Source organism: Marinobacter sp. M5B (genome assembly GCF_042604615.1).
GTDB classification, from domain to species: Bacteria; Pseudomonadota; Gammaproteobacteria; order Pseudomonadales; family Oleiphilaceae; genus Marinobacter; species Marinobacter salarius.
The window spans coordinates 3734027-3791697 of sequence record NZ_CP156894.1 but is presented as its reverse complement, the minus strand read 5'-3'; the positions used below and the strand labels follow the sequence as shown (position 1 = coordinate 3791697).

At 58.0% G+C, this 57671-nt stretch carries 50 protein-coding genes and 1 other RNA gene (2 of these 51 running past the window's edge); 40 read left to right on the top strand and 11 right to left on the bottom strand.

Annotation, left to right across the window (positions count from 1 at the left end; genetic code table 11):
• The 16 genes from AAGD24_RS17180 to AAGD24_RS17105 all read left to right on the top strand — a co-directional run.
• Nucleotides 1-710, top strand: the 3' portion of a protein-coding gene (locus AAGD24_RS17180; protein ID WP_228210099.1) for an ABC transporter substrate-binding protein. 247 nt of this gene lie to the left of the window's left edge; only the last 710 of its 957 coding nucleotides appear in the window; the start codon falls outside the window, past its left edge; the stop codon is at nucleotides 708-710.
• 221 nt (nucleotides 711-931) lie between these two features.
• Nucleotides 932-2707: a PQQ-dependent methanol/ethanol family dehydrogenase gene (locus AAGD24_RS17175; protein ID WP_228210100.1), complete on the top strand. Its 1776-nt coding sequence runs from the start codon at nucleotides 932-934 to the stop codon at nucleotides 2705-2707.
• Between the two features lie 115 nt (nucleotides 2708-2822).
• Nucleotides 2823-3944 (top strand): efflux RND transporter periplasmic adaptor subunit, encoded by a 1122-nt coding sequence (locus AAGD24_RS17170; RefSeq protein ID WP_228210101.1) that lies wholly within the window; start codon nucleotides 2823-2825, stop codon nucleotides 3942-3944.
• 7 nt (nucleotides 3945-3951) lie between these two features.
• The gene (locus tag AAGD24_RS17165; RefSeq protein ID WP_228210102.1) at nucleotides 3952-7065 is read left to right on the top strand and encodes an efflux RND transporter permease subunit; all 3114 of its coding nucleotides are present in this window, start codon (nucleotides 3952-3954) and stop codon (nucleotides 7063-7065) included.
• A 19-nt stretch (nucleotides 7066-7084) separates the two neighbouring features.
• Nucleotides 7085-7741, top strand: a complete 657-nt coding sequence (locus AAGD24_RS17160; protein WP_228210103.1) for a CerR family C-terminal domain-containing protein — start codon at nucleotides 7085-7087, stop codon at nucleotides 7739-7741.
• Between the two features lie 111 nt (nucleotides 7742-7852).
• Nucleotides 7853-9373 (top strand): aldehyde dehydrogenase family protein, encoded by a 1521-nt coding sequence (locus AAGD24_RS17155; protein WP_075194290.1) that lies wholly within the window; start codon nucleotides 7853-7855, stop codon nucleotides 9371-9373.
• Between the two features lie 364 nt (nucleotides 9374-9737).
• Entirely contained in the window at nucleotides 9738-9809 is a 72-nt protein-coding gene (pqqA, locus tag AAGD24_RS17150; RefSeq protein ID WP_007153157.1) for a pyrroloquinoline quinone precursor peptide PqqA, read from the top strand.
• A 52-nt stretch (nucleotides 9810-9861) separates the two neighbouring features.
• The gene (gene pqqB / locus AAGD24_RS17145; protein WP_126811502.1) at nucleotides 9862-10791 is read left to right on the top strand and encodes a pyrroloquinoline quinone biosynthesis protein PqqB; all 930 of its coding nucleotides are present in this window, start codon (nucleotides 9862-9864) and stop codon (nucleotides 10789-10791) included.
• Between the two features lie 20 nt (nucleotides 10792-10811).
• On the top strand, nucleotides 10812-11543 hold the full coding sequence (pqqC, locus tag AAGD24_RS17140; RefSeq protein ID WP_174447653.1) for a pyrroloquinoline-quinone synthase PqqC: 732 nt from the start codon (nucleotides 10812-10814) through the stop codon (nucleotides 11541-11543).
• Between the two features lie 11 nt (nucleotides 11544-11554).
• Nucleotides 11555-11818, top strand: coding sequence for a pyrroloquinoline quinone biosynthesis peptide chaperone PqqD (gene pqqD, locus AAGD24_RS17135; RefSeq protein WP_075194481.1), 264 nt, complete (start codon nucleotides 11555-11557; stop codon nucleotides 11816-11818).
• Nucleotides 11815-12969 (top strand): pyrroloquinoline quinone biosynthesis protein PqqE, encoded by a 1155-nt coding sequence (pqqE, locus tag AAGD24_RS17130; RefSeq protein WP_228210104.1) that lies wholly within the window; start codon nucleotides 11815-11817, stop codon nucleotides 12967-12969. The genes pqqD and pqqE overlap by 4 nt, the downstream gene beginning before the upstream one ends.
• A gap of 61 nt (nucleotides 12970-13030) precedes the next feature.
• Nucleotides 13031-14821: a prolyl oligopeptidase family serine peptidase gene (locus AAGD24_RS17125; RefSeq protein WP_228210105.1), complete on the top strand. Its 1791-nt coding sequence runs from the start codon at nucleotides 13031-13033 to the stop codon at nucleotides 14819-14821.
• Between the two features lie 125 nt (nucleotides 14822-14946).
• Nucleotides 14947-16719, top strand: a complete 1773-nt coding sequence (locus AAGD24_RS17120) for a CotH kinase family protein (RefSeq protein ID WP_228210106.1) — start codon at nucleotides 14947-14949, stop codon at nucleotides 16717-16719.
• Nucleotides 16719-17540 (top strand): polyphosphate polymerase domain-containing protein, encoded by an 822-nt coding sequence (locus AAGD24_RS17115; RefSeq protein WP_085678966.1) that lies wholly within the window; start codon nucleotides 16719-16721, stop codon nucleotides 17538-17540. The genes AAGD24_RS17120 and AAGD24_RS17115 overlap by 1 nt, the downstream gene beginning before the upstream one ends.
• Complete coding sequence (locus AAGD24_RS17110) at nucleotides 17501-18079, top strand: DUF4956 domain-containing protein (protein ID WP_085678970.1); 579 nt, start codon at nucleotides 17501-17503, stop codon at nucleotides 18077-18079. Before AAGD24_RS17115 ends, AAGD24_RS17110 begins: the two co-directional genes overlap by 40 nt.
• Nucleotides 18076-19197, top strand: coding sequence for an OprO/OprP family phosphate-selective porin (locus AAGD24_RS17105; protein WP_228210107.1), 1122 nt, complete (start codon nucleotides 18076-18078; stop codon nucleotides 19195-19197). Before AAGD24_RS17110 ends, AAGD24_RS17105 begins: the two co-directional genes overlap by 4 nt.
• Here AAGD24_RS17105 and AAGD24_RS17100 read toward each other — a convergent pair.
• From AAGD24_RS17100 to AAGD24_RS17090, 3 genes are read right to left on the bottom strand one after another with little or no spacing between them, the layout of a single operon-like run.
• Nucleotides 19187-20563: a sensor histidine kinase gene (locus tag AAGD24_RS17100; protein WP_136633099.1), complete on the bottom strand. Its 1377-nt coding sequence runs from the start codon at nucleotides 20561-20563 to the stop codon at nucleotides 19187-19189. The genes AAGD24_RS17105 and AAGD24_RS17100 overlap by 11 nt on opposite strands.
• Entirely contained in the window at nucleotides 20560-21207 is a 648-nt protein-coding gene (locus AAGD24_RS17095; RefSeq protein WP_228210108.1) for a LuxR C-terminal-related transcriptional regulator, read from the bottom strand. The genes AAGD24_RS17100 and AAGD24_RS17095 overlap by 4 nt, the downstream gene beginning before the upstream one ends.
• Nucleotides 21204-22637: a response regulator gene (locus AAGD24_RS17090; protein ID WP_228210109.1), complete on the bottom strand. Its 1434-nt coding sequence runs from the start codon at nucleotides 22635-22637 to the stop codon at nucleotides 21204-21206. The genes AAGD24_RS17095 and AAGD24_RS17090 overlap by 4 nt, the downstream gene beginning before the upstream one ends.
• 200 nt (nucleotides 22638-22837) lie before the next feature.
• Here AAGD24_RS17090 and ercA point away from each other — a divergent pair, with 200 nt between their 5' ends.
• From ercA to AAGD24_RS17065, 5 genes are read left to right on the top strand one after another with little or no spacing between them, the layout of a single operon-like run.
• Nucleotides 22838-24001: an alcohol dehydrogenase-like regulatory protein ErcA gene (ercA, locus tag AAGD24_RS17085; protein ID WP_041335242.1), complete on the top strand. Its 1164-nt coding sequence runs from the start codon at nucleotides 22838-22840 to the stop codon at nucleotides 23999-24001.
• Nucleotides 23985-25736 carry an ATP-binding protein gene (locus AAGD24_RS17080; RefSeq protein WP_075194299.1) on the top strand — a complete coding sequence of 584 codons (1752 nt, stop codon included), beginning with the start codon at nucleotides 23985-23987 and terminating at the stop codon, nucleotides 25734-25736. Before ercA ends, AAGD24_RS17080 begins: the two co-directional genes overlap by 17 nt.
• A gap of 49 nt (nucleotides 25737-25785) precedes the next feature.
• Nucleotides 25786-26070, top strand: coding sequence for a hypothetical protein (locus AAGD24_RS17075; protein WP_041335245.1), 285 nt, complete (start codon nucleotides 25786-25788; stop codon nucleotides 26068-26070).
• A 31-nt stretch (nucleotides 26071-26101) separates the two neighbouring features.
• The gene (locus AAGD24_RS17070) at nucleotides 26102-27478 is read left to right on the top strand and encodes a lyase family protein (protein ID WP_228210110.1); all 1377 of its coding nucleotides are present in this window, start codon (nucleotides 26102-26104) and stop codon (nucleotides 27476-27478) included.
• A gap of 46 nt (nucleotides 27479-27524) precedes the next feature.
• Complete coding sequence (locus AAGD24_RS17065; protein WP_075194301.1) at nucleotides 27525-28007, top strand: CDP-archaeol synthase; 483 nt, start codon at nucleotides 27525-27527, stop codon at nucleotides 28005-28007.
• Nucleotides 28008-28016: 9 nt separating this feature from the next.
• On the opposite strand, the gene AAGD24_RS17060 is transcribed toward AAGD24_RS17065, so the two are convergent.
• On the bottom strand, nucleotides 28017-28991 hold the full coding sequence (locus AAGD24_RS17060) for a metallophosphoesterase (protein ID WP_136633744.1): 975 nt from the start codon (nucleotides 28989-28991) through the stop codon (nucleotides 28017-28019).
• 145 nt (nucleotides 28992-29136) lie between these two features.
• Between AAGD24_RS17060 and chrA the strand changes: the two genes are divergently transcribed.
• From chrA to msrB, 3 genes are all read left to right on the top strand, one after another.
• The gene (gene chrA, locus AAGD24_RS17055; protein WP_228210111.1) at nucleotides 29137-30330 is read left to right on the top strand and encodes a chromate efflux transporter; all 1194 of its coding nucleotides are present in this window, start codon (nucleotides 29137-29139) and stop codon (nucleotides 30328-30330) included.
• Nucleotides 30331-30428: 98 nt separating this feature from the next.
• Complete coding sequence (msrA, locus tag AAGD24_RS17050; protein WP_075194304.1) at nucleotides 30429-31076, top strand: peptide-methionine (S)-S-oxide reductase MsrA; 648 nt, start codon at nucleotides 30429-30431, stop codon at nucleotides 31074-31076.
• A gap of 10 nt (nucleotides 31077-31086) precedes the next feature.
• Nucleotides 31087-31515, top strand: coding sequence for a peptide-methionine (R)-S-oxide reductase MsrB (msrB, locus tag AAGD24_RS17045; protein WP_041335269.1), 429 nt, complete (start codon nucleotides 31087-31089; stop codon nucleotides 31513-31515).
• A gap of 9 nt (nucleotides 31516-31524) precedes the next feature.
• On the opposite strand, the gene AAGD24_RS17040 is transcribed toward msrB, so the two are convergent.
• Nucleotides 31525-32496, bottom strand: coding sequence for a calcium/sodium antiporter (locus tag AAGD24_RS17040; protein ID WP_228210112.1), 972 nt, complete (start codon nucleotides 32494-32496; stop codon nucleotides 31525-31527).
• Nucleotides 32497-32826: 330 nt separating this feature from the next.
• Between AAGD24_RS17040 and mqo the strand changes: the two genes are divergently transcribed.
• The 5 genes from mqo to AAGD24_RS17015 all read left to right on the top strand — a co-directional run bounded on the left by mqo (nucleotide 32827) and on the right by AAGD24_RS17015 (nucleotide 40391).
• Nucleotides 32827-34308: a malate dehydrogenase (quinone) gene (mqo, locus tag AAGD24_RS17035; protein ID WP_075194305.1), complete on the top strand. Its 1482-nt coding sequence runs from the start codon at nucleotides 32827-32829 to the stop codon at nucleotides 34306-34308.
• A 153-nt stretch (nucleotides 34309-34461) separates the two neighbouring features.
• Nucleotides 34462-35694 carry an acetyl-CoA carboxylase biotin carboxylase subunit family protein gene (locus tag AAGD24_RS17030; protein ID WP_007153140.1) on the top strand — a complete coding sequence of 411 codons (1233 nt, stop codon included), beginning with the start codon at nucleotides 34462-34464 and terminating at the stop codon, nucleotides 35692-35694.
• Between the two features lie 53 nt (nucleotides 35695-35747).
• Entirely contained in the window at nucleotides 35748-37772 is a 2025-nt protein-coding gene (locus AAGD24_RS17025) for a hypothetical protein (RefSeq protein WP_075194306.1), read from the top strand.
• Between the two features lie 28 nt (nucleotides 37773-37800).
• Nucleotides 37801-39471: an acetolactate synthase large subunit gene (locus tag AAGD24_RS17020; protein ID WP_075194484.1), complete on the top strand. Its 1671-nt coding sequence runs from the start codon at nucleotides 37801-37803 to the stop codon at nucleotides 39469-39471.
• 50 nt (nucleotides 39472-39521) lie between these two features.
• Nucleotides 39522-40391, top strand: coding sequence for a hypothetical protein (locus AAGD24_RS17015; RefSeq protein ID WP_036212141.1), 870 nt, complete (start codon nucleotides 39522-39524; stop codon nucleotides 40389-40391).
• Nucleotides 40392-40523: 132 nt separating this feature from the next.
• On the opposite strand, the gene AAGD24_RS17010 is transcribed toward AAGD24_RS17015, so the two are convergent.
• Nucleotides 40524-41120 (bottom strand): exopolysaccharide biosynthesis protein, encoded by a 597-nt coding sequence (locus AAGD24_RS17010; RefSeq protein ID WP_075194308.1) that lies wholly within the window; start codon nucleotides 41118-41120, stop codon nucleotides 40524-40526.
• 181 nt (nucleotides 41121-41301) lie between these two features.
• Here AAGD24_RS17010 and AAGD24_RS17005 point away from each other — a divergent pair, with 181 nt between their 5' ends.
• Entirely contained in the window at nucleotides 41302-41811 is a 510-nt protein-coding gene (locus AAGD24_RS17005) for an MgtC/SapB family protein (RefSeq protein WP_036212145.1), read from the top strand.
• A gap of 25 nt (nucleotides 41812-41836) precedes the next feature.
• On the opposite strand, the gene ssrA is transcribed toward AAGD24_RS17005, so the two are convergent.
• The 3 genes from ssrA to smpB form a co-directional block, all read right to left on the bottom strand.
• Nucleotides 41837-42201, bottom strand: a transfer-messenger RNA (tmRNA) gene (gene ssrA / locus AAGD24_RS17000).
• An 85-nt stretch (nucleotides 42202-42286) separates the two neighbouring features.
• Complete coding sequence (locus tag AAGD24_RS16995; RefSeq protein WP_228210113.1) at nucleotides 42287-43705, bottom strand: wax ester/triacylglycerol synthase family O-acyltransferase; 1419 nt, start codon at nucleotides 43703-43705, stop codon at nucleotides 42287-42289.
• Between the two features lie 163 nt (nucleotides 43706-43868).
• On the bottom strand, nucleotides 43869-44348 hold the full coding sequence (smpB, locus tag AAGD24_RS16990) for an SsrA-binding protein SmpB (protein WP_007153125.1): 480 nt from the start codon (nucleotides 44346-44348) through the stop codon (nucleotides 43869-43871).
• 179 nt (nucleotides 44349-44527) lie between these two features.
• On the opposite strand from smpB, the gene AAGD24_RS16985 reads away from it, so the two are divergent.
• The 3 genes from AAGD24_RS16985 to AAGD24_RS16975 all read left to right on the top strand — a co-directional run bounded on the left by AAGD24_RS16985 (nucleotide 44528) and on the right by AAGD24_RS16975 (nucleotide 46950).
• Nucleotides 44528-46144 carry a sodium-dependent transporter gene (locus AAGD24_RS16985; protein ID WP_213479684.1) on the top strand — a complete coding sequence of 539 codons (1617 nt, stop codon included), beginning with the start codon at nucleotides 44528-44530 and terminating at the stop codon, nucleotides 46142-46144.
• An 81-nt stretch (nucleotides 46145-46225) separates the two neighbouring features.
• The gene (locus AAGD24_RS16980; RefSeq protein ID WP_036212167.1) at nucleotides 46226-46666 is read left to right on the top strand and encodes a type II toxin-antitoxin system RatA family toxin; all 441 of its coding nucleotides are present in this window, start codon (nucleotides 46226-46228) and stop codon (nucleotides 46664-46666) included.
• A gap of 2 nt (nucleotides 46667-46668) precedes the next feature.
• Nucleotides 46669-46950 (top strand): RnfH family protein, encoded by a 282-nt coding sequence (locus AAGD24_RS16975; protein WP_036212170.1) that lies wholly within the window; start codon nucleotides 46669-46671, stop codon nucleotides 46948-46950.
• A 14-nt stretch (nucleotides 46951-46964) separates the two neighbouring features.
• On the opposite strand, the gene AAGD24_RS16970 is transcribed toward AAGD24_RS16975, so the two are convergent.
• A complete protein-coding gene (locus AAGD24_RS16970; RefSeq protein WP_007153121.1) occupies nucleotides 46965-47291 on the bottom strand; it encodes an outer membrane protein assembly factor BamE in 327 nt (108 codons plus the stop codon).
• A gap of 122 nt (nucleotides 47292-47413) precedes the next feature.
• Here AAGD24_RS16970 and fur point away from each other — a divergent pair, with 122 nt between their 5' ends.
• A complete protein-coding gene (fur, locus tag AAGD24_RS16965) occupies nucleotides 47414-47824 on the top strand; it encodes a ferric iron uptake transcriptional regulator (protein WP_007153120.1) in 411 nt (136 codons plus the stop codon).
• A gap of 103 nt (nucleotides 47825-47927) precedes the next feature.
• On the opposite strand, the gene recN is transcribed toward fur, so the two are convergent.
• Nucleotides 47928-49607, bottom strand: coding sequence for a DNA repair protein RecN (recN, locus tag AAGD24_RS16960; RefSeq protein ID WP_041333796.1), 1680 nt, complete (start codon nucleotides 49605-49607; stop codon nucleotides 47928-47930).
• Between the two features lie 246 nt (nucleotides 49608-49853).
• On the opposite strand from recN, the gene grpE reads away from it, so the two are divergent.
• The 6 genes from grpE to carB all read left to right on the top strand — a co-directional run.
• The gene (gene grpE, locus AAGD24_RS16955; RefSeq protein ID WP_036212177.1) at nucleotides 49854-50459 is read left to right on the top strand and encodes a nucleotide exchange factor GrpE; all 606 of its coding nucleotides are present in this window, start codon (nucleotides 49854-49856) and stop codon (nucleotides 50457-50459) included.
• 110 nt (nucleotides 50460-50569) lie between these two features.
• Nucleotides 50570-52495: a molecular chaperone DnaK gene (gene dnaK / locus AAGD24_RS16950; protein ID WP_036212180.1), complete on the top strand. Its 1926-nt coding sequence runs from the start codon at nucleotides 50570-50572 to the stop codon at nucleotides 52493-52495.
• 78 nt (nucleotides 52496-52573) lie between these two features.
• Nucleotides 52574-53704, top strand: a complete 1131-nt coding sequence (gene dnaJ / locus AAGD24_RS16945; protein WP_041333797.1) for a molecular chaperone DnaJ — start codon at nucleotides 52574-52576, stop codon at nucleotides 53702-53704.
• An 11-nt stretch (nucleotides 53705-53715) separates the two neighbouring features.
• Nucleotides 53716-54516, top strand: a complete 801-nt coding sequence (dapB, locus tag AAGD24_RS16940; protein WP_075194311.1) for a 4-hydroxy-tetrahydrodipicolinate reductase — start codon at nucleotides 53716-53718, stop codon at nucleotides 54514-54516.
• A gap of 201 nt (nucleotides 54517-54717) precedes the next feature.
• Nucleotides 54718-55842 (top strand): glutamine-hydrolyzing carbamoyl-phosphate synthase small subunit, encoded by a 1125-nt coding sequence (gene carA, locus AAGD24_RS16935; RefSeq protein WP_083637121.1) that lies wholly within the window; start codon nucleotides 54718-54720, stop codon nucleotides 55840-55842.
• A protein-coding gene (gene carB / locus AAGD24_RS16930; RefSeq protein ID WP_075194313.1) for a carbamoyl-phosphate synthase large subunit crosses the window boundary here: on the top strand, nucleotides 55842-57671 show its 5' portion. Its footprint extends 1386 nt past the window's final position; the window shows 1830 of its 3216 coding nt (coding positions 1-1830); the start codon lies at nucleotides 55842-55844; the stop codon falls past the right edge of the window. The genes carA and carB overlap by 1 nt, the downstream gene beginning before the upstream one ends.

The window sequence follows — 57671 nt, the reverse complement described above, 5'->3', positions numbered from 1 at the left end:
AATTCCGGGTGCACTGGATCGTGCCCGACGAAAACCTCGGAGATGACCTCAGAAACAACGTCTGGAAAGGGCACTACCTAGCCAAGCGGCGGCTGGCAGATGTGATGATGCGGGTGCCTTATGACAAGCAATATGCCTACATGCAGGATTCCACCGGGGAATACATCAACGAACAGGTGGTGCTGTTCGGCCCCTACCAGCAGGAAACCTGGCAGATTGCCTTCAATCCGGAGAAGATTGACGGTGTCGATACCGTCGCCAAGTTCCAGTACCACCCCATCGGTGTGGAAATCGATACCCTTCCGGATTTCTACCTTAGCTCCGGACTACGAGGGCGGATGAGGGATCAGGTCAGGCACTATGCCAACGTACGGAAGGCTTTCGACGCCATGCACGACGGTTCAGTAAGCGCTGTTATGGGAATGCGCGCCGAGATCGACGATGAGCTGGGCCGCCCTGAAAACAATGAATTCCAGTTGGCCGGTAATGGCTTTCCCGGCATTGGCAAGCAGGTTTGGGACGTGGGTATGGCGATCAAGCATACCCATCGCCAACTCGGTTATGCGATCGAAGCCATTATCGGTGACCTGGTGAAGTCCGGCGATATGCAGGCACTGTTTGCGGAGCTGGGCCTACGATATAGCGTTCCCCAGTATTACCGGGAATTTCTCAGTGAGGAGGCGTTGGCTAGGGCCGAAGGTCAGCGTTGATGAAAAACCGTTTGACTCAGAGCGACACATCAAGCCCGCGACACCCACGCGGGCTTTGTTTTTGGAGGTAGTAATACCAAGTGATGAGAAAACCAGTGCCGGGGGGTAATTGTCGGTTTTCGTCCCAAAGCGAAGAATCACTTCAGAGGCGGGAAAAGTTCCCGGTTCATCCTGAAACAAAAACGATAGCACCGAAAACAAGAGACTTGGAGAGCGCAACCATGACATCGAACAAGTTCGGGATTCGCATTGCAGCCAGTGCCTTGGCGCTGGCCGTATCGTACGGGGCCCAGGCGGTCACCGACGAAGACATCATGAACGATCACAAAACGCCGGACGATATCGTCAGCTACGGCATGGGTACCCAGGGCCAGCGGTTCAGTATCCTGGAAGACCTGAACACCGGTAATATTCAATACCTTCAGCCAGCTTGGGCCTTCTCGTTTGGTAGCGAGAAAATGCGCGGCCAGGAGTCGCAGCCGCTGATCAAGGATGGCGTGATGTATGTGACTGCCTCCTATTCCCGTGTTTACGCCATTGACGCCAGAACCGGAGAGGAAATCTGGCAGTACGACGCGCGTCTGCCTGACGGCATCATGCCCTGTTGTGACGTTGTTAACCGCGGCGTTGCCCTGTACGACGACAAGGTTATTTTCGGCACTCTCGATGCCAAACTCGTCGCTTTGAACAAAGACACCGGCAAGCCCATGTGGATCAAGAAGGTTGCCGACTACCAGGCGGGTTATGCCATTACTGCCGCACCTATCGTCGTCAAAGGCAAAGTGATTACCGGCGTTTCCGGTGGTGAGTTCGGTATTGTCGGCAAGGTGGAAGCCTACGACGCCAATACCGGTGAGTTGGTGTGGATGCGCCCGACCGTTGAAGGCCATATGGGCTATGTCTACAAAGATGGAAAGGCGGTTGAAAACGGCATTTCCGGCGGCAAGGCTGGACAGACCTGGCCGGGTGATATGTGGAAGAACGGCGGTGCTGCGACCTGGTTGGGTGGCACCTATGATCAGGACACCGACTCCCTGTTCTTCGGAACCGGTAACCCGGCACCCTGGAATTCACACCTGCGCCCCGGCGATAACCTGTTCTCTTCTTCACGGGTGGCTATCGATCCGGACGATGGCAGTATCAAATGGCACTTCCAGACCACACCTCATGATGGCTGGGACTACGATGGTGTCAACGAGCTGATTTCGTTCGATTACAAAGAAAAGGGCAAAACCGTGAAAGCGGCGGCAACCGCTGACCGCAACGGCTTCTTCTACGTTCTGAACCGTGAGAACGGCGACTTTATTCGCGGCTTCCCGTTCGTGGACAAGATCACCTGGGCTGAAGGACTTGATCCGAAAACCGGCCGCCCGATCTTTAAAGATGGTGGTCGCCCGGGTGACCCTTCCGCCATGGAAGGAAGCAAGGGTGAAGTGGTTGTTGCCCAGCCGGCGTTCCTTGGCGGCAAGAACTGGATGCCGATGGCCTACAGCCAAGACACCGGCCTTTTTTATGTGCCGTCCAATGAATGGTCCATGGATATCTGGAACGAGCCAGTTTCCTACAAGAAAGGCGCGGCTTTCTTGGGTGCGGGCTTTACCATCAAGCCAGCTAATGACGAGTACATCGGCGTACTCCGCGCCATGGACCCGAAGACCGGCAAGGAAGTCTGGCGTTATGAAAACACCGCGCCGCTGTGGGGTGGTGTGATGACAACCGCGGGCAACCTTGTCTTCACTGGTACGCCAGAAGGTTACCTGAAGGCTTTTGACGCCAAGACCGGCGAAGAGCTGTACAAGTTCAACACCGGTTCCGGCGTTGTCGGCACCCCGGTTACTTGGACCATGGACGGCGAGCAGTACGTCTCGGTTGCCTCTGGCTGGGGTGGGGCGGTTCCGCTCTGGGGTGGTGAAGTCGCCAAGGTGGTAAAGGACTTCAACCAGGGCGGTATGGTCTGGACGTTCAAGCTGCCGAAGGATCGTGTTGCGAGCAACTGATCCCTGGAGTTTACCGACTCGGTATCGGGTCTAGAAGGGGCTGCCGAAAGGCAGCCCTTTTTTTATGGTACATCCTTTCAGTTTTAATCAAATGATTATATGATGCCTTAATCAGATGATTAAACAGGGGTGGCTTGTGGTGCTGGTAATCATTCTTGCGGTGCTGATACTGGCCGGCTGCTCGCCGGCTTCTGAACCACTGGATACCTCGTCTTCGCCACGGCTAGTGGACGTGGCAAATGTTGAGCCGGCTGAATCGATGTCCTGGATGAACTTGCCGGGCCGGGTGGAATCAAGCCGAAGAACCACGCTGAGCTTTGAAGTAACTGGCCAGGTGGAGTATCTGGCCCTGGATGTTGGCGATGCCTTTCAGCGTGGCGATACCCTCGCAAGGTTGAATGGCGAGCGCTACCAACTGACGTATGAACGCAGTCAGGCGGCAGAGGTGGAGGCCAGGACAGGCCTTGCTGACGTTCAACGCGAGCTACGGCGGCTGACAAGGTTGCGCCAGGGCGGGCATACCAGTGAAGCTACCCTGGAAAACGCAGAGGCAGCCGTGGCTGGTGCCAGGGCCAGGGTGGACTCCGCCGTCGCGTCCCGGAAACTGGCAGCGCGGGATCTGGAACAGACAAGCCTGCAGGCACCGTTCGATGGCACTGTGGCACGCAGGCACGCTGAACCCGGGCAACGAGTGGCGGCCAACGAGGTCATCTTCAACCTTGTTTCAAGTGGCGACGGTTTTGACGTGTTGACCCGGGTGCCGGAGAACGTCATCGGGCAGGTTCAGGAAGAAAGCCTCCAGTCAGTGTCAGTGCCCGCACTGGACGGCGCACAGACGACTGCGCGGGTAACACACATTGGCAGTCACGCCGCTGACGGGAATGATTACCCGGTTATCCTCCGTATGACTGGGTCCATGGCGGGGCTTCGCTCTGGTATGACCGCTGAAGTTTCTTTCAAGATAGCGGCCGATAGCATGACCACGTCGGTTGACTCATTTCGTGTGCCACTGACTTCCCTGTTATACCCAGTCCTGGGTGAGCCCCGGGTTCTGCGGCTTGATGACGCTAACCAACTGGTCTCCGTGCCGGTGAAAGTACTCTCGGTAGCAGACGGCGAGGCGGTGGTCACCGGGGGCCTGCAAGTGGGGCAGAAAGTTGTCGCGCGCGGTGTCGAGTTTGTCTCGATAGGTGACCGCGTCAGCATTCTGGGCCAGGGCCCACAACAGTTCCATTGAGGTGGTCATGAACCTCTCCCAGCTCGCGTTCCGTTTCCGTCCGGTTGTCCTGTTGGCCACCGTGGCCGCCATGTTCTTTGGCGCGTTCAGCTACCTCTCGCTTCCCACCAGGGAAGATCCCAGTATTACCGTCCGCGAGGCGGTGGTCAGTACCCGTTTTGCTGGCTTACCCGCCGAGCAGGTCGAGGAATGGATCACCAAGCCGCTGGAAACCCGGGTTCGACAGGTTGCCGAGGTGGAGCATATCCGGTCCACCTCGATGCGGGGGCAGTCACTGATTCATGTTGAGATTCAGGATCGCTACTTCGATCTGGCTCAGATCTGGGATGACGTGCGCCAGAAGGTGGAGAGTGCCCGCAGTCAATTACCGGAGGGGACGGAGGCGCCAGTCGTCAATGACGATTTCGGTAATGTGGCCGTGGTCACTGCTGCGCTCACCTCAGATCAGTTCAGCCAGGCTGAACAACTGCAGATTGCCGAACATGTGCGCGCCCGTCTGTATGATGTGGAGGGAAGCCGTAAGGTGGAGTTGCACGGTGTGCAGCCGGAACGCATCTACATCGATGTCAGTGAATCCCGCCTTGCCAATCTTGGGCTGACGCCGGTTCAGTTGGCCTCACAGCTTAGTGATCGAAACGTTATCTCACCGGCGGGCGTTCTGGAATCCGGAGAGCAGCGGCTGGCACTGCAGGTGTCGGGTGCGTTTCCGGACTTGGAAGCCCTGCGGGCATCGGACATTCGGTTGCCCGATGGTGGCTCCCTTCGCCTGGCGGACCTTGGAGCGGTCAATCGGGGATACCTGGATCCTCCCGCTAACACCGCTTACCACAATGGCAAGCGTGCAATTGTATTTGCCATCTCCATGGCTGATGGCTATAGCGTCCTTGATTACGGCGAAGCCGTAAGGGCTCGCCTGGACAACATCGGGGCCAGCCTGCCGGCGGGCTATAATCTGGACATCATGACGTTCCAGGCGGACCAGGTGGCCAATGCGGTCTATGGCGTCAGCCTCAGTGTGATACAGACCCTGGCTATTGTTCTGGCGGTTGTGGTTCTGTTTCTGGGCATTCGCACCGGCCTGATAGTCGGTTCAACGGTACCGGCAGTCATGCTCGTAACCCTGGCATTGATGGGGCTCTTCGACATGACGTTGCAGCGCATGAGCCTCGCAACCCTCGTCATTGCCCTGGGGCTGTTGGTGGACAACGCGATCGTCGTTGCGGAGGACTTCAAAGTCCGCCTGGCGGAGGGTAAGTCTCGTGACTTGGCGCTGAAACAGACCGGGGGTGAACTGGCTATGCCCCTTCTGTCGTCCACGCTGACCACCATTCTGGTCTTCCTGCCACTGATGTTGGCGGAACATGTCTCGGGAGAATATACCCGGTCGATATCAATAGTGATTGCCCTGTCGTTGCTGACGTCCTGGCTGCTGTCGATGACAGTGGTGCCGATATGGTGTCATCGCTTCATGCAACGCCCCGCTGATGATTCCGATAGCAGTGCACCTCAGCAACAAACCGGGCCGGCGGCATTATCCGAGCGCCTGTTCCGGGCTATGTCCAGTGGGTATGAGGTAGTGCTCAGACGCTGCCTGCGGCATCGGCCGTTATTCCTGATAGCGGTGGTGGCTTTGCTGTTGCTGGGTATTGGATTGATGCAGGTGGTGCCCAAGAAGTTCTTTCCCGATTCAGACCGGCATCAGGTATTGGTCTACCTGGATCTGCCATCTGACAGTGCGTCCTCTGCAACGGACCAGCAGGTTCAGGCGGTCAGCCGGTCGCTCACCGAATCTCTGGGCGACAAACTGACGGGTGTGGCGGCCTACGCCGGATTTGGTGGTCCCAGGTTCGTGTTGTCACTCACCCCCATCGATCCGGCGCCGAATAGAGGCTTCCTGGTGTTGAACGTGGCAAAGAGAGACCAGATGGCATCGGTGATGACAGCGGCGCGGCAACTGCTGGCTAAGGAGTTCCCGCAACTGTCCTCCCAGGTCACCCGGATGTTCCTCGGGCCTTCAGATTCCAACCTGCTGGAGATTCTGGTCAAGGGGCCAGACCGAGAGGTGCTCTACGATACTGCGGCAAAGGTGGAGGCAGAACTCCGCGCTATGCCGGGGGGCAGGGACGTGCGTCAGAGCTGGGAAGCACGCATACCGTCATTGCGTATCGAGGTTAACCAGGCACAGGCGGATCGCGCCGGTGTCACCTCTGCCGATATTGCCAGTTCGCTGAAAGGAGCCATTGATGGTTATCAACTGAGCCAGTTACGCCAGGGCGACACCCTGGTGCCCATTGTGTTGCGTTACCCGCCTGAAGTGAGGTCCCGATTGGAGCGCCTGAAATCGCTGGTGGTCTACCCGCTGAACGACCCTGGTGAGGGTGTTCCCCTGAACCAGGTGGCGACAATCGGGCTGGACGATGGCTACTACCGGATCGACCGGCACAATCTGGTCCGCGCCATTACCATCGAAGGACGAAACGATGCTTTGACTGCCGAGGACATGGTGCCTCGCATTACCCCAACACTGAGATCCCTGGAGGCATCTTTGCCGCCGGGCCATTGGGTTGAGTTTGACGGCGTGGTGGTGCAGTCCGCCGAAGGGCAGGCCTCGATGCAAGCCAACCTGCCATTGTGCCTGGGGTTGATCCTGATCCTGCTGGTAGCCCAGTTCAATTCCTTCAAGCGCCCGCTGTTGATCGTGGTCACCATTCCCCTGGTGATACTGGGCGTATCAATGGGCCTATTGGCATTGCGGGCGGATTTCGGGTTCATGGTACTTTTGGGGATCTACAGCCTGGCCGGCATTATCATCAATAATGCCATCGTGCTGATCGAACGAATCGACCGGGAACGTCGTGACGAGGGGTATTCCCTGCAGGAGGCCGTTGTCCGCGCCTCCGTTCGACGGCTCAGGCCCATTGTCATGTCGGCTGCCACGACCATCCTCGGACTGTTGCCGCTGATTGTGGGTAAAGATCCGCTATTCTATGCCATGGCCAGCGCCATGGCCTTTGGTTTGGGCCTGGGAACCCTGATGAGTCTGGGCGTGGTGCCGGTGCTGTACACCTACTTTTTTGCCCGCGAATCAGGGAAGATGCCTCATGCAACCGAGACAACATAGTGCATTTGGAGAGAAAGCAGTGGCAAACGAGCCGGGCAAAGCCGAAGACGAAACCGCCCAAAAACTGATCCTGGCGGGCATGGAGTTGTTTGGTCAATATGGTTTCAAAGGCACCACGACCCGCATGATTGCCGAAGCCGCCGATTCCAATATCGGCTCCATTGCCTATTACTTCGATAATAAGACTGGCTTGTACCACGCCATTGCCCGGCATATTGCCCGGCGCATGAGAGAAGTTTTCGGTTTTACTGGCGAGCAATCGGCTGCAAGCGCCAGTGATTGCGATCAGGCCCTGGCCCAACTCGAACTCATCGTGAAACGCATGGTTCGCCAGTTCGCCCAGGCCCCGGAGGCTCGCCGCTGGCTCATGTTGGTGATGCGCGAACAGGCCAGTCCCACTGAGGCGTTTGATATCCTCTACGAGGAAACCTTCGAACGTGTCCATGTGCACCTGACCCGCCTGATTGCGGTCGTGATGGACCGGTCACCCGATGAGCGCCGGGTCATCATCGAGGCCCATACCGTCATGGGGCAGATTGTCTTTTTCCTTGTAGGCCGCTTCCCATTACTACGAAGGCTTGGGATAGAGGGCGAATTCCCTTCTGACGTCGTGGACACTGCCGAACAGGTGGTGATTTCCCACCTCCATGCCCTGGCGTTTACTACCAAGGGATGAGTTTTTCACCTCCATCGAATCATTCAACTATCCAGTGCCGGGGTCTACATTGAATAGGTAAACGCGCAAGGCCGCGTTGTCCTGCGACAAACACAACAAGAGGTCGAGACCATGATCTACGCACAACCTGGTAAGGAAGGCTCCGTCGTCTCCTTCAAACCCCGTTACGAGAACTACATCGGCGGCGAGTGGGTCGCCCCGGTCAAGGGTCAGTACTTTGAAAACATCACGCCGGTGACCGGCGATGTCATCTGTGAGATCCCCCGCTCCTCGGCCGAAGATATTGACCTGGCTCTGGATGCCGCCCACAAGGCCGCGCCAGCGTGGGGAAAAACTTCGACCACTGAGCGTTCCAATATCCTGCTGAGAATTGCCGACCGTATCGAGCAGAATGTTGAAATGCTGTCGGTCGCCGAAACATGGGATAACGGCAAAGCCGTTCGCGAGACACTGAACGCCGACATTCCTTTGGCGGTTGACCACTTCCGTTACTTTGCCGGTTGTATCCGCGCCCAGGAAGACACGTCCAGCGCCATCGACAACAACACTGTGGCCTATCATTACCATGAGCCACTGGGTGTGGTTGGCCAGATCATTCCCTGGAACTTCCCACTGCTGATGGCTGTGTGGAAACTGGCGCCTTGTCTGGCAGCCGGCAACTGTACGGTGATGAAGCCTGCCGAGCAGACGCCAGCCAGCATCCTGATCCTGATGGACCTGATTGGCGATCTGTTACCCCCGGGCGTGGTTAACATCGTCAACGGCTACGGCATTGAAGCGGGCCAGGCCCTGGCCACCAGCAAGCGTATTGCCAAGATTGCCTTCACCGGCTCCACACCGGTGGGCTCCCACATTCTCAAATGCGCGGCCGAGAACATCATCCCCTCTACTGTAGAGTTGGGCGGCAAGTCTCCGAACATCTACTTCTCAGACGTAATGCAGGCTGAGCCGGAGTTTATTGACAAGTGTGTGGAAGGCCTGGTGCTGGCGTTCTTCAACCAGGGTGAAGTCTGTACCTGTCCGTCCCGTGCGCTGGTGCAGGAAGACATGTACGAGGAGTTCATGGCCAAGGTTGTTGAGCGCACCAAGTCCATCAAACGTGGTAACCCGCTCGACACCGATGTGCAGGTCGGCGCTCAGGCCAGCAAGGAGCAGTTCGACAAGATTATGTCCTACCTCGACATCGGCAAGCAGGAAGGCGCGGAAGTGCTGACCGGCGGTGGCCGTGAGGAAATGGACGATGCCTATAACAATGGCTTCTACGTTCAGCCCACGCTGTTCAAAGGCAAGAACAACATGCGTGTGTTCCAGGAGGAAATCTTTGGTCCGGTGGTGGGTGTAACCACCTTCAAGGACGAAGAAGAAGCCCTGGCCATCGCCAACGACACTGAGTTCGGTCTGGGTGCCGGCCTCTGGACCCGCGACATCAACCGTGCCTATCGCATGGGCCGCGCCATCCAGGCGGGCCGCGTATGGACCAATTGTTACCACCAGTACCCGGCGCACGCTGCCTTCGGTGGTTACAAGAAGTCCGGCGTTGGCCGCGAGAACCACAAGATGGCGCTGGACCATTACCAGCAGACCAAGAACCTGCTGGTCAGTTACGACATCAACCCGCTGGGCTTCTTCTAAGTCCGCCAATGACTGTTGTGCCCGGGCCCTCCCACACAGGCCCGGTGGCGAGTCAGCACATGGATGTGCACATTCCTCCCCGGTGTCTGGCCGGGGTGCATCTCTACCGGGTTGTAGTTGACTGGTGGGGGTGGATGGGTCTTCCTGCCATTTTTAGGTCCTTCCCAGGGCCTTTTTTTGTGTCTGCGCCGGCGTTCACCGGAATGGGTCGAAAGGATGAATTTCAGGGCCCGGATCGGCTGGAAATCAGTGCCAAAGTACCATATTTGCCTTTTCGTGGACTGGGTAGGATTGAAGGTGAGTTACCGGATGACCGGTTAACGGATCCTCAATGCCACAACAATGATCACAAGAGGTAAGCGTTATGTGGACCAAACCAGCCTATGAAGACCTGCGGATCGGCTTCGAAGTCACCATGTACTTCGCCAACCGCTGAGAAGTGATGGCCAGCCTCGTGCGCTGGCCATTTTGCTTCTGGAGTTTTCGTTATGCAGATTCGTATCCTCGGTTCCGCCGCCGGCGGAGGGTTTCCCCAGTGGAACTGCAATTGCGCCAACTGTGATGGCTTCCGCAAAGGGACCCTGAACGCCAGCGCACGTACCCAGTCATCCATCGCCATAAGCGAAGACGGCGTGCACTGGATTCTCTGTAACGCCTCTCCTGACATTCGTGCTCAACTGGCAAGCTTTGATGCCATGCAGCCGGCGCGTGCGCTTCGGGATACCGGAATTAACGCGGTGTTGCTGTGCGACAGCCAGGTGGATCACACCACCGGTTTGCTGATGTTGCGCGAGGGGTTGCCCCTGGACGTGTGGTGTACCGCCCAGGTGCATGAAGATCTGAGCAGCGGCTTTCCACTGTTTCGCATGCTCACCCACTGGAGCGGTGGCCCCCAGTGGCATGAAGTACCCTGTACCGATCAACAGTCTTTTTCCATTCCCTGCGCCCCGGCGTTGCGGTTGACGGCCATTCCGTTACTCAGTAATGCGCCGCCGTATTCGCCGCGCAGGAATAATCCCCACCCGGGAGACAACATTGGGCTTTTCATAGAAGACACCCGCAGTGGTGAAACCGTCATGTACGCCCCGGGGCTCGGGCAGCCCGATGAGCAGATTCTGCAGTGGATGCGCAAAGCCGACACGCTGCTGGTGGATGGTACCGTTTGGCACGACGATGAAATGTTGCGCTGCGAGGTGGGTACCCGTACCGGTCAGGAAATGGGGCATCTTGCCCAGAGCGGCCCCGGGGGCATGATCGATGTGCTGGATACCATGCCAGCACGCCGGAAAATCCTTATTCATATCAATAACACCAACCCCATTCTCAACGAAGACTCTCCGGAACGGGCCGTGCTGGCCAGGCACGGCATTGAGGTGTCGTTTGACGGCATGCATCTGGATATGGAGGTGCCCTCGTGAACGCACTCGCTACACCTGTCATGAATCGCGGGGATTTCGAGCAGGCCCTGCGGGCAAAGGGCCAGTACTACCACATCCACCATCCGTACCACAAAGCCATGTATGGCGGTGATTGTACTCCTGAGCAGATTCGTGGCTGGGTCGCTAACCGGTACTACTATCAGATCAACATTCCCCGCAAGGACGCAGCGATCATGGCCAACTGCCCGGATGCCTCAGTGCGCCGGTTGTGGCTCCAAAGAGTACTGGATCATGATGGGCACAGTGACGACGAAGGCGGTATCGAGGCCTGGCTGAGCCTGGCGGAAGCCGTAGGGCTAACCCGGGACGAGGTCCTCGACCAGCGCCACGTGCTGCCGGGTGTGCGGTTTGCGGTAGACGCGTACCTGAACTTTGCCCGACGGGCGACCTGGCAGGAAGCGGCCTGTTCCTCCCTGACGGAGCTGTTTGCACCCGAGATTCACCAGTCCCGGCTCGATAGCTGGCCCCTGCATTATCCCTGGATCCAGACCGATGGTTATGCCTATTTTCGCAAGCGGCTGTCGGAAGCGCGCCGTGACGTGGAGCATGGTTTGACGATTACCCTGGATCACTTTACCACCGCGGCACAGCAGGCCCGTGCCCTGGAAATCCTTCAATTCAAACTGGATATCTTATGGTCTATGTTGGATGCCCTGACTATGGCTTATCAGCACCGCACGCCGCCGTACCACACCGTAACCAACCAGCCAGTCTGGCACCGGGGGGTGTAGTGGCCACGCCCATGGAGCGCACACCGCGACTTCGCCCGGGTTTCCGCTTCCAGTGGGAGCCGGCCCAGAACGCCCATGTGCTGTTGTATCCCGAAGGTATGGTGCGGTTGAACGACAGCGCCGGGGCGGTGCTGAAGGAAGTGGATGGCCAGCGCACGGTGGCCGATATTGTCGCTATCCTGGAACAGCAGTTCCCCGATGCGGGATCCCTGGCAAACGATGTCAGTGATTTCCTCAAGGACGCCGAACAGCAGCATTGGATACTGTTTCCATGAGTCAGCACGACACCATGCCGGCGGGCGATCGCCCTGGTATTGGTCCGCCCCTATGGCTGCTGGCGGAATTGACCTACCGCTGTCCACTGCAGTGCCCTTACTGTTCCAACCCACTGGATTTCGCGCAGACCCAGCAGGAATTAAGCACCGAAGAGTGGGTCAGGGTGCTGCGCCAGGGCCGTGAGATGGGAGCAGCCCAACTGGGCTTTTCCGGCGGCGAACCGCTGGTGCGTCAGGACCTTCCGGAGCTGATTGCAGAAGCCAGGCAGCTGGGCTATTACACCAATTTGATAACCTCCGGCCTGGGGCTCACCGAGGCCAAGGTGAACGCCTTCCGCGACGCCGGGCTGGACCATATCCAGGTCAGTTTCCAGGCCTCAGACCCGGAACTGAACAACGCCGTGGCCGGCTCACGCAAGGCTTTCGAGCAGAAGCTGGCGATGGCCCGTGCGGTAAAAGAAGCGGGTTACCCCATGGTGCTCAACTTTGTGATCCATCGGCACAATATCCACCAGATGAACGATATCATCAGTTTGTGTGAGCGATTGGGTGCGGATTACGTGGAGTTGGCCACCTGCCAATACTACGGCTGGGCGTTCGAAAACCGTGAGGGGTTGATGCCCTCCAAGGCACAGCTGGAAAAGGCTGAGGCCGAAGTAAACATCTATCGCAAACGTCTGGCAGATGACGGCTCGGCGATGAGGTTGATCTTTGTCACCCCGGACTATTACGAGGAGCGGCCAAAGGCCTGCATGAACGGGTGGGGCAGCCTGTTCCTCACCGTGGCGCCGGACGGCACCGCCTTGCCCTGCCACAGCGCCCGCCTGTTACCCATTGAGTTTCCCAATGTACGGGATTCCTCGCTACACTCCATCTGGTATGACAGCCCGGGTTTCAACCATTACCGGGGTGACAGCTGGATGCCGGAGCCGTGCCGGTCCTGCGACGAAAAAGGAAAGGATTTCGGCGGCTGCCGATGCCAGGCCTACCTGCTGACCGGTAATGCCGACAATGCCGACCCGGTTTGCAGTAAATCACCCCATCATGACCGCATCCTCGCCGCCCGCCAGGCGGCGGACCATGCCACCGCCGGGCTGGAGGAGCTGACCTATCGCAACGCCAACAACTCCCGGTTGTTCTTCAGGGGCTGATGCGCCCCGTGAGCCAGATGCAACGACAAAGCTGACGTCAGAACAGGCCTCGTCGGCGCTTTTGCAGCGTACAGAGCTAGCGGCATCTGCGACCGGTGTATTCTGGCTGGAGTCCGACCCGGTCAGTGGTGGCAATGTGATAATGACCTTGGAGGCGGGTGTCGGGATTCCTTTGCTCTCTCGCAGCTTCAGCGCTCGCAGCCAGGTTAACGGTTATGGAGGTGGTGCGCTGTGTGCCGGGCCCGAAAGCGTATTCGCCGTCGAGGCGTCCGGGCAGCAGGTTTATCACATTGATACGGCCACAGGGGCGTGCTCTCCACTCACTGACGACGATGCCTGCTATGGCGGACTCTCCTGGGACGCGGCGCATCACCGGGTGTTGGCAGTGCGTGAGGCGAACGGCCGCCAGCAACTGATGGGTATTGCCCTAACGGACAGTGAATCAGCGAACTGCATACTCCACGAGTCGGAAGACTTTTACAGCGCCCCGGCGGTATCGGCCGACGGGCGGCACCTGGCCTGGGTGAGCTGGTCGTTACCGGATATGCCGTGGGTTGCCTCCGTACTCTGGACAGCATCGATTCAGCAGGACGGCTCACTGACCCAGGCGCGACGCTGGCCCTCGCCTTCAAAAGGCAGTGTGCAGCAGCCGATATTTGATGGCGACGACGTGATTGTGTTGTCGGATCATGAGGGGTGGTGGCAACCGTGGCGACTGGCGTCCAGTGGGCAATGGCACTTGCTGGATGGCACGCGGGAGGATCATGCCAGCGCCCCCTGGCAACTGGGCGAGCGTCACCACCAATGCCTTCCCGACGGTGGCTGGGTACGTGTGCGGTACCAGGCCGGAGTCGGGCAGTTGTGGTTATGTTCAGAGAATGAAGAAACAGGCGTGCGGATCGCAAGGGAGTACGTCGACTTTCGATGCCTGGTTGTGCAAGGCCAGAGGGTGCTGTGTATTGCCCGCTCGTCCACCCGGCTCGACACGGTGTTGTCGGTCGATTGGGGCACCGGACATGCCGAGCCACTCTCCGGTGGCGAAGAGCCTTTCCCTGGAATGACATTGTCTCAGCCGGAACTCTTCAGCGTTCCGCCATCAGCCGGTGGTGTCGATGCCATCAGCGGTTTTTTCTACCCGCCAGTGCCATCCGCGTCTGATGGTAAGTCGGTACCAATCATCCTGATTGCCCATGGCGGCCCGACCTCCACGACCTATCCGGTGCTCAACCTCCAGACCCAGTTCTGGTGCCGTCAGGGGTTTGCCGTGGCTGACGTGAACTACCGCGGCAGTTCTGGCTTCGGCCGGGCCTTTCGCATGGCGTTGGCGGGGAACTGGGGACGTGTGGACGTGGCGGATATGGAACGTGCTGCTCGCTGGCTGGTCGACAACAAAGCCGTTGATCCCGCCAGGCTTTTCATCCAGGGCCGCAGTTCGGGCGGTTATACCGCATTGCTGGCCATGGTCCAAACCGACGTGTTTGCGGCGGGCGCCAGCCAGTTCGGTGTCAGTGATCCCCGGCGGCTGAGAGCGATGACGCATCGATTTGAATCCGGTTATCTGGACTGGTTGTTGGGATCTCCCGACGACTGTCCCGACAACTGGCAGCAGAGGTCGCCACTGGCTCAGGCAGATCGCCTCTGTCGACCGATGATCTTTTTCCAGGGTGCGCAGGATCGGGTGGTGGTCCCGCAGCAGACCACTGCCATCGTCAATGCGCTGCGTCGCAATGGTGGCTCTCCGGAGGTGTATGTGTACCCTGACGAGGGTCACGGATTTCGCAAGCAGAGCAACGTTGCCGATATGCTGGAACGATTGCTTCGGTTCTATCGCAGGCAGTCGACCGATCAGTAATGTGACGCCTGTCCGCTTTCCCGTTTCGCTGTAAGACAGTCTTACATACAGTTTTCAGTCCCCCCGACAATACTCTTCCATCAGACAAGAAACCGGCCAATTCGGCCTGATGTGGGGACAAAACAATGAAAATAAGGACTGATGGATTTTCGGGAAAGGCAATCGTTCTGCTGGGCGCTCTGGCGGTATTGACCGGCTGCGGTGGCGGCGGGAGCAGCAGCGAATCCAGCCCTTCGGATTTTGACGCACCGGTAGAGCCGGTCAACATTGGCGGTGATGGCGATATTTTTGACCCGGAGCGCCTGCTCGACGTGGAAATCACCATGTCCGCCAGCAACTGGCGAACATTGAAAGCCGAGGCGCGAACGTTGGCTGACACCTCCCGCGAATGCCTGCCCGAGTTCGAGTACACCGAGTTGCCCGCCACCGTCACCATCGACGGCGATACCATGGGCAACGTGAACGTGCGGAAAAAAGGCTTTATCGGTTCACTCAGCCCGGACCTGCCTTCCCTGAAACTGGATTTTAACGACCTGCAGGAAGGGCGTACTTACCAGAACGTGTCCCGTATGACCCTGAACAACAATCGTCAGGATCCCTCCAATGTTCGTCAATGCCTGGCTTACGACCGGTTCCGGGATATCGGTATCGCAGCGCCGTTATGCAACTACGCCCAGGTGACCGTCAATGGCGAGGATTTGGGGGTTTTTGCCCATGTTGAACCTATACGGAAGCCCTTTTTGCGGCGCACGTTTGGCGATGACTCGGGCAATCTGTATGAGGCGCAGCAGGCCGATTTCGGCAACTATCTGATCCGCCGGTTCGAGACCAAGACCAACGAAGACGCCAACAACCGCTCTGATCTGCAAGCCGTTGCGGACGCCATGGCGCTGGATGATGAGGCGATGATGGACGTGTTGCCCCAATTGCTGGATGTGGATGAGTTCATCCGTTTCTGGGCCATGGAAACCTTGCTGGGAGCGTGGGATTCGGCGAGCGGCAACGCCAATAACTTTTACCTCTACCATTCTCCGGACGATGGGCTGTTCCACTTCATCCCCTGGGGTGCCGATACCGCCTTTCGTGGAACCCATCCCCTGAAGCCTGGCTCCGCGCCTCTGTACCGTAACTTCCGTCTGGCGGAGCGGCTTTATGGGATGCCGGAATACCGCCAGCAATACCTGGACGCGCTGGAAGACCTGTTGGCCAACCACTGGGACGAAGAAGCGATGCAGCTGGAGATCGAGCGGGTGATGGCGTTGACTGGGACCACGGAGGCCGACGTTGAAAGTGTTGAAAGCTTCCTGCTTGGCACCGGCATGCCCGGAGACGACGGGTATGAGCGATCGCAACGGGAGGTGTTGCTCAGCGCCATCGCCGGAAACGAGCCGGAAGAGGCGGTGACCTTGCTGGAGGATACCCAGCCGGACTGCTCCGAGCCAGCCACCACCAATCTGACCGCCAGTGTTTCAGCGGTATCCGGCACAGACTCCGGAGTATTCAGTTTCACCTTGCCGGATGGTCGACAGGTCAGCGCGAGCCTGACGTTCGCTGCCTTTGAAGTAGACAGCCTGGTGTACTCCGTTGACACCGAGCTGGCTCCCGCCGTGCACAGTTTGCTGCTGATTGGTGTCGACGCCGCCCAGGGCTTCAAGCCTTATGTGTTGCAGGTATTTATCGAAGACACCGATTACATACCCGGAACCCATAAGCTCCATGGCTTTGCCACCAATGCGTTGCTCTTTGAGGTGGACGAATCCGTACCCGGCGACGTGGTGTCGCTGGCGCTGGGGGCGACCGGCACCATCACCCTCAACAGCGTAGGCAGCGGCGCAAACGCCGGCGATGTGGATATGGACATCGACATGACCATGGAATACCTGCCGGGTACTGAATAATGGTCAGTTGTTTCAGCCTGAACGCATTTGAATCCCACTCACTGGCGGATCAGAGCTCGTCAGCGTTGATGGATCGGGTGGATACCAAGTATCTGATCGACGCTGCCGAACTGAACCAGTGTCTGGCAGAGCTGACGGCAGAGTACACGGTGCTGGAGATGAACGGGTGTCGGGGAATGGCATACGACACGCTCTATTTCGATACGCCCGGCCGGCAGCTCTACCTCGATCACCACAATGGCAAACTGAACCGCGTAAAGGTCCGCACTCGCCACTACCGGGCCACCGGTGAGCGTTTTCTGGAGGTCAAGGTCAAGACCAACAAACTGCGCACCTCCAAACAGAGAATGGTATTGACCGGGGCGGAGCCAGACGCACGAACTCTGCGTCACTTCCTTCAAGAGCAATTGGGCCTGCCGGCGACACGGATGCTGCCGGCTCTTTTTGTTCACTACCATCGCATCACGCTGCTCAGCAGAACCGGTCACGAGCGGGTTACCGTGGATACGGATATCTACTTCGAGCATAGCGGGGAACACCAGCGGATCGGGTTGCCGGGCGTTGTGTTGGTGGAGGTCAAATCGTTGCGCCATCAGCGGCGTTCACCCGTTCTGGACATCCTGAAAAGGATGGGCCACAGGCCCGTCAGCTTCAGCAAATACTGCATCGGCACGGCGCTGCTGTGCCGGGGCCGGATCAAGGCCAACCGCTTCAAGCCAGTGTTGTCGAAGCTTGATGCGCTCAGGGCCCCGAGAGAATACCGCTACTTCAAGGAGTCATCATGGAATCTGCAGTTGATGTCCATTTCTTTATCCGCCTGATCATTAACCTGATCTCGGTTTTCATCCTGATCCGTTGTTACTACGCATTTTCCCACCATCGTGAAAACGCCGCCTCGTTCATCCTCTTCGGCGTGGGTGTGTTTCTGGTCACGGCCTTACTGAATTCGGTGACTGTATCCATGGGCTTCGCCTTCGGGTTGTTCGCGGTGTTCTCCATGTTGCGATACCGCACCGAAGCGTTGGGCATCAAGGAAATGACCTATCTGTTTCTGGTGATCGCCATGGCGCTGCTGGCGGCCGTCGGGAACGTGGCGCACTGGGTGTTGGCGTGTCTGAACGGCCTGGTGATCGCCATCGCCTTGTTGCTGGAAACCCGGATGATGCTGCCACTGTGCGGTGAGAAGGACATCGAATACGAAAAAATTGACCTGATTCACACGGACCGCCGAGAGGAATTGATTGCCGACTTGCGATCGCGGACTGGCCTGGACGTGAATCGGGTGGATGTGGTCTCCGTGAGCTTTCTACGGGATACGGCGCAGCTAAGGATGCATTACCTAATGGAGCACGGATCATGATGGACGATCTTCGCTGGGCCCTGTTGGTTTTGTGGCTGATGATCAGCTTTTCCCTGCAGGTAGAGGCAGACACCAAAGGTTTTGAAGCCGACATTGGAGGCTATGTAGTGGCTGGTGTGGACCATTACGGCGCCTTCTATGATGAGGAGGGCGTTGACTCGACCACCAACACGGTTCTGCGGAAACTCAGGCTCGGACTCGAGCTGGCCTATGGCAAACACTGGTCCTTCGAGCTTGATGGTGACTATCAGTACGACGGTGATGAGCAGGTACTGGAATTCGATGATGTGTGGTTGCGATACGATGGCTTTGGCTGGGGTGGCGTTCAGGTGGGTCGGATGAAAGAGCCTTTTGGTTTTGAACGTACCAGTGGCTATTCCAGCCTGATGACCAACGAACGCTCCCTGGCGACCAGCGCCTTCGCGCCGGGGCGCTCCGAAGGCGTGATGGTAAACCGGGCCGGTAAAAAGGCCACCTGGGCACTGGGCGTGTTCCGTGAAGATGCCGATGCCAAGTCGCCCAGGGCGGTAACGGGCCGCGTGACCTTTGCCCCGCTTAACACTGAACATCAGACAATCCATCTGGGCCTGGCCGGATCCTGGCGTGACATGCGCGGCGAACGGTTCCAGATACGCGATCATGGGGAGGTCTACAGCGCCGACAATGTGATCCGAAGCCCGCGTTTTGACGCGGATGACCTGGCACTGTTGGGTGGCGAGTTTGCCTGGAGTCGCGATTCAGTCACCGTCACATCGGAGGCGATGACCCAGCGTGTCAGGCAGGTTGGGGGCGACGAATGGCAATTCACTGGCGGTTATGCCCAACTGGGCTACCTGCTCACGGGCGAACACCGGGGGTATAGCCGAGGCGAGTTTGACCGCATTGACCCGCTCAGCCATCTGGGTGCCGTCGAACTGGTGGCGCGCTGGAGCGGGGTGGATCTCAGGCAGCGGGATGTGGGTGCCGAAGCATCGATAGCGTTACTGGGGATCAACTATTACTGGCGTAAATCGTTCCTGCTAAGGGTGAATTACCTGGTTCCGGATATCAGTGGCAACGCGCTGATGGCAGGCCCCGATGGGGATGCGGTCACCGTGCGCGCCCAGCTCAGGTTCTGACGCCAACGGCCTCCAGGGGCAGCGCCAGTGTCACCCGGGTCCATTGCCCCAGCGCACTGCTAATCGACAGTGTCCCACCGTGGTGGCGCAGAATGGTCTGGCAAATGCTGAGGCCCAGCCCGAGGTTTTCCGGTGTGTCACTGGTGGAATAAAAGGGATCTGTCAGGCGCCGTATTTCTTCCTCGGGAATGCCGCAGCCGTTGTCTGCCACTGTAATGTTGAGGGTACGAGGGTCGCGAGTTGTCGACACATTAAGGATGGCGGACTGATGATCCAGCCGGCTCTGAAGCGCCGAGGCTGCATTGAGAAACAGATTCACAAACACCTGGGTCAGTGCCGACGGGTAGCAGGGCACCGTCAGGGATTCCGGTACCGCTAATTCCAGGTCAATGCCCCGCAGCTTGTTTTTGGTAAAGCGCGCAGCGGTGTTGAGAATTCCCATGAGGTTCGCCTGTTCCTTGGCGTGCTCAGGGTGAGGAACAGAAAAGTCGATAAGGTCGGAGACGATGTCGGCAATCCGGTTTTGATGCGCCGCGGCATCGTCGATCGCTTCGCTCAGTTCGGGGTCTTCGTTGATATCTTTTGCGTACTGCAGCGCCTGAACCGAGCAGTTGACGGGGTTCATGATTTCGTGGAGCAGCCCTTTTGCCATATGGCTCAAAGCCTGGTGCTTCTGTTGCTGGATCAGGTTTTCCTCGGTCACTTGCAGAGTTTGCAGAGTGCGGCTCAGCATCCGGTTTCTGTCCCGCAACAGGAACTGCAGAGCCAGGATGTTGCGCACAAAGCGACGAAAGAAAACGGCTAACAACGGTGAGATGACCAGGCACATCAGAACCAGCCAGTTCAACAGCACTTCCTGCAACTTGATTGCCACATCCGCTGCGGGTACCGCGGCCCAGGTAGCGGCGTAGAGAAAGGCCAGATTGATGGCGATCATAACCAGGGTATGCAGCGGCGACAGTGTCACGATGCCGAGGAAACTGATGAAGAAGTAGAGCCCGATCGTCGGTGTGAGATCTCCACCGGTTTTGATAAAGGCAAGATAGCTGAACAGGGCCATGTTCAGGAAAACCAGATACATGATCAGTGGCGTGCGAAAACGCACGGCCTTGAATCGGTGGGCCACAATGAGACAGGAGAGAATCGTGGTGTAGACAAACAGTCCGCTCGGAACGTTGGCAGGGCCAAGCTGTGTGGCCAGCGTCATCATGTGCGCAAGGGTTCCGATCAGTGTGATTAGCAGCGAGACGTCCGCAAAGACCGGCAGGAAACGGAACCGGGATTGGGCGCTGTAGAAACGCTCGAACTGTCGTTGCTTGCGCGGAGTAAGTTGCTGAACCTGTTGCAGGCCGTCGAGTATTTTCATGAGTCGAGATTGTTCCTGAAGCGTTTCATGAACAGCATCAGATCCGGTTGCCGTTCAAAGCCCATCTTGATGAATATTCGGTCCTTGTAGGAGTGCACTGTTTTATAGGAAACCCCGAGTCGATCCGCAATGGTCTTGAACGCGACCCGATCCGCCATGAGGCGTGCCACTTCCCGTTCACGGGCAGATAGCGCGTTAAACGCCTCCAGATCTGGTGATGTTGTGGTAGCGGGTGCCTGGCACGAGTCCGCGTCCACATACACTTGCCCGTTGCGAATGTAGTGCAGGGATCGAATGAGTTCCTGTACTGACTGAGTCTTGGCCACAACCGTTTTGATACCTGACTCCAGATAGATCGCCAGGCGGGCTGGAGAGACCGGTCGCTCGACCAGCAGTAGCACAGACAGCGCGGGGTGATTGGAAAGGGCCACTTCGGCGATGGTCAGGCCATCGTTGTCCTGCAGGGCTTCCTCAATGATCAGCACGGTAGGCCTGACGGTCGGCAACTGCTCCAATGTATCGACACCGGTTGCGGACTCGCCCACCAGATCAATGTTCTCTTCAAGAAGCAGCTGATAGAGGATGGCGTCCCGGTACAGGCGCTTGTCGATGGTGACGTACAGCCGGATATCATCCTTTGTCACGGCTGCCGGATCCCGCCCGAGGGCGCGCGCAGAGGCAATGACAGCTCAAGGGTGAAGCGTTGTTGGCCTCCCTGAAGGAGAACTTGGCCGCCCTGTTGTTGGGCCATGATGTAGAGCGCAAGCAAGGCGCCCTGTTGCTTCAGTAATTGGCTGGAAACACGTGCCATTGGCGAAAGGACATGACTGTATAGGTGGAGGTTCTTGCCGGCTTCCAGCCGAAGGGTCGTGACGTCCTCATCCTGCTCACTTATGAGGTGGTCACGGCTCATTCCGGACGCGCTCAACAGCACATCCAGCGCTGACTGAATGGCGTCGGGCAGGGTACCGTTGTTGGGAACGGCGTCGGTTAACGGTATCTCCAAATACCGAGTCAGTTCGGCGCGTAGCCCGCGGACCAGAGCATTATCCAGAGCCTCAGGGCTATGGTCACGAAAGTGGGAGGCGCCGGGAGGCAAGGTGCTGATGGCGTCCATATCCCTCAGGAAATTCTGTATCACGTCCCGTGACGCCAAGGGAACTGATGGCGATTCGGTCAGAGCCCTGAGAAGAGCGGCTTTTCGCCGTTCGCGAACGCCCTCGAAACGCTCAGCAAGTGCAAATTGCCACTGCTCCGATTTCTGGCGCGATGCGTGGTGCTGAGCAATAGCGTCGTCCAGCACCGGGAGCAGGGATGCGGCATGCCACGGCTTCTTCTGATAACGGAAGATTCGCCCCTGGTTAACCGCGCCCAGCGCAACGTCCAGTTCCCCGTAGGCCGATGTGAGGATGCGAGTAATATGGGGATAGGACTGTCGCATCTCGTTGATCAACTGCAGTCCTTTCATGCCTGGCATGCGCTGATCTGTCATCAGGACTGCAGTCCGGTGACCTTCCTGATGGAGAGTCTCCAAAGCCTGCTGAGCGCTGGCGGCGCAGCGGGTTTCAAAGCGGTCCTGCATCCGCATCAGCTGTTTGCTCAGGTACTTGGTCGCCGATTGTTCGTCGTCAACGATCAGTACCAGCGGCTTGGGGTGTTCGCTCTCGACGGGAGTGGGCCCGGCGTTATCCTGTACCGACATGGTGGCTGCAAACAGGTCGGTGCGTACGAGGTTGATGTCCCAAGGCTTGGCGTAGCAGCGGTCGACAACCCTATTCTCCAGCAAGTGAATGATCTGATCGAGGGAAAACTGGCCGCCAATGACGATTCGCAAGCAGCAGCCACCATTGCTGACCTGCTGAAGTAGAGAAGACGCCAGCAACTGATCGGTGTCGGTGGTGATGAATACGAGCGCGTCGGGCAGGGATCGGCCCCGTGCAATGGCGGCCAGGGCTTCTTGGTCAGAGGAGTAGCTGTCAATTGAAAATGCCCCGGCAAAATCCTGGAGAAAAGCATCCCGATCGTCTTCCCGGTCGTACCTGAGAAGTACCCGATGTGGTTGATCAGCGGACATGTGAGCTGGATCCTTGGAGACAGGTTGGCCGAGCGATAATACCAATCGGGTATCGACCCGAATGTAGGAACATCCTACGCTGTTTGGGTGCCGAAAATCCCGGCACAGGTCTCAGGATGAGGAACCAGATGAGAAGGCACTCGGGTTGGGTTAAACTCCGGGTGAGACATAATAACAACGACATAATGGCGAGACCTTACATGAGCTACGACATTTCCTCCCTGCGCAAGTTTGTGTCCCCCGAGATCATCTTTGGTGCCGGCTCACGCAAGGCAGTAGCCAACTTCGCCAGTAACTTTGGTGCTCGACATGTGTTCCTGGTATCTGACCCTGGCGTGGAGAAAGCCGGCTGGGTTGCGGAAATCATGGATATCCTGGTGGCGGCGGGTCTCCGTGTCACGGTATTTACCGGCGTCTCAGCCAATCCGAAAGTGGACGAAGTCATGGCCGGGGCTGAATTGTATAAGTCCAGCCAATGTGACGTGATTGTCGCCATCGGCGGCGGCAGCCCCATGGACTGCGCCAAGGGTATCGGCATTGTCAGTGCCCATGGCCGGAACATTCTTGATTTTGAGGGTGTGGACACCATTACTTCGCCCTCGCCTCCGATGATCCTGATTCCCACCACGGCGGGGACATCCGCCGATGTCTCCCAGTTCGCGATCATTTCCGACCCCAGCCGGCGCTTCAAGTTCTCCATCATTAGCAAGGCGGTGGTGCCGGATGTGTCGCTGATCGACCCGGAAGTGACGGAAACCATGGACGCCTACCTGACGGCCTGTACCGGGGTGGACGCCATGGTGCACGCCATTGAAGCCTATGTCTCCACTGGTAGCGGGCCGCTGACGGACACCAACGCCCTGGAAGCCATCCGGCTGATCAACCGCCATCTGGAGCCGCTGGTACTGAACACCGCCAATGTGCACCTTCGGGAGCAGATCATGCTGGCGTCCATGCAGGCCGGCCTGGCGTTTTCCAATGCCATCCTGGGGGCGGTGCATGCCATGTCCCATAGTCTCGGTGGCTACCTTGATTTGCCCCATGGCCTTTGCAACGCCCTGCTGCTGGAACACGTTGTAGCGTACAACTACACCTCGGCAGAGGACCGGTTCCGGCGCGTGGCGGAGGCCATGGATATCGACACCCGCGGTATGTCAAAACCGGTCATCAAACAGCGCCTGATGGCGCGAATTATCACGTTGAAACAAGCTGTAGGGTTGGAGGCCAAGCTTGGCAAACTGGGCGTGACCACGTCTGACATACCCTACCTGTCCGGCTTTGCATTACAGGATCCATGCATCCTGACCAATCCTCGCAAGTCTTCCCGACGTGACGTCGAAGTGGTTTATGAAGAAGCCCTCTGATTCCAGCAACGCCGACTACGACATCGGTGACCTGCTTGGCCTTGGCAGCCAGTCGGTAAGAAAGAACTACTACCCGGCGCTGCAGGAGCGGATCGACGAACTGGAGAAGGAGCGTAATCGCTACAAGTGGCTGTTCGAGAATGCCCTTCACGGCATCTTTCAGGGTAACCTCCGGGGCGGCTTTGTGGCCGCCAACCCGGCCATGGCCCGGATCTGCGGCTATGAAAGCTCTGAAGCCCTGATCACGGGGGTTATCCGCCTTCGTGAGCAGCTGTTTTGCAGTTCTGGTGAGTTTGACGCCATCCGCCAGGAGTTACTGGATAACGGCAGTCTCAGTGCAAGGGAAACCCGGCTCAGACGCGCGGACAATACGCCAGTGCAAGTGGCAATCACGTTGTTGCGGCGGCCAGACCTCGGCCCGGAAGTGGTTGAAGCTTTTGTCGCCGATATCACCGAGCGCCACCAGGCGCGAGAAAAGTTGCGCCAGCTCAACGCGGATCTGGAACGCCGTGTGGAGGAGCGCACCGAAGAGCTGCAGAACGCCAACGTGGTGCTACGTTACCAGATCGAGCAGCGCGAACGGGTGGAGCGGGAGTTGGTGGTGGCTGTAGAGGCCGCCAAGGAGGCCAATGAGAGTAAGGACAAATACCTTGCGGCGGCCAGTCATGATTTGCTGCAACCCCTGAATGCGGCCAGGTTACTGGTGTCCGCCCTGATAGACAGTGATCTGCCAGCGGATGAAAACCGACTTGTCCAGCGTGTGTGGAGGTCCCTGGAGAGCGCTGAGGACCTGTTGGCGGATCTCCTGGATATATCCAGGCTGGATCAGAAAGCCATGCGGCCAGATATCGTCAATACCGATGTTGGCGAACTGATGAGAGGGCTGGCGCAGGAATTTGAACCGGTGGCTGAGAACGCAGAGCTGCACTTTCGGGTGCGCTTGGGGACAGGCTACGTAAGCACTGACCCGCGAATGCTAACCCGGATACTCCGCAACCTGTTGAGCAACGCGTTTCGCTATACCCGTGAAGGCGGTGTGCTGTTTGCGGCCCGCAAGCGTGGTCCCAATCTGGAAATTGGGGTGTGGGACACCGGTGTGGGCATTGAGCAGGAAAAGCTCGAGGACATCTTCCGGGAATTTCACCAGATACTGCCCAAGGGTGGCGGTCGCCAGGGTGTGGGCCTGGGGCTGGCAATTGTCGAACGCATGGCAAGGATACTGGCCTGCGAAATCCACGTGGGTTCACATCACGGCAAAGGCTCCTGTTTCAGTATTCTTGTTCCTCTGGCCCGGTTCACTGAGGCGACTGTCAGTAGTCAAAATGCGGAGCCGCCACCAATTGCACCTGTGTCCTTCGATGGGCTTCGTGTTCTGGTGATCGACAATGAAGAGCCGGTACAGGAAAGCATGCAGGCCCTGCTAGAGCGTTGGGGTTGCATGGTCACCACGGCGGGTAGTGCGGTTGAGGCTGTGGCGCATTGCGGCGGCGCAGACATCATCCTCGCGGACTTTCACCTGGATGAGAACCTGACCGGCTGTCAGGCGGTGTATGCCGTACGCAGACACTTCGGTCGTGACATCCCGGCGGCCATCATTACTGCGGACCGCAGCGATGAAACGCGAAGGCTAATCAGTACCCAGTATCTGCCCATTCTGAACAAGCCAGTAAAGCCTAACCGTCTTCGGGCGCTTGTCTCCAGTCTTGCCGCATCCCTGAACTCAGAGTCGCAATGACGGTCTACACTTTATTCTGTCAATCATTGTTTTGTCAGGAGAGTGTGCCATGTCCGTTCCCGAAAACGCCCTTACCAATCACGAAGTGACTGTATGCCTGTCTGGCGGTGCCGTCCTGGGACCCTTCAACGCCACCTGGTCGAAGGACGAAGGCGGTGACGTAAGGGAACTGGTGCGGGAGTATGATGGTTTTCTGCAAGGGGAGAAGCAGCGCCGCTTCAAGTTTCACCTTCACGACACCTACACCAACACGGTTCATACCCTGATCCTGAATTTTGATCAGGTTACCGGCATTTGCGACCATGTCAGACTGAAGTCACCGCCAAACGGGTGAGCCCCAATGCCTGTGAACAGAGGAGGATGTCATGACGAATTTCAGGACTGAAAAAGACAGCCTGGGCGAAGTACGCGTTCCTGAAGAGGCTCTTTGGGGCGCACAGACCCAGAGGGCTATCGAAAATTTTCCGGTAAGCGGTCAGCCAATGCCGCCGGCGTTCATCGCGGCAGTGGTAAGAGTGAAGCAGGCCGCCGCCGATGCCAACGCCAGCCTCGGTTTACTGGATAACGATCTGCGGGACGCGATTGTTGCGGCCGGTGACCGCCTGGTAAACGGTGAATTCGCTGACCAGTTCCCCATTGATCGTTATCAGACCGGGTCTGGCACCAGCACTAACATGAATGTGAACGAGGTCATCGCCGCCCTGGCGGCGCAGGAGGATGTTGAGATTCACCCCAACGATCATGTCAACATGAGCCAGAGCTCCAACGACGTGATCCCGACCGCCATCCATGTCAGTGCCGTGGCGGGTATATACGAGCGCCTGATTCCCGCGTTGACCCACCTGTGTGGGGTGATCTATGAGCGTGAGGCGTTGTTCGCGAATCAGGTCAAGACCGGCCGTACTCACCTGATGGACGCCATGCCGGTCACCCTGGGCCAGGAGCTGAGAACCTGGCGGGAGCAATTGCTCGCCGCGGAAAGACGGCTTGAGGCGGCCGCCGATGATCTTCTGGCGGTGCCCCAGGGTGGCACGGCCGTGGGAACCGGGGTGAATGCGCTGGAAGAGTTTCCTGGGCAGTTCGTTAAGTTCCTCACCTCCAATACGGGTTACCACTTCCGCTCCCTGGAGCATAAATTCGTGGGGCAGAGTGCTATCGATGCGCCCGTAGCTCTGTCGTCCCAGTTGCGGGGGCTGGCCATCGTACTGACCAAGATCGCCAACGACCTGCGCTGGATGAACAGTGGGCCGATTCACGGTCTGGCGGAAATCAGCCTGCCGGCGTTGCAGCCGGGCAGCAGCATCATGCCAGGTAAGGTCAACCCGGTGATTCCCGAGTCGGTGGCCATGGTCGGGGCCCAGGTCATGGGGCTGGACAGCACCGTTGCCATGGCAGGGCAGTCGGGTAACTTCCAGTTGAATGTGATGTTACCGCTGGTTGGTGCCAATCTATTGGACATGATCGAACTGCTGACCAACACCTCAACCATGCTCGGAGATAAGGCGATTCGGGATTTCACGGTGAATACCGATCATCTGGACGCCGCAGTCGGCAAGAACCCGGTACTGGTTACCGCACTCAACCCCGAAATTGGTTATAGCCTGGCGTCTGATATTGCCAAGGAAGCCTACCAGACCGGACGACCGGTGATTGACGTGGCGGAAGAGCGCAGTGGCCTGGATCGCAACCGGCTGGAGGAACTGATGGACCCGCTGAAGCTGACCAAAGGCGGGCTTGCCTGATAGTAAGTAACCGCCGAAAGGGCGGCCCTGACGGAGACTGAGCCGATTGCTGATTTCTATCGAGCTCTTCGTGATGCTGGTGCTGGCAAATGGCGTACCGGTTCTGGCCGCCCGGCTGTTTGGCCGGCGCTGGTCGGCGCCTGTTGATGGTGACAGGCTATGGCGGGACGGGCGGCCGGTGTTGGGACGCAGCAAAACCTGGCGCGGTATCGTATCCGGTGCGCTGGCGTGTTGCCTGTTTGCGTGGATCACCGGGATAGGTGTCATATTCGGCCTGGCGTTCGGGTTACTGGGGTTGGCTGGCGATATCATCAGCAGTTTCATCAAGCGTCGTGCCGGGCTCGCCTCCAGTGCCCGGGCCTCAGGGCTCGACCAGATCCCCGAAGCCTTGCTGCCGATGCTTCTGGCATGGCTTTGGCTGGACCTGGGCTGGTTTATTGTGGCGGTTGTCGTGGTGCTGTTTACGCTGTCGAATATCCTGCTGTCGCCCGTACTGTACCGCCTGGGTATACGCCATCAGCCGCACTGAGCTCAAGCTTTAGCCGGGGCCCCTTGTCAGGGTGTGTATTGTTACCTCTGGTGGGCAATTCAGCCGTACGTTGACCACCGATGTGCCCGCGCCTGGTGAGGTATACCCCTGCATGCCGTTGCGGCGCCAGTAGCCGCGGCCGAGTTCTCTGGGGCAATCGGAATCCAGGGTCACGGGGATGCCACCGGGCAGGCAGATTTGGCCACCGTGGGTATGGCCGCACAGGAAGATGTCGTAGCCCGCATGGGCAGCCTCGCGCCAGATCTCCGGCGTGTGGCTCAGTAATACGCTGATGCCACCCGGGGGGATCTCGTCTCCTGCCCGGTGTAGGTTGTGTACCTTGTAGAAATGGGCATCGTCCACTCCTGCCACATAGAGTTTGTCCTCGCCACGCTGCAGTACGGCATGTTCATTCATCAGCAGGTGATAGCCCATGTCCTCAAGGCCAGGAACCATGCGTACGCTGTCGTGATTGCCCAGTACAGCGTAGGCTTTGCCGCGAATAGCGTCCCGCAGCCTGGCCATGCCATCCATGGCACCATCAATCGGGCCCCAGGTGAGGCGCCGGTAGTCCCCGGTGAGCACACACACATCGTACTCGAGGGGCTCGATTTGACGGATGACGGCCTGCAGGTTGGCTTCATCCATATCCACGTGAAGGTCGGTAAGGTGCAGTATGCGGAAGCCTTCGAAGGCCTGGGGCAGGCCAGGGATGTGGAACTGGTTGTGGGCGGTGTCCAGCCGGCGGCTGTTGTGCTGTCCCCGCCGGAACAAACCGGCCAGTTTCAGGCAAACACTGATGAAGCGTGGAGCGGAGGTGATGTTTTCCAGGTGGAACGAATGGCGGTCCGGGCCGAATACACGAGCTTCCGCTTCCCGCTCAATGCCCAGGCGCTGGCGCGCGTGTACCGGGCCAAGGCGGAGGCTCAGGCGATACTCCAGGAGGTCATCCTGATTGTCTGGTGTATGGGCCCGGGCGGTCATTGCTGGTCCTGTTGGTTGTTGGAAACGTTACCTGTCACGATCCGGTCAACCCGTCCCTTCATTATGGTCTGGACTGGGAGTGATGCAACCGAAGCGTCATAATGTTCATCTTTCTTAACACACGTTGCCACGATCAGAGTGTTCCATGACCAAGGATAGCTTCACCAGGGAGACGTATGCCGGGGCCCTGCCAGCCTGGCACATTTTTCTATTATTTCTGCGTTTGGGCCTGACGTCTTTCGGTGGTCCGGCGGCCCATCTGGGATTCTTCCATGACGAATTCGTAAAGCGCAGGCGTTGGTTGTCGGACGCGGCCTATGGCGAGGTGGTGGCACTGTGCCAGCTGTTACCCGGCCCTGCTTCCAGCCAGGTGGGATTGACCCTGGGGTTCCTTCAGCGCGGCTATCGAGGCGCAGCAGCGGCCTGGCTTGGCTTTACCCTGCCGTCGGCATTGTTGATGATGCTGTTTGCACTCGGCCTTGGCCTCTGGCCGGATGCCGGGCAGGGTGGCTGGATAACCGGCCTTAAGTTATTTGTGGTCGCCGTGGTTGCCCAGGCGGTTTGGCAGATGGGCAAAACCCTGTGCCCGGATGCTCCGCGCCTTTCGATTGCCGTGGTGGTCGCGGTTGTTCTGCTGATGGCGGGCGCAGCCTGGATGCAGATACTTGTCCTGCTCGCAGCCGGCGCTGTCGGTGCTGCAATGCAACTGCCGCAAAAGCGCGTGGAAGAGTCATTGACCATACCGGTTCAGACCCGGCGGCCTATGATGTTCCTGGTGGCATTTTCAGTGCTGCTGTTGATGGCATTCGTTCCCCTGGCATCCGGCTCCCTGGCCTGGATCTGGTCTGAGCTCTATCGCGCGGGGGCCCTGGTGTTCGGGGGTGGTCATGTGGTGTTGCCCTGGCTGCAGGAGGGGTTTGTGGCGCCCGGACACCTGTCGGCGGATGCCTTCCTGGCCGGTTACGGCGTCGCACAGGCCATGCCCGGACCACTCTTCACTTTCTCAGCGTTTTTGGGCGGTGTCGAGAGTGGGTGGACCGGTGCCGCCGTGGCTGTGGTCGCTGTTTTTCTGCCGGGAACCCTGCTGGTATTTGCCGGTCTACCCCTGTGGTCATACATTCGCAGCCATTCGGTTGCACGGGCGGCCCTGGCCGGGGTGAATGCCGGCGTTGTCGGGCTTCTGTTGGCGGCGCTGTATGATCCGGTGTGGACCTCTGCCGTACACAATGCAGGGAGCGTTGCGTTTGTCCTGCTGGCCTGGGTTTCCCTGTCCATATGGAAAGTACCGGTCTGGATACTGGCACCCGGCAGTGCGCTGGTGGGCTTGCTGGTTTTCTGATGCCCCCAAAGTGGGGGTAGCTAAAACCAACCAGGGAGGCCACACTTGGACATTGGGAAACTAAATGAACGGTAATAATCCAGAAGCAGAGGCTGATTATGTCCACATCCTGCACGATTCCGGGCTTGAACGTACCGAAAAGCCGCTTTCCGGAGCCTGAAAGCGATTTGCCAACCGGCGATAACCGCGAGCAAAGGGTTGTGCTTGGGGGTGGCTGTTTCTGGTGTGTGGAAGCCGTTTTTCTGGCGGTGAACGGTGTCAGCCGGGTGGAATCCGGCTATGCCGGGGGCACAGCGGAAACCGCCAACTATGAGGCGGTGTGCGGCGGCCAGACCGGCCACGCCGAAGTGGTCGATGTTCATTACGACCCGCAGACCGTCAGCTTCGGGGATATCCTGAAGGTGTTTTTCTCGGTGGCCCACGACCCAACCCAGCTTAACCGGCAGGGAAACGACCGTGGTACCCAGTACCGTTCCGCCGTTTTTTACGAGAATGACGAACAGAAACAGGTGGCGGAAGCCTACATTCGCCAACTGAACTCGGCGGGCGTTTATGATAATCCTCTGGTGACAACCCTGGAGCCGTTGGAGGCTTTTTATCCGGCGGAAGACTATCACCAGAATTTTGCCGCACGGAATCCATACCAGCCCTACATCACGGCTGTTGCGGCACCAAAGATTGAAAAGCTTGTGGACACGTTCGGTGACCAGCTCAAGCCCGGTTACACCGACAACAACATTGCCTGAGGAGGCTGCTATGAGCGTTTCTGCTGCAGGTTATGACCTGACCCCGCTGACACCACAACAAGTGGACGAAAAGGCCGCGGGCCTGACGGACGAGGAGCGCCGCGTGTTGCTGGATCATGGCACCGAGCGGCCATTTTGCGGCACCTTGCTGGACAACAAGAACGCAGGTGCCTATTACTGCCGGTTGTGCGAGTTGCCGCTGTTCAGTTCCGATTCCAAGTTCGATTCCGGTACCGGTTGGCCGAGCTTTTTCCAGCCTTTTGACACCGACCACATCCGTTACATTGAAGACAACAGCATGGGCATGGCTCGCACGGAGATCCGTTGCCCGCGTTGTGACAGCCACCTTGGGCACGTGTTTCCGGATGGCCCGCCGCCAACCGGCCAGCGTTACTGCCTGAATTCAGTGGCGATGGTGTTCAGGGAGAACCAGGCCTGACCGGCCTGGTTAGCGGATGACTGTCGACACCAGATAGCTGGTGTAGCAAACGTACACCAGCAACAACAGCACGCCGTCCGGTCGCCCGATGGTCCGGGACTTACCCGTCAGCCCAAAGCTCATCAGCAGAAGCCCGATGGTGAGGGCTGTCATCAGGGTCCAGTCGCGGTAAAGCACTTCCATATCCACGGCCAGGGGCTCAATGGTCGCAGCCAGGCCAACCACGGCCAGAGTGTTGAAAATACCAGACCCCACGATGTTGCCGAGTATCAGGTCGTGTTCGTTTTTCTTGACGGCCGCCAACGCAGAAGCCAGTTCCGGCAGAGAGGTGCCGATGGCAACGATTGTCAGCCCGATGATCAGGTCACTGACGCCGAGGCTCTGGGCAATAAACACCGCGCCCCAGACCAGCATGCGCGAGCTCACCAGCAAAAGTACCAAGCCTACAACCAGCCACATCACGGCTATTCTCAGCGGCATCGGGTGGGCAACTAGCTCGGAGTCGGTCTCGCCGATCAGTGAGTCCCCCTTGCCCTGGATGCCTTGATAGATGGACCAGCCCATGACGGCTGCGAACACACCAAGCAGTACCCAGCCATCGAGCCGGGTCAGGTTGCCATCAATCAACTGGTAACCGGCGATGGCCGTCAGTACCAGTAGTAGCGGGAGTTCCTTGCGTATTACCTGGGAGTGCACGGCAATTGGTGCAATCACCGCAGTCACACCAACGATCACGGCGATGTTGGTGATGTTCGAACCGTAAGCGTTGCCCAGGGCCAACCCGGGATTGCCATCGAGTGCGGCCATGGCTGACACTGCCAGTTCAGGCGCAGAGGTGCCGAATCCGATAATCACCATACCAATCAGCAGCGATGGCATACCGAGGTGTTTGGCGGTGGCTGCCGCGCCTTCAATGAAGCGGTCTGCGCTCCAGACCAGTAAAACCAGGCCAGCGATGATTGCTGCGATTGCCAATAGCATAAAGGATGCCCTGTTGGTGTAAGCCGCACGGTATGAGACTAAAGTGGCGGTGATATCGTTGAGCACAGACGCGAGAATGTAACAAAGAGCGCCCGGCGAGCGCATTTTAAACGTTTGACCTACACACGGCCACCGTTGGTAAATAAATCAGGACGTTGGCCCTTGTCAGATATGTTGGCGCAACCAGCCCCAGGCGGGCCCGACCACGAGTCAGTTGATATTCGCAATTTATTATCCGATCAAAAAACGGGATAATCGCGCCACAATTTCCAAGCCCCTCTGCTGATCGTGGGCGGGCAACAGGCTTTAAACTAGCTAGGGTGATAACCAATGGCCGTTAGACAGGCAGATGTGGTGCTGGTCGGCGGGGGCGTCATGAGCGCCACCCTCGGCATGATGCTCAGGCAGCTTGATCCTTCCCTGGACATCGTCATGGTTGAACGTCTTGATCACGTCGCCCATGAAAGCACCGATGGATGGAACAATGCAGGGACCGGGCATGCCGGCTACTGCGAACTCAATTACACCCCCGAAACCGACGATGGCGATGTTGCTATCGAGCGGGCGTTGAAGATCAATGCCTCGTTCGAAGTATCGTTGCAGTTCTGGTCTCATCTGGTTGAGCAGGGGATGCTGCCGGAACCCAAAAGCTTCATCAACCGAACTCCTCACCAGAGCTTTGTATGGGGCGAGGATGGTGTGAAGTTCCTCAAGCGTCGCCACGAAAAGCTCAGCGCCCACCATTTGTTCCGGGAAATGGAGTACACCGAATCCCCGCGGGATCTGGAAGAGTGGATGCCGCTGGTGGTGAACAACCGCGACCCGATGCAGAGAGTGGCCGCCACGCGTATCAAGCACGGTTCAGACGTGGACTTTGGCTCTCTCACCCGCAGCATGGTGGAGTTCCTAGAAACCACGCCGAACTTTGAACTGATGTTAAGCAGCCCCGTGCATTACCTGGCCAAGCGCGACAATGGTCGCTGGAAGGTACGGGTGAAGAACCAGAAAACCGGAGAGCTGACGAAGCTTGAGGCTGGGTTTGTCTTCCTGGGCGCCGGTGGCGGCGCCTTGCCGATGTTGCAGAAGTCCAACATCGACGAATCCAAAGGCTACGGTGGTTTCCCGGTCAGCGGTCAGTGGCTGGTTTGCCAGAAGCCGGAAATCGTCCAGCAACATCACTCCAAGGTGTACGGAAAGGCGCCAATCGGCGCACCGCCGATGTCGGTTCCGCATCTGGATACCCGTATTATCAACGGTGAACCCGCGCTTCTATTCGGCCCGTTTGCTGGCTTCACCACACGGTTCCTCAAGCAGGGTTCGGTATTCGATCTGTTCGGATCGGTCCGCTCAGCGAATCTTCGTCCCATGTTGTCGGTGAGCCGCACCAACATGGACCTGACCCGCTACCTGATTGGTGAGGTATTCCAGTCTCACAGCGACCGTGTGGCTTCCCTGCGCAATTACTTCCCGGATGCCCGCGAAGAGGACTGGCGCCTGCAGGACGCCGGCCAGCGCGTGCAGATCATCAAGAAGTCGCCGGAAGGTGGCGGTAAGCTGGAATTCGGTACCGAAATTGTGGCGGCGAAGGACGGCACCCTGGCCGCTTTGCTGGGTGCATCGCCGGGGGCTTCGACGGCTGTCCAGGCCATGATCGATGTGATCCAACGTTGTTTCCCGGAACGTATGGAGTCTTCGGAATGGCAGGAACGCATGAAAGTGATGGTGCCTTCCTACGGTCAGTCGCTGGTAGACGATGAGCAATTACTCAATAGAGTGCGGGAACGAACGCTCTCAACCCTGAAATTGAGCTGATATTCCCAAACGATCTAACACTGGCGGAAGCGCTGGTAGTCCTGGCTTAAAAGCTGGGGCTGCCGGCGCTTTTTGTTTTCTGGGCGCCGGGCTCGGTTGCGATTTGCGCCTGAAACGTTAGGTTATAAGGAAACACCACCAAGGAGAACGAACATGAGCGAGCAAGAATTCGATCCGAATAAAGGCTATATCGCACTCCTGGGATGGAGCCTGAACGCGGTGGAAGCTGCCGATAAATTTGATCGACGATATGTGGTGGTTGCGCCGGATTGGGCGGAGGCTTACTGCAAGGAACATGATATTCCCTATGTACCTTGGAACTTCGAGCGCCTGAACGACCGGTCAGTTGAGATTGCTCAGACACTCAAAGAGATGGGCGTTAATGTGGCTATCCCATTGTTTGAGGAAACCGTGGAATGGGCCGGCGCTATCAACTCGGTTCTGATGGATCAGCCAAAGCTGTTCGGCCAGTCCATGTTGTTACGGGACAAGGCCCTGATGAAGCGCCGCGCGCAGCTGGGCGGCATTCGCGTTGGGATCTTCGAGGAAGCCCATGACCGAGACGACGTTATCCGTTTCCTCAAGCGCGTCAACCAGACCCTCTTGAAGTTGGACGGTGACCCCAACGATCCGATTCACCTCAAAGCATTCGACAAAGCCGGTTGTCTGGGCCACCGGGTGATTCGTACCCCGGACGAAGTGGACACCATTCCCGAGGAAGAATTCCCGGTGCTGATGGAATCCCATCTGGACGGTTGGGAATTTGCCGTCGAAGCCTGGATTCACAACGGCAAGATCGCATTCCTGAACATCTCGGAGTATGTGACCCTGGGTTACTCGGTGTTTGTGCCGGCCACGCCGGACCTGGAGAAGTACCGGGAACAGATCACCCGCGAGATCGAAAAGCTGATCAAAACGTTCGATATCGAGTTCGGGTTTATTCACCCAGAGTACTTCGTGACCAGCGACAGTACCATGTACTTCGGAGAGGTGGCGTATCGGCCGCCAGGCTTCAAGGTGTTCGAGCTGCTTGAGCGTGCCTACGGCTTTAACGCCTATCAGGCACTGATCATGACCTTTGACCCGAAAACCACGGCAGAAGAGGTAAAGGCGTTCTTCCCCAAAGAGGTGGTGGATGCCAAGGGCTATGCCGGCTGTTTCGGCGTTTATCCGCGCCGCCGGGTGGTCAGCCAATTGGAAATGCCGGAAGAGACCGAGAACCACGATTACTTCGAGTCCCACGAGCTCACGCCGCCGTTGGAAGAAACAGTTACCAAGCGTACTGCCTTTGGCACACATTGGGGCCTGGTTTACTTCTTCGGTGAAGACCCTTATGTAATGCGGGATTTACTGAAACATCAGGAAGAACTGGATTTCTATGTATAATTCCGTAAGGAATTAACAACAATGGGTCTGATTCAGACTCTGAGGAACACAGTTTGAGCAACTCCGACGCTGGAAACCCGGCACCTGTCGTCAATTTCGATAAGCTGGTTCAGCGACTGGACGATGCCATCGCGGCTCTCGATGAGAGCCGCGATTTTGCCAAACTTGGCAAGTTACCCCGGTTGTTCGACATCGTGCGACGGGTGCTTCTGCAGCCGGAGGGCTGCCTTGCAATTGAACAGCGAGCCGAACGGCTTGAGAAAGCCGGCGTGTTCCTGGGAACAGACTGGGCAGACCCCTCCATTCTATTGCCATCGTTGACCACCTTTTCCTTGCAAAGCCCACAGGCCGATACGGTCATCATCGAAGGGCTCAGCGAACTGCGTTTGCTGGCGGTCGCGCGCGGTGAATACCTGCATGAGTCGATGTCGGCGGAACAGGCGCATCACTACCTGACCCAGGTATTGGCCATCAACCTGAACATGCTGTTTGGTGAAGCAGGCGAAGCCGAGCGGGAGCAGGGCAAGCTGGCACTGGTCAGCCGCGCGGTGGTACAGCATGTTGCCACCCAGATCGGCTATGAGCATGTCATCGATCAACTGATTGAAGAGATCTGGCGCATATTGCAGCAACGACCGATCCAGGTCAGCAGCGTACGGCAGATGATTACCCAGATTGCACTGTGCCGCATTGATCCCAATGTGGATCTCGGTGGTGCGGGTCAGGGTGCGGAGCGTCTGATTTCGAGCCTTTACGGGCCAACACAGGCGTGCCGCGAAGATCCTGGCATTCCTGTTTACCAGGAACGGCTGCAGTCCATGGACGCCGTGGCCCTGCAAAGTGAGGCGACCGGTTTTGCCCGTTCCATGCACGACACCGGATTGGTGTCGCCGTATCACGCCACGTTTGTCCGCCACATCCTGGAGAGTCAGGATGCGCTATTGACTGAAGCCCTGGGCCTGTCCAGTACCGGCCGCGATTGCCTGCTCTGCTACAAGGATCTGGTGCATGAGTTGATCAATGAAGGCGTCTATCCGGAAACAGCCCAAGGTCTTTATGGCCTTGCGTTGATGCTGGAGCGAGGCATTCTCTATCAACCGCCACTTGCACCCGCGCTGTGGCGCCAGGCCAGGCTCTCCATCTGCCCGCACGCCCGGGAGCGTATCCGATTGGCATATGGTTACCAGCCACAGCCGAAGGCATGGCTGTTGCAGGGTGTGCTCAACATGCTGGGCCAGCCCCTTGGCGTGGGGCAGGGAAACAACCCTACCTGCCAATCTGCACGGGCGCTGTCCATGTGGGCCTACAACGATCCGGACTATCTGTTGCAGATGGTGGCCTGGGCCGCCCGCGACAACGAAATCATCATGCATTTCGAGGGTCGCCCGGTATCTTCCTCCGGCAGCCAGGGTGGCGTGGCCTCCGAAGTAACGCTCGACCTGGATCCGGTTTCGCTGGTGGTAGTACCGCACCTTGACCGGATTTATGCGGAAATGGGGCGCCTGTGTACGGACCGCCAGGGCGACCCCCACCAGTGGGTTAACCCCGAGTTCCATGGTTGGTCCGCCGGCCGTGGATTCCGCATAAACGTGGATGTTGCAACCGGTCACCTGGAAGACCTGGACACCTTCCTGCGACATTTCTATGCCAGCTACCACCCTTACTATAATGGCAACCAGCCGCTGATCCATCCGCAACCGGCTGGCGTAGCGGTTACCGACAGTGCCGCAAGATTCATCGGCTGGCACGCGATTACCATCCTCCGTGTGACTCTGGACCCGGAAGAGGTCATGCGGGTGTATTTCTTCAACCCCAACAACGACAGTGGTCAGAATTGGGGCGACGATGTGGTGGTCAGTACCTCCAGGAAAGGGGAGCGGTTCGGTGAGGCATCCTTGCCCTTTGAACAGTTCGCCTCGCGGCTGTACATTTTTCACTTCGACCCCCTTGAACGCGGTGAACCCGCAGACGTGGGCGAGGAGGAATTGGAGCGGGTGATCAGCCGCGTTCACCGCAGTTGGGGCCGAGACCGGTTGCCGGCTGAGGCATTGCAGGCCGAACCTCCGCAGGAAAAGTAGACCCAACCAAGCCAGAACGGGAGAGATGATGACCGCTGAGGCCACTACCCGCCGCAACGGCGCCGAGCTGTTTGTTCGTGCCCTGGAAAACGAAGGTGTTCGGTACATCTTCGCGGTACCGGGTGAAGAAAACCTGGATCTCCTTGAGGCCCTGCGCGAATCCAGCATTGAGCTGGTGCTCAATCGTCACGAGCAGGCAGCCGGCTTTATGGCCGCGACCTACGGGCGCCTGACAGGCCGTGTGGGCGTTTGCCTGTCGACCCTCGGCCCTGGGGCCACCAACCTGGTAACCGCCGCTGCCTATGCCCAGCTCGGCGGCATGCCAATGATGATGATTTCCGGGCAGAAGCCCATTAAATCGTCCAAACAGGGGCTGTTCCAGATCCTGGATGTGGTGGACCTGATGCGGCCACTTACCAAGTACACCCGCCAGATCAGCAACGCCAACACCATCCCCGCCAAGGTGAGAGAAGCCTTCCGGTTGGCTTCGGAAGAGCGCCCCGGTGCGGTTCATCTCGAATTACCGGAAGACATCGCCTCCGAGGTGGCAGAGAGCGATACCCATATCTTCCAGCCCAGTGATGCCCGTCGGCCCACTGCCAGTACCAAGAGCCTGGACACTGCCTGTGACATGATCAGCAAAGCCAGGTATCCGCTGATCATGATTGGCGCCGGTGCTAATCGCAAACGGGTTTCCCAGGCCCTGATCCACCTGGTGAACGTGACTGGCATTCCCTTCTTCACCACCCAGATGGGCAAGGGCGTGGTGGATGAGCGCCACCCCCGTTACCTGGGTAATGCGGCGCTCTCGGCCGGCGATTTTGTGCACTGCGCCATTGATCACGCTGACCTGGTGATCAACGTCGGGCACGATGTGGTTGAGAAACCGCCGTTTTTCATGCATCCCGGCGGCAAACAGGTTATCCATGTGAACTTCAGCGCTGCTGACGTGGACCCGGTTTACTTCCCCCAGCACGAGGTGGTGGGCGACATTGCCAACAGCGTGGAGTACCTGGCCGAGAAATGCGGCCAGTGCTCTTCACACGACTTCAGCCGGTTTATGGAAGTGAAAGCTTCCGTGGACAGCCATATGGCCGACAAGGCGGACGATGGCCGTTTCCCGGTTATTCCCCAGCGAATCGTCAACGACGTACGCCAGGTCATGCCCGACGACGGCATCATCGCGCTGGACAATGGCATGTACAAACTCTGGTTTGCCCGCAATTATCCGGCCTACGATAACAACACTGTGCTGCTCGACAATGCCCTGGCTTCCATGGGCGCCGGCCTGCCCAGTGCCATGATGGCGGCCATGCTCTATCCACACCTCAAGGTGATGGCGGTGTGCGGCGACGGTGGCTTCATGATGAATAGCCAGGAGCTGGAAACCGCTGTGCGGCTGAAGCTGAACCTGGTGATACTGATCATCAACGACAATGCCTACGGCATGATCAAATGGAAGCAGGCCCAGGAAGGCTTTCAGAACTTCGGGCTGGATTACAACAACCCGGACTTCGTCAAATACGCCGATGCCTATGGTGCCACTGGCCATAGAATCACCCGTACCGAAGACCTGCGGCCGACGCTGAAAAACGCACTGACCTCGGGGGGTGTGCACCTGATCGATGTGCCCGTGGACTACAGCGAAAACCGCCGTGTGTTTGATGAAGAATTGGTAAATCTGACCTGTAACCTCTAATGCCTGTAGTATTATTCGCCCAGTATTGAACATTGATTGAGGATGGGCGAATGAGTTACTCGTGGTTCAGAGTGGTGGCACTAGCGCTGGCGGCCGTGGTGGTCGCTGGATGCAGCAAGCCGGAAACGCCCCAGGAAGTGGCCGCTGAATTCTGGCAGGCCCTGTCCGAGAAAGACGCGGATACCGTTGCCGATCTATCGACGCTTGCCGCCCCCTCTGCCTTCGATGGCTACGCCCGGGACTGGTCTGGCACCGTGCCTGATTTCGGTCGGGTGGTCATCGACGATCGCGAAGCTACGATCGTAACCCGCCTGCCCGCTGAGAACGGCGTCCCCGGCGAGCGCCGGGAAGTGAATACCTACCTTGTGGAACAGAGTGGCGACTGGCTGGTGGATTACGACCGCACCGGCGAGGCGATCATGAATCCGTCTCCGTTTGCAGGTTTGATCGGAGAAATGAACCGGCTGGGCGAGCGCTTGACGGCCAGTTTCGGACAGTCCTCCGACGATCTCTCTCGCCAGATGGACGCCATTGCCCGCGAATTCGAGGCGTATTCCGATCAGGCCCAGCGCCGGGCAGAGCAGGCCATGGAAGAGTACGGCCAAGCCCTGCAGGGGCTGATGGAAGAGTTGGAGGAATCCATCGAAGAGGCGTTGGAAGACAACCAGCGGGCGCCTGAGAGAGATCGAAGTGTCTTACAGCGAACCGCGGCGGACCTCAATCGAAGCAGCGACAGGCTGGATGAGCCGGATTTCGACGCCTTTGCCGACAGTTCTCGTGCGTTAGCTGAGGCGGGAGCGCGTATCTCGCGCCTGAGTGACGATACCTTCAAAAGCTACAAGCGCACGTGGGACGCCAAACTGGACGAAATCACTGAGCGTACCCGCGTATTTTTTGAAGAGCTTCATGGGCGTGGGTGATAACCCGGCGTCATAGAACTGTCATATTGATCTGGTGTACTGAAGATGTGTTAGTCTCTGAAAGCGACTAAAGGAGCTCCTGCTCCACTGCATCTTTGGGCCAACGGACGGCTCCTTTTTACGCCTCTAGTATTACCCCGCCAGCCCGGTAACCACAAACCAGCCGGTCACCAGCGTGAGCGACGTTGCTACAATTGCCAACAACCCGTCCCTCGCTACGATTGCCAGCCCGAAGGCCGTCAACGCAGCGCCGCCACCATTGGCGCTGAAGGGCACCACCTCCATCGCCGGCATGGCCAGAGCCACCAGCATGCAGATAATGGCCATCACATAGAGCCCTGGCCCGTCCGCCAGAAACACCAGGCGCGGCCCTGTCCAACGATCCAGAAAACGAGCCGGTTTTTGCAGCCAGTCCAGTCCCTTCAAGAGCTTGTCCTGGGGCACGGAACGCTGGGAAATCCAGGACGGCATCCAGATGGTGCGTCTGTGGAACAACAGTTGCCCCAGCGTCAGCAGAACCACCAGCCCCAGAATGGTTGGAACGCCGGGAATGTCACCGATCAACGGCGCCAGGGTGATCAGCCCTGCTACGAGCACCACGGGCCCGAACGAACGTTCCCCCACGCCATTCATGATATCGTTCACCGACACTCGCCCGGCTCCGGCCGCCGACTCGCGAATCTGCTCCAGCAGTTGTTGCATGTTGGTAGGATCGCCATTATTGCGCATAGATAGGGCTCTTCCTCGAATCAGGGTAACGTCTGCCAAATCCGGCCTTTAAAACCTACCATTCTCGATAATCGGAAAACAGCGATTGCGACCGAACCGCAGCGGAAATGATTGAAGCCTTTGCAGACCAGGACTAATCTCGATCCAGCGATAACAAAAACTTCAGAACCCGGAAATCCCCATGGCAGACTTGCTCAACGTTGACTGGATGCTCACCCTCAACCACCTGCTGTTGATGGCCATTGCCTACCTGCTGGCGTTCCCCATCGGTTTCGACCGGGAAGAGCAGGGGCCCAGGATCGGCCTGAGAACCTTCCCGCTGGTGGCCGTGGTTTCATGTGGCTTCATGCTCGTTGGTCGAGCCGTCATCGACTCCCCGGGCGAACAGGGCCGCGTACTGCAAGGCATTGTCACCGGCATCGGTTTCATTGGCGGCGGCGCCATCCTCAAGGACGACAGCCGCGTAATCGGCACCGCCACCGCCGCGAGTATCTGGAACTGTGGCGCGATCGGTGTGGCTGTTGCGTACCACCACCTTGAGATTGCCATAGCCCTGAGCGCCCTGAACTTCTTCACGCTGCGCTACATGGGAAGGCTGGTGCGGTCGGTGACCGGTGAGCCTGTGGTTGAAGATGGGCAGACAACCAAGCCTGTGGAAGTTCGGGAGTCTGATAACGAAAAAAGCCCCTGAAATCAGGGGCTTTCTTGCGGTTGGTTGGTGGAGACGGCGGGAATTGAACCCGCGTCCGCCAGTACTCAGCCTTGAGGTCTACATGTTTAGCGTCTCTCTATTGATTTAAGTTCAAGCGACCCGAGAGCCAGGGTGCAAGAACCGAGTTCTTTAGATCTTAGCCGTTAGCCAGTGAACTCTGGAAAACGGAGCATCCCGTAAGCGATGACGTCCTGAGATGTTGCTTCCGGGCTACGGGCGACCCGGTCAGGACGACTAGCAGCTTACGCTGCTAGTGCGTAGTTTTCGTCGTTTGCGACTATTGCGTTGCAGCTTTGGATTAACGAGATTGGCTGCCATCTCGACATGCACCCAAGGGTTCGCCACCGGCGTCGAAGCCATGTCGTCCCCTTACCGACAGTATATGTGGCTGCTTCCGCCAACTTCAAGGTTTTCCTGGTTTTGTTTTGTGGTGTCGGGTGGTCAGTTGTACCTATCAACTGGCAGCCCGGGCGGTGTTCTGTTCGCTGTTGTGCAGCGCGGCGTCCAGGAGTCCGGCAAAGCTGTCGCGGAAATGCCCCATCACACTAGCCGGGTCGGCCTTGATGTTCTTGTCGATGGTGATGCCGAATTGCACCGTGCCGGCATAGCTGAATATGCTCAAACCGATGCCGATATTGCCGCTTTGGGGCACCCAGAACATGGGTTGGATGAGCTTTGCTCCCGCCAAATATACAGGTTCTTTTGGGCCCGGCACGTTAGTGAGTATCGCAGAGGCCTTATTGCTGAGCATGGAGAGCGCCCGCCGCTCAAGGACATCCGGGCCGCGCCCGAACAGGTCCAGCAGGCTGTAGGTTACCTGAGCCTGGTAGGAGCGTTTGAGGCGGTTCATGTTTTCCTGAACCTGGCGGAACCGCATGATCGGATCGGTCTCCTCCACGGGCAGGGTGACCAGCACCAGCCCGAACTGGTTGCCCAGGGTTTCGATCGGCTGTCGCATCGGGCGCAGGTTAAACGGTACGGCAACGCGAACGCCGCATTCCGGCGTGGCCTCGCCGGTGGCTAAAAAATGCCGTTGCAACGCGCCGGCGGCGGCACACAGCAGCACATCGTTGGCGGTGCCGCGCAGGGCTCTGGCGCACACCTTCACTTCGGCGAGACTCAGCGGGTCGGCCCAGGCGACATGCTTGCGACCGCTCAGGGGTGTTTTCAGGCAGGTGTCTGGTTCCGCCGGGGAGAGGCCCAGCTTGAGCAGGTCGACGGCGATGTTGCCCGCGGTAGTGGCCAGTTTGAACGGGTAGCCCGGCTCGTTGCGGATGGACTTCAGAAACAGGCCTGCCTGGTCGATGGCGGTTTGTCCATTATGCAAAGCCCGGCTGGCGAGCTGTCGTAGACCTTGAGGTGCATGGGTCTTGGATTGGCTGGATGTCGATACCCGGCTGAGTCTCGGTTCCGGGGAGTTGTCGGTCAGCGAAAGCAGCACACGCACCAGTGAAATGCCGTCAGCAATGCAGTGATGGATGCGAACCAGCAGGGCACAGCCACCCTGATAGTTCTCGATATAGTGGATTTGCCAGAGCGGGCGCCGGAAATCCAGCGAGGTGCTGGTCAGGTCGCTGGTCAGTGTTTGCAGCTCCTGTTTGCCTCCATCGCCGGGAAGGGCAAGAACGTGAATATGGTTGTCGATATGAAAGAGTGGGTCGTCCTGCCAGTACGTGCGGTCGCCTTCGGTGACGACGCGCTGTCGAAAGCGCCGGAAGGTGAGAAAGCGTTCGTCGAGCGTTCGCTTGAGGCGCTTGAGGGCAATGGGCTGATCAAACACCAGCACCGCTGAAATCATCATGGGGTTCTCGGGGCATTCCATGCGTAGCCACGAGCGATCTACTGCAGACATGGGTGTTTGTCGGCGTGTCATCACTTGCTCCCTTTGGTTCCCGTCTGTCCCTGGGTGGCCGCTGTCCGTATGCGGATTGGGGTAAGGGATCGAGTATAGGCTGATCAGAGAGGGGCTAAAAGAGGATGCAGATGCGACATAAAATGCGGGGAGAAGACGCCGGGCCTGGGGCCCGGCCAGCGGATCAGACGTTGGTTTCGCGGAGGATGCGTTGTTTCTGGCGGTTCCAGTCCCGTTCTTTCTCGGTGGCACGCTTGTCGAAGAGCTTCTTGCCTTTCACCAGGGCAATTTCGCATTTCACCTTGTTCTTCTTCCAGTACATGGCCAGCGGAATGCAGGTATGGCCTGCCTGGTTAACCTTGCCGACGATCTTGGCAATTTCCTTGGCGTGCAGCAGCAGTTTGCGGGTCCGGGTCGGGTCCGCGATAACGTGGGTTGAGGCGGCGGTGAGCGGGATGATGTGGGATCCCAGCAGCCAGGCCTCTCCGTCCTTAAGCAGCACGTAGGCATCGGTGAGCTGCGCTTTGCCGGCACGGATGGATTTTACTTCCCATCCGAGCAGGGCCAGGCCCGCCTCAAAGCGTTCCTCGATGTGGTACTCGTGTTTTGCCTTTTTGTTCAAGGCAATGGTGGCGCTCGGAGCGCCGGGTTTCTTCTTGCTCATGAATCGTTGATCCGGAGTCGGACAGAAAATTTACCGTGCGTAATCGTGCCGGAAAAGCGCGCATTGTAGCCCAGTAGTACCAGACTGGTCACGAAATCGGCGCGATTGACTGAGTCGATGGTCGTATGGGCTGTGATTCCTCCGCTACAATGTGCGCTGAGATGTCGTCAGGGAATGGAATGCCTACTCCATACGAAACACCAATCGGGTCGTGGACCCGGCCAACCACTTTTTTCTGGGCCGCGACCGGGGCAACCTTTGGCCTCGCGAACGTGTGGCAGTTTCCCTACCTGGCCGGCCAGCATGGCGGCGGGTTGTTCATATTGCTGTACCTGGCGTGCCTGTTGCTGGTCACGCTGCCGTTGATGGTCACCGAATCCGCGATGGGAAGATACGCCCGCCATGGATTGGTTCTGGCGATGGATGGTTTCGTTCGCAGCGCGCGACGGTCCCGGGCGTGGATGTGGACTGGTCGTCTGGGGGTGTTGGCGGCTTTTCTGGTGCTTTCCTTTACGGCTGTTTTCGGTGCCATCGCTCTGGCCTACGTATTCTACGGAGCCATGGGCCGGTTTATTGGCGCCGGCGAGGCTGAAGCCGCAGGTATCCTCTCCGCGTTGGTGTCGGACTCGCGGGACTATCGCGTGTTCATGGGCTGGCACGGATTTTTCCTGTTGCTGGTGGTGTGGGTGTCGATGCAGGGCGTGGTGGACGGTGTCGAGCGTGCAGTACGGGTGGTGGCACCGGCGATGATGCTGATTCTGCTGGCGCTCTGCGGTCTGGCCGCCTGGAGTGGGGATTTCCGCAGTGCGTCGGACTTCATGCTGGATTTCCGCCCCGCCGACGTGACCCTGGACAGTTTGCGGGCGGCGTTGTTTCACGCGTTTTTCACTCTTGGGCTCGGAATGGGCGTGTGGACCCTGTTCGGTGCCTATACACCCGCGGACACTCGCCTTAAGCGTTCCGTGCTGGCTGTGGTGTTGATGGACACCCTGATCGCCATCGGGGCCGGGTTGGCGATTTATTCGTTGGCGCCCGATGGCCATTCCATGGAAGGTGAGCGCGGGTTCGGGCTGCTTTTCCTGTCGCTGCCGGTGGCCCTGGCGGATCTGCCGGGCAGTCAGTTTCTGGTGGCAGCCGTGTTCCTGGTCATCGTGATGATTGTGTGGACGACGTCTCTTTCATTGCTTGAGCCGGTGGTCGGTTGGTTTCAGGAGTGGACAGGCGCACCAAGGGGCTTGTCCGCCTTTCTGATGGGCAGCTCAGTCTGGCTGGCGGGGCTTGGGTCGTTGCTGTCCTTCAATCTATGGTCTGACGAGCGTTTCGCCGGGGGCACCTTGTTCCGCTGGCTTGAGCTGATCACGGGTGGCCTGCTGATTCCACTGGTGAGTATCCTGATATCCGTCTTCGCGGGCTGGTACCTGACCCGAAATCTGACCTTCACCATATTGGGAAAGGCACCACGCCTGATTGGCCGTATATGGTTCTGGGTGATGCGCTTGATCTTGCCGCTGGTGGTGGCGTATATCGGTCTGCAGTACACCGCCACGTCGCTGGTGGCGTTGTGCGACAGCGGTAGCAACGGATTGTGGTGCAAACCTACCGTAGAGTTGGCACCAAGCTCAATGACGCCAGCTGCCCCCGATGCGGGTGATTCCAACAATGAAGCCGGTGATGCCGGTGGGGGTGGCGAGCCAGAGACCAATCCGGGCGAGCCAGGAGAGAAGAGCGGTAAGAATGGCCCGGCTGGGCAGGAAAGTGACCCCAACAACGGTGATATCCTTTATCATAGCGTCTGATATTGGCGTCCCGATTAAAGGGGCTCCCCCTTTGCAGGGTCTTCAACTCAAGAGTATTCGCAAGCAGGACGTCCGGTTCCAATGCCCCATCAGATCGACAAGACCGCGCTGGTTATGCACTCGGCGGAACGCATGTTCCACCTGGTCAACGATGTTGCCAGCTACCCCGACTTTCTTCCCTGGTGTTCAGCCAGCCAGGTGCACGAGCAGACAGACCACGAAATCATGGCATCCATGGATATCGCCAAAGGTGGTATCCGTCACCGGCTGACCACGCGCAACCAGCTGTACCTGCCGCATACCATTGAAATGAGCCTGGTGGATGGTCCTTTCCGTAACCTTAGCGGTCGTTGGCAGTTCAAGCCCCTGCAGAATAACGCCTGCAAGGTGATTCTCACGCTGGAATTTGAGTTTTCCGGATCCTTGTCGAGGATGACGTTCGGGCCGGTCTTCAATCAGGCTGCGAATACCATGGTGGACGCGTTCTGCCGTCGCGCAGACCAGGTGTATCTCGGGGGATAACAATGATTCGAGTTGAGGTGGCCTTTGCCAGGCCAGACAGGCAGGAAATCATCAGCTTGAGTGTCGAAGAGGGCACCACGGCTGTGGAGGCTGTGAAGCGTTCCGGCATTGTTGCCATATTTCCTGAGGTCGATCCGGAAAATGGCGATATGGGAATCTTCGGTAAGGTGATCAAGAATCCGTCCGCCCACGAGTTGCGGGACGGCGACCGGGTTGAAGTTTACCGGCCGCTGCAGATCGACCCCAAGCAGGCCCGGCTTAACCGGGCAAAGAAGAAGGGTTAAGGCTTGAGGCTGGCTCAGTAGGCGGGCGTTTCTTCCAGCAGCTGGGCTTCGTAATGGGAATACTGGTCGTTATCGTAGTAGACGATGACCCGTTGTTCCTTGATATCGCCACCACTGCGCTGGAAGGTATACACATAGTACTCCCGGGACGGATCGGCGGGGTTGGTCATCAGCGGGGTGCCCAGCAAGGAGTGGACCTGGCTGCGGGACATGCCCTCGGCCAGTGATGTCAGCTCTTCGTCGGTCAGTATGTTCCCCTGTTGTACATTGATCTTGTATACGCCTGGGAAAACACAGCCAGCCATGATGAGAGTTAGAATGAGAGCTGTGAGCTTTTGCATCGCCGGGGGAAATCCTCTATCTTGAAATCGCCTGCCAGGGGCAGGTGTGACACGGTCTGACCGTTAACATGCGGCTTCATCATACCGGAAGCCGTGAGGCACACCAAAGAGTGAATCGTAACATGTCATCCGAAAACACCGAATTACGAAAAGTCGGTCTTAAAGTCACTCTGCCAAGAGTGAAGATCTTCAATATTCTGGAGAACTCCGAGGAGCATCACCTCAGCGCCGAGGATGTGTACAAAAAGCTCCTCGAACAGGGTGATGACGTGGGCCTGGCAACCGTCTACCGGGTGCTGACTCAGTTTGAGGCAGCTGGCCTGGTTCTGCGCCACAACTTTGAAGGTGGGCACGCCGTATTTGAGATGGCCGGCGACGATCATCATGATCACATGGTCTGCACTCAGACCGGCGAGGTCATTGAGTTCGTCGATGAGGTGATCGAAGAGCGGCAGCAAAAAATTGCCAAAGAACGAGGCTATGAGATTGTCGATCACAGCCTGATTCTTTACGTCAAACCCCTCAAATCCTGATCATTCAGGATTTGTTCCGGAAAAAGAAAAAAGGGGGCGGGGTTTTAGCCCGCCCCAACAACTCTCAGGATCGAGAGGGGAATACGCTTACCTTTCAAACTGTTCAGTGATGCGTAGCCTGGCCTTTCGTGAACATTTCGTGGGCATGGGCAATGGTGTGTTCGGTCATATCCACACCACCGAGCATTCTTGCCACTTCGCTGACCCTGCCATTGTCGTCCAATGACTCGATCTTCGAGTAAGTGGCGTCTGATTCCGTAAACTTGCTGACGAACAGGTGCTGATGGCACTGGGCCGCTACCTGGGCAAGATGCGTGACGCACAACACCTGTCCATTACTGCCCAGGCTGCGAAGCAAGCGACCAACCACTTCGGCGGTGCCGCCACCAATGCCTACATCCACCTCGTCAAAGACCAGTGTTGGTGTGGTGGAAGTTTGCGCAACCACCACCTGAATGGCCAGGCTGATGCGTGAGAGTTCGCCACCCGAGGCTACCTTGGCTAGCGGACGTGCGGGCTGGCCCGGGTTGGCGCTGACCAGGAATTCAATGTCTTCCAGGCCGTGGGGCGCAGGCTCGTCGCCTTTGTTGCGGCTCAGGTGGGTTACGAACTGGACCGCTGGCATGCTCAGTTGGGCGAGCTCCTCCGCGATGCGCTGATCGAGGTTGGCAGCAGCCTGTTGGCGTGCGTTCGACAACTCGGTGGCCAGGGTATTGAAGTGGCTTCGCTGTTCTTCCAGTTCCGCCTCCAGCTTCTCAACGCTGCCCTCGCCGTCGTCCAGCGATGCCAGTTCGGCACTCAGGCTCTGGTGGAATTCCGGGAGTGTCTCCGGTGTGATGCGGTGCTTGCGGGCCATCTGGTAAATGGCACTCAGACGCTCTTCCACTTCGGCCAGTCGGGCTGGGTCGGCGTCGTAATCTTCCACAAAGTGGCGCAGGTTGTCGCCAGCCTCGGTGATCTGAATCTGGGCTTCATTCAGCATCTGGATGGTTTCCGTCAGTGCCGGTACCTCCACCGGCAACTGCTCCAGTTGCTGTAAAGCCTGGCGCACCAGATCCGCTGCGCTATTCTCATCTTCCGTGCATAGCAGGGTAGCCTGATGGCTGTTGTGTAGCACCGTGTCGGCATGGCTGAGCCGTTCCTGTTCTTTCTCCAGCTCTGCCTGCTCTCCGTCTTCCAGCGCCAGGCGATCCAGTTCTTCTACCTGGTAGCGCAGTAGCTGCAGGCGGGCTTCTGTCTCATCGGCATTCTGCTGGCGTTCGGTCAGCCGCTGGCGGGTTTTGTGCCAGGCTTTCCATGCATCCCTGGTTTGCTCTCCCAACGCTTCTGCGCCAGCGAACTCGTCCAGCAGTTTGCGGTGGGTCTCCTTGCGCAGCAGGGACTGGTGCTGGTGCTGGCTGTGGATGTCCATCAAGGCGCTGCCCAGATCTTTCAGGTGGGCAAGGGGGCAGGGCTGGCCGTTGATGTAGGCGCGAGAGCGGCCATCCTTGCTGATCACTCGGCGCAGGATGCATTCGTTGTCATCGTCGAGCTCATGGTTTTCCAGCCATTGCCGGGCCTCGGCAATGCGGGACACGTCGAAAGTAGCGGTAATATCGGCGCGTTTGGCACCATGGCGTACGGCGCCAGCGTCGGCGCGCCCGCCCATGGCAAGGCCGAGGGCGTCCAGGACAATGGATTTGCCGGCACCGGTCTCTCCGGTCAGCGCCGTCATACCCTTTCCAAACTGAAGTTCGACCCGCTCGGCAATGGCGTAATTGGAAACAGTGAGCTGTGTGAGCATGCAGAGGTCCTCCGCTCAATTCCTGAATACTGTGATTACATACAGTTACTGTGAATATATACAGGGTTTTTCCTGTTTGCAAACATCGGCTGGCGAATTTGTGAATGAATGAGGTGCGCAACGGTTGAAACATCCGATACGGGCCCCATATCCGTTCGCAAACATGTTTTTTTCGGCCCATGGCGGTCGGAAACCAAACGTTAACCGGCCGGTCGTCTGGCCGCCGACGATCAAGCAGGAGTAGTCATGAGCGCTGACGAGAATCGTAACGAACAGGTGGAAGAAGAGTTGAAAGACACTGCGGAAGCCGCTCCCGAGGAAGAAACGGCGACGGAAGACAGTGCCGAAGCCGCTCCGGAAAGCGAAGTTGAGGCCCTGAAGGCCCAGGCGCAGGAGTTTCAGGAGCAGATGTTGCGTTCCCAGGCGGAGATGCAGAATGTTCGCCGTCGCGCTGAGATCGATGTGGAGAAAGCCCACAAATTCGCGCTGGAGAAGTTTGTGAAGGAGCTTCTGCCGGTCGCTGACAGTCTGGAAAAGGCGGTTGAAAGCACAGAGGGGCATGAAAGTGCCGGCGAACTGGTGGCCTCTATTCGTGAAGGGGTCGAGATGACTCTTAATCTGTTCATGGGGAGTCTAGGCAAGTTCAATGTGGTTCAGCTTAACCCCGTGGGTGAGCCGTTTGATCCCCAGCAGCACGAGGCCATGTCCATGGTGCCGGCACCTGATGCCGAGCCCAACAGTGTGGTGGCTGTGGTCCAGAAGGGCTACACCCTGAACGATCGCCTTGTTCGTCCCGCGATGGTGGTGGTCGCCAAGGCTGAAGACGCGCCAAAAATCGACGAGCAGGCTTGAAAAGCAGATTAAAGCGCCAATATAGCCAGTAAACAGGCGGCGCACCGGGACTCCGGGGCAACTTTCAAGGCAGCCGGAACTGAATTGAACAACCGAATTGGAGTAATTGCATGAGTAAGATCATTGGTATCGACCTGGGAACCACAAACTCCTGTGTAGCCATTATGGATGGCGACAAGGTCAAGGTTATCGAAAACGCCGAGGGTGATCGCACTACCCCGTCCATCGTGGCGTATACCGAAGACGGTGAAACGCTGGTAGGTCAATCTGCCAAGCGCCAGGCGGTCACCAACCCGAACAACACCCTCTACGCCATCAAGCGTCTGATCGGTCGTCGCTTTGAAGACGACGTGGTCCAGAAAGACATCAAGATGGTGCCGTACAAGATCGCCAAGGCAGACAACGGTGATGCCTGGGTCGAAGTGAAAGGCGAGAAGATGGCGCCGCCGCAGGTGTCTGCGGAAATCATCAAGAAGATGAAGAAAACCGCAGAAGACTATCTGGGCGAGAAAGTGACCGAAGCGGTTATCACCGTGCCGGCCTACTTCAACGACAGCCAGCGTCAGGCCACGAAAGACGCCGGTAAGATCGCTGGTCTGGACGTGAAGCGGATCATCAACGAGCCAACTGCTGCTGCGTTGGCCTATGGTCTCGACAAGAAGAGCGGTGACCGTACTGTTGCTGTTTATGACCTGGGTGGTGGCACCTTCGACATCTCCATCATCGAGATCGCCGATGTGGACGGTGAGCACCAGTTCGAAGTGTTGGCCACCAACGGCGACACCTTCCTGGGTGGTGAAGACTTTGACATGAAGCTGATCGAGTATCTTGCCGATCAGTTCAAGAAAGACAGTGGCATTGACCTGCGTGGCGACTCGTTGGCGATGCAGCGACTGAAGGAAGCGGCTGAGAAGGCGAAGATTGAGCTTTCCAGCAGCCAGCAGACCGATGTGAACCTGCCTTACGTGACGGCAGACGCCAGTGGTCCCAAGCACATGAACGTGAAAGTGACTCGTGCCAAGCTGGAGTCACTGGTTGAAGAGCTGGTCGAGCGCAGTCTCGCGCCGTGCCGCACCGCGCTGGAAGATTCCGGTGCCAAGATCGGTGAAATCGACGAAGTCATCCTGGTCGGCGGTCAGACCCGCATGCCGATGGTTCAGGAAAAAGTGAAGAACTTCTTCGGTAAGGAAGCGCGTAAGGACGTGAACCCGGATGAAGCTGTAGCCATGGGTGCTGCCATCCAGGCGGCCGTGCTCTCCGGTGATGTGAAAGACGTTCTGCTGCTGGACGTTACCCCGCTGACCCTGGGTATCGAAACCATGGGTGGCGTGGCGACACCGCTGATCGACAAGAACACCACGATCCCGACCAAGAAGTCGCAGACTTTCTCCACTGCGGATGACAACCAGACTGCAGTGACCATTCACGTGGTCCAGGGTGAGCGGAAGCAGGCGACACAGAACAAGTCACTGGGTCGCTTCGACCTGGCGGACATTCCGCCGGCGCCCCGTGGTACGCCGCAGATCGAAGTCACCTTCGATATCGATGCCAACGGTATCCTGAACGTGTCGGCCAAAGACAAGGCGACCGGTAAAGAGCAGTCCATCGTCATCAAGGCGTCTTCAGGTCTGAACGACGACGAAATCGAGAAGATGGTTCAGGACGCGGAAGCCAACGCCGACGAGGATCGCAAGTTCGAAGAGCTGGTCCAGGCCCGCAACCAGGGTGACGCGATGGTCCATACCGTGCGCAAGACCCTGGCCGATGCTGGTGACAAGGTGTCCGACAGCGAGAAAGAGTCTATCGAGGCTGCGATCAAGGAGCTGGAAGAAGCCCTGGCTGGTTCTGACAAGGACGACATCGAGGCCAAGACTCAGAAGCTGACGGAAGCGTCTTCTGAAATGGCCCAGAAGATGTACGCGGATCAGGCAGAGCAGGCGCAGCAGGCCGGGGGCGAAGAGTCTGCCCAGTCCGGTTCCAGCGACGACGCCGTTGATGCCGAGTTTGAAGAAGTCAAAGACGACGACAAGCGATAAAACTTAAGATCATCAGGCAGTTGGAAAACGCGGGAGCTCTTCCGCGTTTTCCTCGTTTTACCAACAGGGTTTTAGAGCATGGCCAAGCGCGACTATTACGAGATTCTCGGGGTGTCCCGGGAAGCGGATGAAAAAGAGATCAAGCGAGCCTACCGCAAGCTTGCGATGAAGTATCATCCTGACCGGAATCCGGATGATGAGGACGCCGATCATAAGTTCAAGGAAGCCAGTGAAGCTTATGAAATACTCTCCGATTCCTCCAAGCGCGCAGCCTACGACCAGTTTGGCCACGCCGGTGTTGATGGCTCTGCCGGCGGCGGATTCGGAGGAGGCGGCGGTGGTGCCAGCTTCTCCGACATTTTTGGCGATGTGTTTGGTGATATCTTTGGTGGCGGCCGCGGTGGCCGCAATACGCGCGGGGCTGACCTGCGTTACACCCTGGAGCTGGACCTGGAAGAGGCGGTAAAAGGCAAAACCGTCCAGATCCGGATTCCTGGCCACACCGAGTGCAACACCTGTGACGGTTCCGGGGCCGAGAAGGGCTCACGGCCGGAGGCTTGTGGTACTTGTAATGGCATGGGCCAGGTGCGGATGCAGCAGGGCTTCTTCACTGTGCAGCAGGCGTGTCCTACCTGTCGTGGTTCCGGCAAGATCATCAAGAACCCGTGTAAGAAGTGTCACGGTGCCGGTCGCATCCAGGAAGAGAAAACGCTGTCCGTCAAGGTGCCGCCGGGCGTGGATACCGGTGATCGTATTCGTCTCTCCGGTGAAGGCGAGATGGGTGTTGAAGGTGGGCCTTCCGGTGACCTCTATGTGCAGGTCGCGGTTCGAGAGCATTCCATCTTTACCCGTGATGGTCGCAACCTCTATTGCGAAGTGCCTATCAGCATCGTGGATGCCAGTCTCGGTGGCGAACTTGAAGTGCCGACGCTCGATGGTCGCGTTAAGCTGAAGATTCCACCGGAGACTCAGACCGGCAAGCTGTTCCGTTTGCGGAACAAGGGCGTTAGCCCGGTTCGTGGTGGTCCGTCCGGTGATTTGCTGTGTCGCGTGGTTGTGGAAACTCCGGTTAACCTCACCAAGCGTCAGAAAGAGTTGCTGGAAGAATTCCAGAAGACCCTGGACGGTGGCGATGGCAACCAGCACGGTCCGCGAAAAACCTCCTGGTTTGAAGGTGTGAAAAGCTTCTTCGACGAAATGAAATTCTGAGGGCAGACGTGATGAGGGTAGCAGTCATCGGCGCCGCAGGGCGCATGGGCAAAGTGTTGATCGAAGCCGTTGACGGAACTGAAGGCCTGGAACTTGGCGCGGCAGTCGTCGAGCCTGGCAGCAGTCTTATCGGCGCCGACGCCGGTGAAATGACCAGCATTGGTAAGACTGGCGTCAAGATGGCTGGCAGCCTCGCCGAAGTGAAGGAGGATTTCGACGTACTCATCGACTTCACCTTCCCGGATCTGACCCTGGAAAATGCGGAATTCTGTAAAACCAACGGCAAAATGATTGTGATCGGTACCACCGGCCTGACCGACGCCGAGAAAGAACAGCTCGCCGTTGCCGCGGAAAAGGCCCCGGTAGTGTTTGCCCCCAACATGAGTGTGGGCGTCAACGTCACCCTCAACCTGCTGCGCACCGCCGCTGCAGCCCTGGGTGACGACTATGATGTGGAAATCATCGAAGCCCACCACCGCCACAAGAAAGACGCGCCGTCGGGCACGGCATTGCGAATGGGCGAAGTTGTCGCCGATGCCCTCGGTCGAGACCTTAAGGAATGTGCTGTCTACGGCCGTGAAGGCTTTACCGGGGAGCGTACCCGCAAGGAGATCGGCTTCGAAACCATTCGGGCCGGCGATGTGGTTGGTGATCATACCGTTCTGTTCGCCACTGAAGGCGAGCGCATCGAAATTACCCACAAAGCCAGCAGCCGGATGACGTTTGCCAAAGGTGCGATGCGTGCGGCATTGTGGTTGGAAGGTAAGCCGGCCGGGTTGTACGACATGCAGGATGTGTTGGGGCTGAAGTAGCGACGAGTAAGATTTCGCGTGGACACAAACTGCCATATTTCGTACAATAAGGCGGTTTAACTGCACCAAGCGTAGCTTTGACAACGCTCAACAGAAAAAGCGGGACGGAGTTCAACTCCCTCTCGCTTTTTTGCGACCTGAATTTGCGCTTGCGTTCCTGTTCGTGACGAACCTGTACGCCACTCGATGAGGATACAAGCCTTGAGTACACCTGCCATCCTTGCACTCGCAGACGGAAGCCTGTTTTACGGCACCGCCATTGGCGCTGAAGGGGAAACCAGCGGAGAGGTGGTGTTCAACACCGCCATGACCGGTTATCAGGAGATCCTGACCGACCCGTCCTACTCCCGCCAGATTGTCACCCTCACATACCCTCACATCGGCAGCACCGGTGTGAATGAAGAAGACATCGAATCTGATCGCGTCCAGGCCGCCGGCCTGATAATCCGTGATCTGCCCCTGCTGGTGAGCAACTGGCGCAGCACCGGCTCGCTACAGGACTACCTGCGCGACAACAATATCGTCGGCATTGCCGATATCGATACCCGTCGCCTGACCCGAATCCTGCGGGATAAAGGGTCCCAGAATGGCGCCGTGGTCGCCGGCGCAGACGCCACGGCCGAGCGTGCTCTGGAGCTGGCCAACGCTTTTCCGGGCCTGAAAGGCATGGATCTGGCGAAGGAAGTCACCTCGGAAAAAACCTGGACCTGGAGCCAGAGTGAGTGGGATATCGAAAGTGGCTATGGCGAGCGCACCGAATCAAAATTCAAGGTCGTCGCCTGGGACTACGGTGTGAAGCTCAACATCCTGCGCATGTTGGCCAGTCGCGGCTGTGATATCACTGTTGTGCCAGCCCAGACCCCCGCTGCCGATGTGCTGGCGATGAATCCCGATGGTATTTTCCTGTCCAACGGCCCCGGCGACCCCGAGCCATGTGACTACGCCATCAGCGCCATTCGCGATGTGTTGGAGACCGACATTCCGGTTTTCGGCATCTGTCTTGGCCACCAGTTGCTGGCCCTGGCCAGCGGGGCCAAGTCCATCAAGATGGGGCATGGCCACCATGGCGCCAACCATCCGGTACAGAACATCGCCGATGGTACCGTGATGATTACCAGTCAGAACCACGGATTTGCGGTGGACGAAACCAGCCTGCCGGACAATCTGGAGGCGACCCATAAATCCCTGTTCGACGGTTCTCTGCAGGGAATCCGCCGTACCGACAAGCCAGCCTACAGTTTTCAGGGTCACCCGGAGGCGAGCCCCGGCCCGCACGACGTAGCGCCGTTGTTTGATGAATTTATCCGCCTGATGGAGGCACGTTGATGCCAAAGCGTACCGACATTAAAAGCATTCTGATCCTGGGCGCGGGCCCCATCGTGATCGGGCAGGCGTGCGAGTTTGACTACTCTGGAGCCCAGGCCTGTAAAGCCCTGCGTGAAGAGGGGTACCGGGTTATCCTGGTGAACTCCAACCCGGCCACGATCATGACCGACCCGGTAATGGCCGATGCCACCTACATCGAGCCTATCACCTGGAAGACCGTTGCCAAGATCATCGAGAAAGAACAGCCGGATGCATTGCTGCCTACCATGGGTGGTCAGACAGCCCTGAACTGCGCTTTGGACCTCGAAAAGCACGGCGTTCTGGCTGAGCATGGTGTGGAAATGATCGGCGCCAACGCCGACACCATCGACAAAGCTGAAGACCGTGATCGTTTTGACAAGGCCATGAAGAAAATTGGCCTGGAGTGCCCTCGCGCCACGATCGCCCATTCCATGGCGGAAGCCTGGGAAGTGGCCAACGACATCGGATTTCCCTGCATCATCCGCCCGTCCTTCACCATGGGTGGTTCCGGCGGCGGTATTGCCTACAACCGCGACGAATTCGAGGAAATCTGCACCCGTGGTCTGGACCTGTCGCCGACCAACGAGTTGCTGATCGATGAGTCCCTGATCGGCTGGAAAGAGTACGAGATGGAAGTTGTCCGCGACAAAAACGACAACTGCATCATCGTCTGCGCCATTGAAAACTTTGACGCGATGGGCGTGCACACCGGTGACTCCATCACCGTCGCGCCGGCCCAGACGCTCACCGACAAGGAATACCAGATCATGCGGAACGCCTCTCTGGCGGTACTGCGTGAGATCGGTGTGGAAACTGGCGGTTCCAACGTGCAGTTCGGCGTAAACCCGGACAACGGCCGTGTCGTCGTCATCGAAATGAATCCCCGGGTGTCGCGTTCTTCGGCGCTGGCGTCCAAGGCAACGGGTTTTCCGATCGCCAAGGTGGCGGCCAAGCTGGCGGTGGGTTACACCCTTGATGAACTGCGCAATGAAATCACCGGTGGTGTTACTCCGGCCTCGTTCGAGCCCAGCATCGACTATGTGGTCACCAAGATTCCGCGCTTCACCTTCGAGAAGTTCCCCCAGGCTGATGCGCGCCTGACCACCCAGATGAAATCCGTGGGTGAGGTGATGGCCATCGGTCGTACCTTCCAGGAGTCGCTGCAGAAGGCCATGCGTGGTCTGGAAGTGGGCTCCGACGGTTTTGAAGAGAAGGTCGACCTGAGCACCACCGACGGCCAGGAAACCCTCACCCAGGAACTGAATGTGCCTGGAGCCGAGCGCCTTTGGTACATCGGCGATGCCTTCCGAGCCGGGATGACCGTGGAAGAAGTGTTCAACAACACGCATGTAGATCCATGGTATCTGGTACAGATCGAAGACCTGATCAAAGAAGAGACTGCCCTCAAATCCGCCGGCAAGGCGGATATTGATCGCGATACGCTGTTCCGCCTCAAGCGCAAAGGGTTCTCCGATGCGCGCTTGGCCAAGCTGCTCAGCATTTCTGAAGTCAGCTTGCGCAAGCTGCGCCATGACCTGGACATTCGCCCGGTCTACAAGCGGGTGGATACCTGCGCGGCTGAATTTGCCTCATCAACCGCCTACATGTATTCGTCCTATGAGGAAGAGTGTGAGGCGGGTGCCTCTGATCGCGAGAAAATCGTGGTCATTGGCGGTGGTCCCAACCGCATCGGTCAGGGTATTGAGTTTGATTATTGCTGCGTTCACGCCGCCCTCGCTATGCGCGACGATGGTTATGAAACCATCATGATCAACTGCAACCCGGAAACCGTTTCCACCGACTACGAC

What these genes read in the sequence shown, in the direction of transcription:
- chrA (WP_228210111.1), top strand. Translation starts at nt 29,137, where the DNA reads ATGACCAAGGATAGCTTCACCAGGGAGACGTATGCCGGGGCCCTGCCA.
- pqqD (WP_075194481.1), top strand. Translation starts at nt 11,555, where the DNA reads ATGGAGCGCACACCGCGACTTCGCCCGGGTTTCCGCTTCCAGTGGGAG.
- AAGD24_RS17165 (WP_228210102.1), top strand. Translation starts at nt 3,952, where the DNA reads ATGAACCTCTCCCAGCTCGCGTTCCGTTTCCGTCCGGTTGTCCTGTTG.
- fur (WP_007153120.1), top strand. Translation starts at nt 47,414, where the DNA reads ATGTCATCCGAAAACACCGAATTACGAAAAGTCGGTCTTAAAGTCACT.
- AAGD24_RS16970 (WP_007153121.1), bottom strand. Translation starts at nt 47,291, where the DNA reads ATGCAAAAGCTCACAGCTCTCATTCTAACTCTCATCATGGCTGGCTGT.
- mqo (WP_075194305.1), top strand. Translation starts at nt 32,827, where the DNA reads ATGGCCGTTAGACAGGCAGATGTGGTGCTGGTCGGCGGGGGCGTCATG.
- AAGD24_RS17070 (WP_228210110.1), top strand. Translation starts at nt 26,102, where the DNA reads ATGACGAATTTCAGGACTGAAAAAGACAGCCTGGGCGAAGTACGCGTT.
- smpB (WP_007153125.1), bottom strand. Translation starts at nt 44,348, where the DNA reads ATGAGCAAGAAGAAACCCGGCGCTCCGAGCGCCACCATTGCCTTGAAC.
- dnaJ (WP_041333797.1), top strand. Translation starts at nt 52,574, where the DNA reads ATGGCCAAGCGCGACTATTACGAGATTCTCGGGGTGTCCCGGGAAGCG.
- ercA (WP_041335242.1), top strand. Translation starts at nt 22,838, where the DNA reads ATGAGCTACGACATTTCCTCCCTGCGCAAGTTTGTGTCCCCCGAGATC.
- pqqC (WP_174447653.1), top strand. Translation starts at nt 10,812, where the DNA reads ATGAATCGCGGGGATTTCGAGCAGGCCCTGCGGGCAAAGGGCCAGTAC.
- AAGD24_RS17030 (WP_007153140.1), top strand. Translation starts at nt 34,462, where the DNA reads ATGAGCGAGCAAGAATTCGATCCGAATAAAGGCTATATCGCACTCCTG.
- dapB (WP_075194311.1), top strand. Translation starts at nt 53,716, where the DNA reads ATGAGGGTAGCAGTCATCGGCGCCGCAGGGCGCATGGGCAAAGTGTTG.
- AAGD24_RS17110 (WP_085678970.1), top strand. Translation starts at nt 17,501, where the DNA reads ATGGAATCTGCAGTTGATGTCCATTTCTTTATCCGCCTGATCATTAAC.
- AAGD24_RS17115 (WP_085678966.1), top strand. Translation starts at nt 16,719, where the DNA reads ATGGTCAGTTGTTTCAGCCTGAACGCATTTGAATCCCACTCACTGGCG.
- AAGD24_RS17080 (WP_075194299.1), top strand. Translation starts at nt 23,985, where the DNA reads ATGAAGAAGCCCTCTGATTCCAGCAACGCCGACTACGACATCGGTGAC.
- AAGD24_RS16980 (WP_036212167.1), top strand. Translation starts at nt 46,226, where the DNA reads ATGCCCCATCAGATCGACAAGACCGCGCTGGTTATGCACTCGGCGGAA.
- AAGD24_RS17120 (WP_228210106.1), top strand. Translation starts at nt 14,947, where the DNA reads ATGAAAATAAGGACTGATGGATTTTCGGGAAAGGCAATCGTTCTGCTG.
- AAGD24_RS17075 (WP_041335245.1), top strand. Translation starts at nt 25,786, where the DNA reads ATGTCCGTTCCCGAAAACGCCCTTACCAATCACGAAGTGACTGTATGC.
- pqqE (WP_228210104.1), top strand. Translation starts at nt 11,815, where the DNA reads ATGAGTCAGCACGACACCATGCCGGCGGGCGATCGCCCTGGTATTGGT.
- pqqB (WP_126811502.1), top strand. Translation starts at nt 9,862, where the DNA reads ATGCAGATTCGTATCCTCGGTTCCGCCGCCGGCGGAGGGTTTCCCCAG.
- AAGD24_RS16985 (WP_213479684.1), top strand. Translation starts at nt 44,528, where the DNA reads ATGCCTACTCCATACGAAACACCAATCGGGTCGTGGACCCGGCCAACC.
- dnaK (WP_036212180.1), top strand. Translation starts at nt 50,570, where the DNA reads ATGAGTAAGATCATTGGTATCGACCTGGGAACCACAAACTCCTGTGTA.
- msrB (WP_041335269.1), top strand. Translation starts at nt 31,087, where the DNA reads ATGAGCGTTTCTGCTGCAGGTTATGACCTGACCCCGCTGACACCACAA.
- AAGD24_RS17040 (WP_228210112.1), bottom strand. Translation starts at nt 32,496, where the DNA reads ATGCTATTGGCAATCGCAGCAATCATCGCTGGCCTGGTTTTACTGGTC.
- AAGD24_RS16995 (WP_228210113.1), bottom strand. Translation starts at nt 43,705, where the DNA reads ATGACACGCCGACAAACACCCATGTCTGCAGTAGATCGCTCGTGGCTA.
- AAGD24_RS17010 (WP_075194308.1), bottom strand. Translation starts at nt 41,120, where the DNA reads ATGCGCAATAATGGCGATCCTACCAACATGCAACAACTGCTGGAGCAG.
- AAGD24_RS17060 (WP_136633744.1), bottom strand. Translation starts at nt 28,991, where the DNA reads ATGACCGCCCGGGCCCATACACCAGACAATCAGGATGACCTCCTGGAG.
- AAGD24_RS17155 (WP_075194290.1), top strand. Translation starts at nt 7,853, where the DNA reads ATGATCTACGCACAACCTGGTAAGGAAGGCTCCGTCGTCTCCTTCAAA.
- AAGD24_RS17175 (WP_228210100.1), top strand. Translation starts at nt 932, where the DNA reads ATGACATCGAACAAGTTCGGGATTCGCATTGCAGCCAGTGCCTTGGCG.
- AAGD24_RS17105 (WP_228210107.1), top strand. Translation starts at nt 18,076, where the DNA reads ATGATGGACGATCTTCGCTGGGCCCTGTTGGTTTTGTGGCTGATGATC.
- AAGD24_RS16975 (WP_036212170.1), top strand. Translation starts at nt 46,669, where the DNA reads ATGATTCGAGTTGAGGTGGCCTTTGCCAGGCCAGACAGGCAGGAAATC.
- recN (WP_041333796.1), bottom strand. Translation starts at nt 49,607, where the DNA reads ATGCTCACACAGCTCACTGTTTCCAATTACGCCATTGCCGAGCGGGTC.
- AAGD24_RS17100 (WP_136633099.1), bottom strand. Translation starts at nt 20,563, where the DNA reads ATGAAAATACTCGACGGCCTGCAACAGGTTCAGCAACTTACTCCGCGC.
- AAGD24_RS17090 (WP_228210109.1), bottom strand. Translation starts at nt 22,637, where the DNA reads ATGTCCGCTGATCAACCACATCGGGTACTTCTCAGGTACGACCGGGAA.
- AAGD24_RS17020 (WP_075194484.1), top strand. Translation starts at nt 37,801, where the DNA reads ATGACCGCTGAGGCCACTACCCGCCGCAACGGCGCCGAGCTGTTTGTT.
- grpE (WP_036212177.1), top strand. Translation starts at nt 49,854, where the DNA reads ATGAGCGCTGACGAGAATCGTAACGAACAGGTGGAAGAAGAGTTGAAA.
- AAGD24_RS17170 (WP_228210101.1), top strand. Translation starts at nt 2,823, where the DNA reads ATGATTAAACAGGGGTGGCTTGTGGTGCTGGTAATCATTCTTGCGGTG.
- AAGD24_RS17015 (WP_036212141.1), top strand. Translation starts at nt 39,522, where the DNA reads ATGAGTTACTCGTGGTTCAGAGTGGTGGCACTAGCGCTGGCGGCCGTG.
- AAGD24_RS17005 (WP_036212145.1), top strand. Translation starts at nt 41,302, where the DNA reads ATGGCAGACTTGCTCAACGTTGACTGGATGCTCACCCTCAACCACCTG.
- msrA (WP_075194304.1), top strand. Translation starts at nt 30,429, where the DNA reads ATGTCCACATCCTGCACGATTCCGGGCTTGAACGTACCGAAAAGCCGC.